We start from the raw sequence: 54,982 nt of genomic DNA, 5'->3' as shown, positions 1-54,982 counted from the left end.
CCGCCGAAGATGGTGGACGAGAGCACGCCCACCTGCGCCGGGCCGCCGTGCACGCGGCCAATCATCATGGACAGCAGGTTCACCAGGCTCTGGCCCAGCTTGCCGCTGACCATGAGCGCGCCGGTCAGCATGAAGAACGGAATGGCGATCAGCGGGAAGCTCTGCACCTGCGAGATCATCTGCTGCACCGCGAGGTCCACCGGGATGCGGCCGAGCATCAGCAGGGCACCGACCGAGGCCAGCACCAGGGCGTGGGCGATCGGGATCGACGCCAGCGCGGCGACGATGAACAGGCCAATGATGAGCGCGGTCATGTCGAGGCTCCTTCCAGGTCGGCATCCACGCCGGTGCTGCGCCACAGGGCGGGGATCTGGGTGAGGGTGACCACCGACAGCAGCACGAAGCCGGCCATCAGGCAGCCGACCGTGATCGAGCCGGGCACGTTGAGGATGGGCGTGCGCTCATCGGCCGCGATTTCCATCAGCGGCAGCGTGGCCCAGGTCAGGCCCAGGTACAGCGTCGCCACGATGACGGCGCCGCTGGCCAGCACCCAGCGGCGGGCGCTGCCCAGGCGCTGGGTCAGCAGCACCACCGCGATGTGCGAGCCGTGTTGCGCGGCCAGCACCACGCCGGACATGATGATCCAGGGGAACATCAGTTCGGGCAGCTCGGACGCCCAGGCCAGGCTGCTGCCCGAGGCGTAGCGCAGCACCACGTTGATGCTCAGGATGAGGAAGGTCAGCGTCAGCGTGGCGTACAGGACGAGCCGGCAAGCCAGCCCGATGCCGCGGTTGACCCAGTCGATACAGGTGTTCATGGCGTGATCCCGGCCGGTGCGCTCAGCGCGCAGCAGCGATGACCTTCTTCAGGTACGGGCCGATGGGCGTAGCCAGCCACTTGTCGTCCACCGCCGAGGTGGCCTTGGCGAACGCGGCCTTGTCCACGTTGGTCACCTGCACGCCCTTGGCCTTGAGTTCGGCCAGCAGCTTGTCGTCGGCCTCCTGCGACATCTTGCGTTGCAGTGCGGTGGCTTCGGCAGCCGCTTCGGTGACGGCCTTGCGGTCGGCGTCGGACAGTTTGTCCCAGGTGCGTTTGCTCATCAGGAAGGGCGTCATCTGGAACATGTGGCTGGTCAGTGCCAGGTGCTTCTGGACTTCGTAGAGCTTGCTGGCGTGGATGTTGACCAGCGGGTTCTCCTGGCCGTCCACCACGCCCTGCTGCAGGGCGACGTACAGCTCGGCGAACTTGATCTGCTGCGCGTCCGCACCCAGCGCCTGCATGATGTCCACCAGCACGGCGTCGGGCGGGGTGCGCATCTTCAGGCCTTTCATGTCCTCGACCTTGGTGATCGGGCGCTTGCTGTTGGTCATGTGGCGGATGCCGTTGTCCCAGTAGCCCAGCACGACCATGCCCTTGTCGGCCGTCTTCTGCGCCAGCTCCTGGCCCAGCGGGCCGTCCAGCAACTTGAAGGCCTGGGCGGGCGTGGAGAACATGAAGGGCATGCCGTAGGCCGCGTACTCGGGCACGGCGGCCGACAGCGCGCCCTGCGAGTTGGCCGACATGTCGAGCGCGCCGGTGCGCAGCGCGGTCACCATGGCGGCGTCGTCACCCAGCTGGGCCGAGGGCGCGACCTGCACCTCGATGCGGCCGGCCGTCTTGGCCTTGAGCACGTCGGCGAACTTCACGGCGGCCTCGTGGCGCGGGTTGCCCGGCGCGGCGCCGTGACCCAGTGTCAGCTTCATGGCCTGGGCCTGTGCGGCCAGGGGCAGGGCAGCGGCCAGCGCGGCCACGGCAAACAGGGTGCGGGTGAAGGTCTTGCGTTGCATGGTCTTGTCTCCGGAGGATGTGGGTGATGGTGAAGGGTCACAGTGCGCCGCGCGATGCGATCCCGTCGGGGATGCCGCCGATCTGGCTTGGCCAGTCGGCAGGCATCGCCCCCTGGGGGGTGACGCCGCAGGCGGCGCGGGGGGTCAATGAATGAGCATGCCGCCGTTCACGTCGAGCGTGATGCCGGTGCAGTAGGTCGAGAGCGGGCTGGCCAGGAACACGCAGGCGCCGGCGATGTCGTCGGCGCGGCCCAGGCGGGCCAGCGGAATCGTCTCGGCGATCTCGGCCTTCTTCTCTTCGGTCAGCTTGCCCTTGATGATGTCGGTGCCGATCAGGCCGGGCGTGATGCAGTTGACGCGGATGCTCTCGGGGCCGAACTCGCGCGCCATGGCGCGGGCCAGGCCCAGCACGCCGGCCTTCGCGGCCGAGTAGTGCGGGCCGCCCAGGATGCCGCCGCCGCGCTGCGCCGACACGGAAGAGATGCAGACGATGGAGCCGGCCTGCTGGGCGCGCATGGCGGGCAGCACGGCCTGCGACATGTAGAGCGTGCCGCGCAGGCTCACGTCGAGGATGCGGTCGTAGTCGGCGCCGGTGATCTCCAGCGTCTTCACCGGCTGGGTGATGCCGGCGTTGTTGACCAGCGTGTCGATGCGGCCGAAGGCCTTGAGCACCGCGGCGGCGGCGGCGTCGCACGAGGCCTTGTCGGTCACGTCGGCCACCAGGCCGATGGCGCCGTGGCCGATCTGCGCGGCTGCAGCGGCCGGGTCGGCGCGTTCCAGGTCGAGGATGGCGACCTTGGCGCCCTGCGCGGCCATGAGGCGGGCGGTGGCGAAGCCCAGGCCATTGACGCCGGCACCGCCGGTGATGATGGCCACGTTGTCCTTGAGCAGCATGTGTCTTGTCTCCAGTGGGTTGAACAGTTCTGGGAGCGGATTCTGAAAGCCGTCCATGCTGATGACAAGCGATAAAAGGTCAGCGTAAGATGACAGATCGTCACTCAACGTCAGGGTTCACCCCATGGCCGCTTTGCCCCCCATCGCCAACCTGCAGGCCTTCGAGGCCGTGGCGCGCCGCCGCAGCTTTGCGCTGGCCGCGGCCGAGCTGCACCTCACCGCCTCGGCCATCAGCCACCAGGTCTCGCGGCTCGAATCGCACCTGGGCATTCGCCTGTTCGAGCGCAGCGCGCATGGTGTGCGCCTGAGCCCGGCGGGCGAGCACTACCTGCTGCATGTGGGCGCCGCGCTGAATGCGATCACCACCGCCACCGACGACCTGCGCCAGGGCATCCGCAACAGTCTCTATGTGCACTCGGCGCCCAGCATCGCCAGCCTCTGGCTGATGCCGCGGCTGCACCGCTTTGCGCAGGCCTATCCGGACATTTCGCTCAACCTCTCGGCCGCACACACGCCCAGCGACTTCTCACTGGGCCAGTCCGACATCGACATCCGCTATGGCATCCCGCAGTGGGGCGATCTGGTGGTCGAGCCGCTGTTCGAAGAAGCCATCCTGCCGCTGGCCAGCCCGGCCTTCATCAAGGCGCACAAGCTCAAGCGGGTCGAGCAGTTGCTGGAGGTGCCGCTGATCCAGAGCAATGTGAGCATCGTGCAGTGGTCCGACTGGTTCGGCCGCTTCACGGCGCTGCGCGCACCCGACCGGTTTCCGGTGCGCTTCGACCGTGCGCAGATGTCGCTGGACGCGGCCACGCAAGGCCTGGGCGTGGCGCTGGAAAGCGCGATGAACGCGGGTGGCCACCTGGCCGAGGGCAAGCTCAAGGCGCCGTTCGGCATGGAACGGGCCGTGCGCGTCAAGGCGCACTTCGCCGTCTACCCCGAACGCCACGCCAAGCGGCCGGCGGTGGAGGCATTCCTCTCGTGGCTGCACGGCGAGGCGGCGAAGACCTGACCCCGACTCTTTGAGGGCAACCGGATCCCCTGTTGACGAAGGTTTCTTTGGAAACTAAACTGGAAAAAGTTTCCGTGGAAACATAATGACCAACCCAAAAGCCAGCGTCTCCACCTCCCCGCTCGAAGCCCACCTTGGCTTCTGGCTGCGCTTCGTCTCCAATCACGTGTCCCAGCGGTTCCGGCAGCAGCTGGAGGCGCAGGGCGTGACCGTCACCGAATGGGTGGCCTTGCGCACGCTGCTGGCGCAGGGGCAGGGGAGCCATGCCAGCCTGATCGACGCGCTGGGCATGACCAAGGGCGCCGCCTCCAAGGTCATCAGCCGGCTGGAGGAGAAAGGCCTGGCGCAGCGGCAATGGGCCGAGGGCAGCGCGCGCGGGCAACTGCTGGTGCTGACCACCAAAGGCCGGGCGCTGGTCCCGAAGCTGGCCCGGCTGGCCGACGCCAACGACGAGCACTTCTTCGGCCACCTGCCGGCGGCCGAGCGCCAGGCGTTGGTGGATGCGATGCAGGCCCTGGTGCAACACCACCAGCTCAAACAGATTCCATCCGAGTGACCCCGCCATGCAAGACAGCACGCAGCACACCATCCGTTCCACCTTCGACGCATCCAACGAGGGCCGCATCCACTTCGGCCAGGTCATCGGCCAGCTCGTGGCCGCCGGCGTCGAGTCCTACCACGTGGACTACCGCTGCGGGCGGTCGACCTATTTCCTGCCCGACGGCGAAACCATGGACCTGCCTTTCGAGCCGCCTGCCGGGGGCATCGCCGACGCCTTCGACGGCGACGCGGTGCGCGCGGCCATCCGCGGCGCCCAGCGGGGCGAAGTGATGTTTCCCGAGTTCAAGACGCTCACGCAGCAGGCCGGTTGCGCCGGCTACACGGTCTGGATCGCGGGCCGGCACGTCACGTACTTTGGCCGCCGCGGCGAGACACACATCGAGCGCTTTCCCGACTGATCGGGGTCAATCTGCGCGGTTTCTGACGCATGTCATCGCGGAAGCCAGTGTCTGCGCGAACATAGAGGAATGGCCGCTTCAGATTTCGTTTCCCGATCCAGCGCTCCTGCCGTCTTCACCGCCCGCGCCCTGACCAAGACCTACGGTGAGGGCGACACGGCGGTGCACGCCCTGCGCGGCGTCGATCTGGACATCGTGCGCGGCGAGTTCGTGGTGCTGCTCGGCGCCTCGGGCAGCGGCAAGTCTACGCTGCTCAACATCCTGGGCGGACTGGACACGGCGACCAGCGGTTCGGCGCAGTGGACACACGATGGCGCCGTGCACGAACTCATCGGTGCGGGCGACGCCGAGCTGACGCGCTACCGGCGCGAACACGTGGGCTTCGTGTTCCAGTTCTACAACCTGATCCCCAGCCTGACCGCCGAAGAGAACGTGGCGCTGGTGACCGATCTGGCCGAGCATCCGATGGACCCCGCCGATGCGCTGGCGCTGGTCGGGCTGGCCGAGCGGCGGCGGCATTTCGTGTCGCAGCTCTCGGGCGGCGAGCAGCAGCGGGTCGCGATCGCGCGGGCGATCGCCAAGCGGCCCGAGGTGCTGCTGTGCGACGAGCCCACCGGTGCGCTGGACTGCGCGACCGGCGTGATGGTGCTGCAGGCGATCGAACGGGTGAACCGCGAGCTGGGCACGACCACGGTGGTCATCACGCACAACGCGCCGATCGCGGAGATCGCCGACCGCGTGCTGCGGCTGGCCGACGGCCGCATCGTCGAGAGTCGCCGCAACGCGCACAAGCAGCCGGCCTCGGCGCTGAGCTGGTGAGGCGGGACATGACCGCAGGCCGAAGGGTGCCCACATGACCGCGCTGCACACCAAGCTCTGGCGCGACCTGACGCGGCTGCGTGCGCAGGTGCTGACCATCGCGATGGTGGTGGCAATCGGTGTCTCGGGTTTCGTCGGCATGTTCGCGGTGCACGAATCGCTCAAGGCCTCGCGCGACGCCTTCTACCGCGACAACCGGCTGGCCGACGTGTTCGTCGGCGTCAAGCGCGCGCCGGTGCACCTGCGCGAGCGCCTGGCCGCGCTCGACGGTGTGGCCGAGGTGAAGCTGGACGTGGTGTTCGACGCGCAGGTCGACCTGCCGGGCGTGGTGCCGCCGGTGACCGGCCGCTTCATCGGCCTGGACCTGTCGGCGGTGCACGCCGGGCGGCAGGGCCTGAACGCGCTGACGCTCAAGCGCGGACGCTGGCCCGAGCGCGGCAGCGAGCTCGAAGCGCTGGTCAGCGACCGGTTCGCCGCGGCCCGCCAGCTCCACCCTGGCGACACGGTGCACGCCATCCTCAACGGCCAGCGCGAACGCATCCGCCTGGTCGGCACGGCGGTGACGCCCGAATACGTGTTCGCCTCGCAGGGCGGGGCGCCCGACGACTCGGCCTTCGGCATCTGGTGGATCGACGGCGCGCGCCTGACCGGGCAGTTCGACATGCAGGGCGCCTTCAACCAGGCGGCGCTGAGCCTGCACGCGGGCATGCCGGTCACGGCCGTGCGGAGCCAGGTCGACCGCCTGCTCGCCCCCTATGGCAGTGTCGGCGCGGTGGGCCGCGACGGCCAGCTCTCGGCCAAGATCGTCGACGACGAACTCTCGTCGCTCAAGGTCATGGGCACGGTGCTGCCGGCGATCTTCCTCGCGGTCGCGATGTTCATCCTCAACGTCGTGCTCAGCCGCCAGGTCGCGACGCAGCGCAGCCAGATCGCCGCGCTCAAGGCGCTGGGGTATGGCGACGGCGCCATCGCCTGGCACTACATCCAGCTCGCGCTGGTGATCGCGGGGCTGGGCGTGGTGTCCGGGCTGCTGCTGAGCGAGCTGATCGGGCGCGGCATGCTCAGCCTCTACGACGAGGTGTTCCGCTTCAACGGCCTGGCCTACGCGATGAGCCCCTGGCTGGTGCTGGCCTCGGCGCTGATCGCCGGGCTCGCGGCCGCCGCCGGCACCTGGACCGCGATCCACGCCGTGGTGCGGCTGCGGCCCGCGCAGGCCATGATGCCGCCCACGCCGCCGGCCTATTCGAAGACCCTGGTCGAACGCCTGGGCCTGGGCCGCTTCCTCACGACCGGCGCGCGCATGGTGGTGCGCCAGCTGGAGCGCCGCCCGCTGCGCGCGGCATTCACCGTGACAGGCATCGCGCTGGCGGTCGCGCTGCAGATCTCGGGCGCCTTCTGGCTCGACGCGATCGCCGTCATCGTGGATGTGCAGTTCCGCCAGGTGCAGCAGGGCGACGTGCTGGTCAACTTCCGCCGGCCGGTGCCGCCCACCGTGGTGCAGGACCTGCGGCGCCTGCCCGGCGTGCTCGACGCCGAGCCCTACCGCACCGAGCCGGTCAAGGTCTCGCTGCGCGGGCGCAGCGAAGACACGGCGCTCAGCGGCTACCTTGGCGACGCGCGGCTGCTGCGCGTGGTGGACGAACAGCGTGGCGCCGTCGCCATGCCGGCACACGGTGTGGTGCTCTCGGCCCTGCTGGCCGAGGCGCTGGGCGCCCGGGTGGGCGACCATGTGCAGATCGGGTTCCGGCTCTGGAACCGGCGGCAGGTCGATGTCGAGGTGGTCGACATCGTGCACAGCATGTTCGGCAAGCTGCTCTACATGAACCTCGACGCGATGAACCGGCTGGCGGGCGACGGCGATGGCGTGGCCGACGCGGCGCTGCAGGTCGACCCGGCGGCGATGGACCGTTTCTGGGCCGCGGTGAAGGCCGCGCCCACCATCAGCTCGGTGTTCGACAAGGCCGGTTCCATGGAGGCCTTCAACCAGCGCACCTCGCGCAACATGGGCGTGTTCAGCGGCATCCTCACGCTGTTCGCGATCGCGATGGCGGTCGGCATCATCTACAACGCGGCGCGCATCTCGCTCTCCGAGCGCGCCTGGGAGCTGGCCAGCCTGCGCGTGCTGGGCATGACGCGGGCCGAGGTGTCGGTGCTGCTGCTGGCCGAACTCGGTGGTGAACTGCTGCTGGCACTGCCCCTGGGCGCGGGGCTCGGCTATCTGCTGGCCAGTGCCATGATGGCCCTGATGTCCAGCGACGCGATCGATTTTCCGGTGGTGATCGAGCCCTCGACCTATGCGTCGGCGGGGCTGATCGTGCTGGCCGCCGGGGTGGCCAGCGCGCTGCTGGTGCGCCGGCAGATCGACCGGCTCGACCTGGTTTCCGTCTTGAAGGTGCGTGAATGAAAACTACCAACTCCTGGAGCCCCGCCCGCCGCTGGGGCGTGGGTCTTGCGGCGCTGGGCGCCGTGGCTGTGCTGGTGTGGGCCGCCTACCGGCCACGTCCCGTCGACGTGGAGATGGCGCCCGTGGCCCAGGGCCGCTTCGAGCAGGTGATCGAAGAGGATGGCCAGCTGCGCCTGCAGCACCGCTATCTCGTCACCGCGCCCACCGCCGCGCAGTTGCAGCGGCCCGCGCTCAAGGTCGGCGACGTGGTGAAGGCCGGCGAGGTGGTGGCGGTGCTGGCCCCCGCCGCGCCCGGCATGATCGACGCGCGCACCCGCAGCGTGCTGCAGCAGCGCGTGGGCAGCGCCGAAGCCGCCACCGCCGCCGCCAGCGCCAACGTGCGCCGCCTGCAGGCCGCGCTGGCCCAGGCCACGCTCGAAGCCGAACGCTCCAGCCAGCTCGCCAAGGACAACTTCATCGCCCCGTCCGCCCGCGACCAGAGCCGCCTCGCCCGCGAAGCCGCGGCCCAGGCCCTCAAGGCCGGCCAGGCCGAACAGGCCGCCACCGAACACGCCCTGGGCGAAGCCCGCGCCGCGCTCGGTCGCGCCGAACCGTCGGGCCCTGCGCAGCAAGGACTGTGGTCGCTCAGGAGCCCGGTCGACGGTCGCGTCGTCAAGCTGCACAAGGAAAGTGCCGAACCCGTGACCGCGGGACAGGCGTTGCTCGAAATCGGCGACACCGGCGCGATGGAGGCCGTGATCGACGTGCTCTCCGGCGACGCGCCGCGCATCGCTGCAGGCGCCGCCGTGCAACTGGCCACTGGCCGCAACCAGCCGCCGCTGGCGGGGCAGGTCGCGCGCGTCGACCCGGTCGCTTTCACCAAGACCTCGGCCCTGGGCATCGAAGAACAGCGCGTCAACGTGACCGTCGCGCTCAAGGCGCCGCCCGAAGAGCTGCAGAAGCTGGGCGACGGCTTCCGTGTCGACGCGCGCATCACGGTGTCGGCGCAGGACGGCGCGTTGCTCGTGCCCTCGGCCGCGCTGGTGCGCCAGGGCGAAGGCTGGCAGGTGTTCGTGGTGGAGGGTGGCAAGGCCCGCGCGAGGACCGTGAGCTTCAGCGACCGCAACGCCGACAGCGCCTGGGTGAAGGACGGGCTGAAGGCGGGGGAGACGGTGATTCTTTATCCGGGGAGCGGGATGAAGGATGGGCAGCCGGTGAAGAGCAAGGAAAGTCGTTCATAGGATTTCTTTCCAACTTAACGAGATTGACGAAATTTCCAAAATTAACTAGACTCTGCGCACCTTGCTCCAGTACGCCATGACTGTTTCGTGGGACTGGTCACCGAAAGAGGTGTGATTTGGCTTCAGTCAACAAAGTCATCTTGGTTGGAAATTGCGGACGAGATCCGGAGATCCGTTACCTGCCTTCAGGCGCTTATGTGCGTTCTGGTCGGCTGAATGCGGCGGAGTACTTGGGGAGTCATTACGAAGATTTCTTAGCGTCGCTTTTGCCAGTTGGACAGGTCTCTTCCGACAAGGTGCTTTCGTCCACTCCGACTGCACTGAACAAAAGCGATTGCGGCCAGAACAGGGCAAGAAGAAGAATTCCGACCGCTCATTCCGGCTTCATCCGTTCAACCAGTTTTTTTGGCAGCAGCAAGGCCAACAAGCGTAACGCGCCATAACAGCGGGCATCAGTGAACGCACATGAACACTTTGACTTTTCCCCTCTCTGTTGCCCTTGAAACCCCAACCCGCCGTACCGTATCCGTCGACCCCTACGCCAGCGAAGCGCAGACCGATGCGTTGCTGCGCTCGGGCGCGGCCTACCGGCGCGAGCGCATGCAGGCGGCCGACATGGTCACCACCGACGAAGCCGCCGAACTGGCGGGCACCTCGCGCGTGACCATCAACGCCTGGATCAAGGCGGGTCGCTGCATCGGTGTCTCGCACCTGCGGCGCGGCTTCAAGCTGCCGCGCTGGCAGTTCGAGCCGTTCGTGTTCCCGCACCTCCAGCCGCTGTCGCAGGCGCTGGGCACCACCGACGGCTGGCCGCTGCTGGCCTTCCTGGAAAGCCCGCACCCGGCGCTGGACGGCCAGACGCCCCGTGTGGCGCTGGAGCAGGGTGTGGACGCGAAGCGCGTGCTGGGTCTGGCGACCGCAGAGGGACATTGATGCCCCCTGCCCATGAACCTCAAAGAACTCAAACCACCGCTGATTGAGCTGCCCGCCGGGCAGACGTTTTTCCGGGTCCAGTTGCTGCGTGCGCGACCCGGCACGGTCAAGACCAACGGGCTCTTGTTGCCACCGGCTGGTGTGTTGTCGGGGCGTTTCTGTCTGTCCGATCAGGTCACCGCGTACCTGGCCGACAGTGCGGACACCGCGCTGTTCGAGTCGCTGTTCCGTCGGGAAACCACGAGCCGAAGCCTGGGTGATCTGCGCCAGCGGGCCTTGCTGCAATTCACCACGGCCCAGCGGCTGCGGCTGGTGGACCTGCGCCCGCTGGCGGAGCCGTACCCGCTGCTGCTGAGCCTGCGTATCGAGCAGACGCAGGCGCTGGCGCTCGACTGCATCAAGGCGGGCCACCAGGGTCTGATCTATGCCTCGACGCAGTACCTGCAGCACGCCTGTGTCTGCCTGTTCCCGGAGGGCATTGCGGCCTTGAAGCGGCAGCACCAGTGGCCGCTGGTCAAACCGGGCACGCGCCAGTTGCTGCACGCGGTGGTGGACGCCGCGCGGCGCTCGGGCGTGCCGTTGCTGGCGGACGAGCCGGCCTGACGGGCGAGGGCGATCAGCCCTGCCGCGCCGCCTCGATCGCGGCGATGTCGATCTTGGTCATCTGCATCATCGCGTTGAACGCGCGCTTGGCCGCAGCGCGGTCGGGGTCGGTGATGGCGGCGGTCAGGGCGCGCGGCGTGATCTGCCACGACAGGCCCCACTGGTCTTTGCACCAGCCGCAGGCGCTCGCTTCGCCACCGTGGTCGATGATGGCGTTCCACAGGCGGTCGGTCTCGGCCTGGTCGTCGGTGGCGATCTGGAACGAGAAGGCCATGCCGTGTGGCACGCCCGGGCCGCCGTTCAGACCGAGGCAGGGGATGCCGGCCACGGTGAACTCGACGGTCAGCACGTCACCCTGTTGGCCGGCGGGGTAATCACCGGGCGCGCGCATGATCGCGCCCACCGCGCTGTCGGGGAAGGTCTCGGCATAGAACCGCGCGGCTTCTTCGGCGGTGCCGTTGAACCAGAGGCAGATGGTGTTTTTGACGGGCAGAGTGGTCTCCTGGACGGGGGAGACCACGATGGCCGAATGCGCGCCACCTGTGGCGGGAACCATGCCCCGCAGATCAGGCGGCCGGCGCTTCTGCGCGCTTGCGCCCGGCCAGCAGCCTCAAGCCCAGCGGAACCACCAGCATCAGCACGGCCGAGGTCCAGAGGCCGATGGAGATCGGGCTTTCGACCAGGATGCCCGCGTCGCCGTTGCTGATGGACAGGGCGCGGCGCAGGTTCTGTTCCATCATGTCGCCCAGCACGAAGCCCAGGATCAGTGGCGCCATCGGGATGCCCTGCTTGCGCAGCAGGTAGGCGGCAAAGCCCAGCGCGGTCATCAGCACCAGGTCGAAGGTGGTGGCGTGCACCGCGTACACGCCCACGCTGCTGACGGCCACGATGCCGGGCACCAGCAGCCAGTTGGGCACGCTCAGCACCTTGGTGAACACACCCACCAGCGGGATGTTCATCACCAGCAGGATGACGTTGGCCAGGAACAGCGAGGCGATCAGGCCCCACACCAGGGTGGGCTGCTGGGTGAAGAGCGCCGGGCCGGGCGTGATGTTGTAGAGCGAGAGCGCACCCACCATCACCGCCGTGGTGCCCGAGCCGGGCACGCCCAGCGTGAGCATGGGCACGAAGGAGCCGGTGGCGGCCGAGTTGTTGGCCGCTTCGGGCGCGGCCACGCCGCGGATGTCGCCCTTGCCGAAGCTGCCCTCGGTGTCGGTCAGGCTTTTTTCCATCGAGTACGTCATGGCGCTGGCGATGGTGGCGCCCGCGCCGGGCAGCACGCCCACGCCGAAGCCCACCACGCTGGAGCGCAGCGTGCCCCACCAGGTGGCCTTGAGCTCATTCCAGTTGAACAGCATGCGCCCGGTCTGCGTCACCAGGCCGGCATTGCTGTGGTGCTCCTGCAGCATCAGCAGCAGCTCGCTGATGGAGAACACGCCGATGACCACCACCACGAACTGGATGCCGTCGGAGAGGTGGATGTCGCCGCCGGTGAAGCGGTAGACGCCGGAGTTGGAGTCCAGGCCCACGCAGGACATCGAGAGGCCGATGATCGCCGCCAGCCCGGCCTTGACCGGCGCGTCGCCCATCAGCCCGGCGATGCAGGCGAAGGCAAAACACATGAGCGCGAAGTACTCGGCCGGCCCGAACGACAGCGCCCAGCCCGCCAGCAGCGGCGCGAACAGCACGATGCCGATGGTGGCGATCAGCGAGCCCACGAAGGAGCTCCAGGCCGAGATCGACAGCGCCACGCCGCCCAGGCCCTGGCGCGCCATGGGGTAACCGTCGAGCGCGGTCATGATGGCGCCCGCGTCGCCCGGCACGTTGAGCAGGATGGAGGAGATGCGGCCGCCGTACTCGCAGCCGATGTACACGGCCGCCAGCAGGATCAGCGAGGTCTCGGGTGGCAGCTTCATGGCAAAGGCCAGCGGCATGAGGATGGCCACGCCGTTGATCGGGCCCAGACCGGGGAGCAGGCCGACGATGGTGCCGATGAAGCAGCCGACGGCGGCGATCAGCAGGTTGGTTGGGCTCAGCGCGACGCCGAAGCCCATCATCAGGTGTTGCAGGGTGTCCATGTCAGCTTCCTCCGAGCAGGGCGGCCAGCGGTCCGGCGGGCAGGATCACGTCCAGCAGCTTGTCGAACATCAGGTAGAGCACGAGGCCCAGCGCGGCGCCGCCGGCCAGGACCTGTTTCCAGCTGCCGCCGAAGGCCATGCCCACCGGCACCGACATGAGGGCGGTGGCCAGCACAAAGCCCAGCCACTGGAACAGCAGCGCATAGCCCAGCACCGCTGCGGCGCACAGGGCCGTGGGCTTCCAGGGCACGCCGCGGTAGGCTTCGGCGCCGGTACTGGGCTTGAACACCAGCCAGAGGCCCGACAGCGCCAGGCCGCTGGCCAGCAGCAGCGGGAAGGCGCGCGGGCCCACAGGTTCGTAAGAGATGGCAGCGGCGTAGTCTTGCGCGGCCCAGGCCATGGCGGCGGACGCGACAACACACACCGCGCCGAGGGCGCGGTCACTCATGGGGGACTCCTGAAGGGTGTGCGCAGGGCCCGATCAGGCCCTGGCGGATCAATTGGCGGGGGTGACGTTCAGGCCGAACTCGAGCGCCAGCTTGCGGTAGGCGGTCACCTGCTTCTTGACGTAGGCGTCCAGCGGCGCACCGGTCATCGCCATGGGAAACAGGCCGCGCTCGTTGCGCAGCTTGTCGTAGGCGGGCGTGGCCAGCAGCTTGGTGAAGGTGTCGGCCCAGACCTTGTAGTCGGCGTCGCTGACCTTGGGGCCGACGTAGAAGCCGCGCACGATGGGCCAGTCCACGTCGTAGCCCTGTTCGGTGGCGGTGGGAATGTTCGCCATGTCGCCGGGCAGGCGCTTGTCGTTCATCACCGCCAGGATGCGCACCTTGGACCCGGCCTTGATCTGCTGCTGGGTCTCGGCCGCGTCGCCGGTGAAGACGTGAATGTGACCACCCTGCAGCGCGGTCAGCGCCTCGCCACCGCCTTCAAAGGCCACGTAGCGCATGGTCTTGGGGTTCACGCCGCCGGCGCGCGCGGTGAGCGCGGCCTTCATCCAGTCCTGGCTGCCCACGGTGCCGCCCGCGCCCAGCACCACCTTGGTCGGGTCGGCCTTCATGGCGGCCATCACGTCCTTCAGGGTCTTGTAGGGCGAGTTCTCGGCCACCACCACTGCGCCGTAGTCGGTGCCGATGGCGGCCAGCCAGCGCACGTCGTTCTCGGTGTAGCGGCCGAACTTGCCCTGGGCCAGGTTCAGCAGCGAGCCGCCCGAGAAGGCGACGATGGCGTTGGCCGCGTCGGGCTTCTGCGCGATCACGGTGTTGTAGGCCACGGCGCCGATGCCGCCGGGCATGTAGGTCACGCGCATCGGGTCGGCGATGTATTTGCCGTCCTGCAGCGCGCTCTGCACCAGCTTGCAGGTCAGGTCGAACCCGCCGCCGGGCTTGGCGGGGGCGATGCACTCGGTCTTGTCCAGCGGGTTGGCGAAGGCGGTCAGGGCGGCGGTCGAGGCGGCGGCCAGGACGAATTTGACGCACAGGTTCATGAAAGTGTCTCCTCTGTGGGGTGGAACGCTCGCAACGGACTTGCTGCGATGGAGCCACTGTAGAAAACGGGCACTTTCAGCGCGCTTTCAGAAAATCGGGCCAAACATGCGGGTTAACCCGCAAGCCCGTCGGCCGCTGGTGGGGCGGGCAACCGCAGGCTCACGCTCAGCCCGCGGCCGTCCGGTCCGGCGCTCACGTGCATCGTTCCGCCGTGTCGCTGCGCCACGGTGCGCACGATGGCCAGCCCCAGGCCGGAGCCGGGCAGCGTGCCGCCACGGCCGCGGAAGAAGCGCTCGCCGGCGCGCGCCAGTTCGTCGGGCGGCACGCCGGGGCCGTCGTCCACCACCGCCCATTGCACCGCATCGTCGGCCAGACGGCGCAACACCAGCGTGACGTGGCAGCCGGGGCCGCCGTGCCGGATGGCGTTGTGCAGCAGGTTGGACAGGGCTTCGCGCAGCAGGTCGGGCTCTCCTTGCAGGGGCAGCGGGCCGTCGGGGGCATCCAGGCCCAGGTCGACCCCCTGTTCGCGCGCCTGCGCCCACCACTGGCGCACCAGGGCCTCGGACAGCGCCACCGCATCGAACGCCTGGCGCTGCGGCGGCGCGCTGTCGGCGCGGGCCAGTGACAGCATCTGGTTGGTCTGCCGGATGGTCTCGTCCAGTTGCTCGCGGATGGTGTCGAGCACCTGGCGCTGCGCGCCGGGGTCGGTCTCGCGCTGGGCAAAGGCCACCTGGGTGGCCAGCGTGGTCAGTGGCGTGCGCAGCTGGTGCGAAGCATCGTCGACGAAGCGGCGGCGCGCCTCGGCCTGCGCGCGGTTGCGCTCGATGTGGTGGTTGATGGCCTGCACCAGCGGGCGCACCTCGGCGGGTGCACCGCTGTCGTTCATGGGGGTCAGGTCCTGCGGGTCGCGCGCGTCCACCTCCTGCCGCAGCCGGTCCAGCGGGCGCATGGCCCAGGCGATGGCCAGGGCCAGCAAGGCGGTGGCCGCCAGCATCAGCAGCACATCGCGCGCCAGCGACTGCAGCACCAGCGCACGGCGGAAGTCATTGCGTGCCTCCAGCGTTTCGGCCACCTGGATCACCACGCGTTGCGGCCCTGTCTGGCCGGCCAGTGGCGGGTTCAGTTCACGCGCGTAGCTGCCCACGCGCACCGCCTGGCCCAGGTAGGCCCCTTCGTGGAACTGCGGCTGTCCGGTCTTCAGTGGCCGGGGCGGCGTGGGCAGGTCGGCGCTGCCGATTTCGACCAGCCCGTCTTCCGTGGCCACGCGGTAGAACACCTGGCCCTGCGCGGTCAGCTCGAAGAATTCGAGCATGCGGTAGGGCAGCTCCACGCCGATGCCGCCGCTGGCGGTGGAGATGCTGGAGTCGATCGACTTGACCGCCCCCAGCAAAGAGCGGTCGTAGGCCGCGTCGGCCGCTTCGCTGGCGGTGCGCCAGCCCAGCCAGAGCTCGCCCACAACCACTGCACTCAGTCCCGGCAGCAGCAGCACCAGCAGGAAGCGGCGGATGCTGGCGCGGGCCCAGCCGAGCAGGTTCACGGCGTGTTTTCGAGCTGGTAGCCCAGCCCGCGCAGGGTGGCGATGCGCACGGGCGTTTCCTCCAGCCGCTTGCGCAGGCGGTGGATCAGCACCTCGATGGCTTCGGGGTTCACGTCCTGTTCGTCGGAGAACACGCGCTCCAGCAGTTCGCGTTTGGACAGCGGCTCGCCCGGGTGCTGGATCAAGGCGCGCAGCACCGCGTGTTCGCGTGGGGTGAGGTTGAGCACCTCGTGCTGCAGGCGGAACTGCCTGGCCACGCTGTCGTAACTCAGCGGCCCGCAGGCAAAACGTGGGTGGTCCTGCCCGCGCGAGCGTCGGATCAGCGCGATCAGCCGCGCTTCGAGTTCGGCCACGTCGAAGGGTTTGGCCAGGAAATCGTCGGCGCCGCCATGCAGGCAGTTGACCCGCTCCATCAGCGAATCGCGGGCGGTGAGGATCAGCACCGGCAGGCGTTCGTCGGCCTCGCGCAGGTCTGACAACACGTCGTGCCCACCCAGGCCGGGCAGGCCCAGGTCGAGGATGAGCGCGTCATACTTCGTGGCCTTCAGGCTGCGGCGCACCAGCCGGCCGTCGTTCACCCAGTCGACCAGGAAGTCGTTCTGGCCCAGGGCCTTGACCAGCCAGGTGCCCAGTTCGGTTTCGTCTTCGGCGAGCAGGATGCGCATGGCGCAATTGTGAAACAGAAGCTGCCGAGCACATCTCAGCCCTGCCGCGCCGCCTCGATCGCGGCGATGTCGATCTTGGTCATCTGCATCATCGCGTTGAACGCGCGCTTGGCCGCAGCGCGGTCGGGGTCGGTGATGGCGGCGGTCAGGGCGCGCGGCGTGATCTGCCACGAGAGGCCCCACTGGTCCTTGCACCAGCCGCAGGCGCTGGCTTCGCCACCGTGGTCGATGATGGCGTTCCACAGGCGGTCGGTCTCGGCCTGGTCGTCGGTGGCGATCTGGAACGAGAAGGCCATGCCGTGTGGCACGCCCGGGCCGCCGTTCAGACCGAGGCAGGGGATGCCGGCCACGGTGAACTCGACGGTCAGCACGTCACCCTGTTGGCCGGCGGGGTAATCACCGGGCGCGCGCATGATCGCGCCCACCGCGCTGTCGGGGAAGGTCTCGGCATAGAACCGCGCGGCTTCTTCGGCGGTGCCGTTGAACCAGAGGCAGATGGTGTTTTTGGCGGGCATGGTGGTCTCCTGGGGTGGGGCGGCCACGATAGCCGGAAACGCCGGGTGGTGTGAAGGTGTGGCCCTGTCCGCCTCATTCGTGTCGTTCTGTAAGTGATGTTGTGGGCCACCGGGCACGGGAGTACGCTGCGTTCCCCCTCGCGGTCGGTGCTGGCCGGGGAGCCTGCTGATCGGCGGCGACGGGATTCGATGGCGTCAACAACACACAGGAGACGAACATGAAGAAGACCGGTACGGATGGTGGGCACCTGACGAGGGGGCGGTGGAGCGCGACGGCACTTGCCGCGATGCTGATGGTGGCTTGTGGCGGCGGTGGCGAGAGCGTCGACGACAAATCCGGCAACACGGCGACCAGCCTGTCGGCCGCAGGCACCTCCGCCAAGAGCAGTTCTGCAAGCTGCCTCAACCGGGTCAACAACACCTTCGAGAAACTGCTGGAGTGCGTCACGCTCGACGGCGTGCGGCGCCACCAGCAGGCCCTGCAGACCATTGCCGACGCGCACAACGGCATCCGCACCTCGGGCACGCCGGGCTACGAAGCCTCGGTGGCCTACGCAGCGCAGGTGCTGCGCGACGCCGGTTATCTGGTCACGGTCACGGACTTCCAGTTCCAGACCTTCATCACGCTGTCGGCCACCGTGCTGGAGCAGGTGGCACCCGGACCCGTGGGGCCGCTGGTCAACAACATCATGGAGTACTCGGGCAGCGGCGACGTGACGGCCACGGTGACGGCGCTGACGCCCCCGCCGGGTGACGGCACACCGGGCTGCGAGGCGGCCGACTTCGCCGGCTTTCCCGCCGGCAACATCGCGCTCATCAGCCGCGGCGGCTGCACCTTCGCCACCAAGGCCGCCAATGCACAGGCCGCCGGTGCCACGGGGGTCGTGATCTACAACAACACCGCCGGGGACCTCAACGGCACGCTGGGCGAGGCCTTCTCGCTGAACATCGGCGCCACCGGTATCACCCAGGCGCTGGGCCAGCAGCTGGCGGCGACGCCGGGTCTGGTGCTCCGGCTCAAGACCGACACCTTCCGTGGTCAGGCCACCACCAGCAACATCATTGCGGAATCGCGCACCGGCGATCCGAACAACGTGGTGATGGTCGGCGCGCACCTGGACTCGGTCAACGAAGGCCCGGGCATCAACGACAACGGCTCGGGCAGCGCGGCGATCCTGGAGACCGCGGTCCAGATGGCCAAGGTCAAGCCGCGCAACAAGCTGCGCTTCGCCCTGTGGGGGGCGGAAGAAGCCGGTCTGGTGGGATCGACGAACTACGTGACCGGGCTGAGCCAGGCCGAGAAGGACCGCATCGCGCTGTACCTGAACTTCGACATGATCGGTTCGCCCAACCATGTGTTCTTCGTCTACGACGGCGACGACTCGGACGCCACGGGCGAAGGCCCCGGCCCGGGCGGATCGGACCAGATCGAGAAGGCGTTCGAGGCCTTCTACACGCAGCGTGGCGTGCCGTTCAAGGGCACCGACTTCGACGGCCGTTCGGACTACCGGGCCTTCATCCAGAACATGATCCCGGCGGGCGGGCTGTTCACTGGCGCCGAAGGCATCAAGACCGCGGCCGAGGCCGCGTCCTGGGGCGGAACGGCGGGGCAACCCTACGACCCGTGTTACCACCAGGCCTGCGACACCTTCACCAACAACAACGACACGGCGCTCGACATCAACGCCGATGCCGTGGCCTATGCGACGCTGCTGTTCTCGATGAACACCTCGACGGTGAACGACCAGCGCGGCAAGGGCAACTTCCGCATGCCGGCGCTCAAGCCGATCCAGCCACCCAGGGCGCCGAACTGACGTGCGATCAGCCTGCTGCCGACTCCGCCGGCAGCAGCGCCCGCACCCGCGTGTGCGCGGTGGACACGTGGGCCCTGATCGCCTGGGCGGCCTGGTCGGCGTCGCCGCGGGCGATGGTGTCGAGGATGGTGGCGTGTTCGTCCCAGACCACCTGCGCGAGCTGCGGGTGGCGCAGCACCTCGCCCATCGCGCGGCGCAGGTGCTGCCAGTGGGACTGCATCGACTCGACGATCAGCGGGTTGCCGCTGGTCTCGTAGATCCAGGCGTGAAAGGCGAGGTCGGCGAGCAGGGCGGACTTGGGGTCGCTGGCGGTGCCGGTTTCGCGGCCCTGCGCGAGCAGCGCCCGTCCGCGCGCGAGCTGGGCCTTGGTCGCGCGCTGTGCGGCGAGCGAGGCGGCCAGCGGCTCCAGGGCCGAGCGCAGTTCGTAGATCGCGTCGAACCGGGCGCGGTCGACCGGGGCCACCTGCAGGCCGCGCCGGCCGTGTTCGACCAGAAAGCCTTGCTGCCGCAGCTGGCCCATCGCGGTCATGACCGGCTGGCGCGAGACCTGCAGCCGCAGCGCGAGGTCGTCCTGCGTCACGCGGTCGCCCGAGCCGAGCGCGCCGTTGCAGATCGCATCCAGGATCTGTTCGTAGACCTGTTCGACCAGGGTTTTCTGAGGGGTCAGTGAGAGGAGGGGCATCGGTTCCGGTCCGGGTCCCGGCATTGTTTCACACGGCCGCCCGGGGTCACTGGAACTTCAGGGCTTCGCTGAGCGAGCCGGGGCGCGGGGCATGGCGCGGGATCTTGGCGTGCAGCGCCTGGCATTCGCGGTAGGAGCGGGTGTCGCAGATCAGGAAGCGGAAGCTCCGGCGGTTGCCGGCGATCGGCTGGCGCAGCGTGATGCCGAGGTATTGCTTGAACTCGTGTTCCTGCCCCTCTTCGGTCCATTCGACCCGCTCCATGTCGTCCCAGGCGACGAACTGTTCCTGTGCGCCGGGTGTCTTGCCGAAGCGGCCCTCCGGCTTCCAGCGGAAGGTGATGCCGGCGTCGGCGATCGTGATGGAGGACATGCGGTGCCGCGTCGACAGGGCCGCCCGCAGGCTCATCAGCAGGCCGGCGGCGAGGACCGCGGCGCAAAGGCCGTAGAGGTCGCGGGCCGGGTAGGGGATCGCGCCCGGCCGGGCGAACTCGACCAGGGCGAAGGTGCTGGCGCCGGCCACCAGGCTCAGGCCCGACAGCAGCAGCACGGAGCGCGGCATCGGCTCCAGGAACAGCTCCCACTCGTAGACGATCTCGATGTCGCTGTTGACGATCCGGACCATGGGGGGCCTGCGCGGTCAGAGGTCGAGCACCAGCCGCGGACTCCGGGCGCGCGAGACGCAGACCGTCAGGCAGCGCGAGCGCTCCTCGTCGCTGAGGATGTAGTCCTGGTGGTCGACCTCGCCTTCCAGGTAGCTGACCTTGCAGGCGCCACACAGGCCCGAGAGGCAGGAGGTCGGCACGCGGTGGCCCGAGAGCTCGATGGCGCGCACGATGGTCTGCTCGGGCTGCACCTGCAGCGTCACGCCGCTGCGCGCGAGCCGGATCTCGAAGCTGCCTTCGGGTGCGGCGCGTGGCGTGGCCGGTTCGGGCACCTTGAAGTGTTCGCTGTGCACGCTGCCGGGTGCCCAGTGGGCGCTGGCGTCGGCGCAGGCCTTCATGAAGCCGGCCGGGCCGCAGTAATACAGGTGCGTGCCCTCGGCCGGTTGCCGCAGCAGGCCGGCGATGTCCAGGCCCTGCGCCGGGTCGCCGTGGTCGAAATGGAAGTGCAGCCGGCCTTCGTGCACGAGGCGGCGCAGCTCGTCGGCGAAGGCGGCGTTGCGCGCGCTGCGGGCGCAGTAGTGCAGCTCGAACGACCGGCTTTCGGCGGCCAGCGCATGGGCCATGGCCTTGAGCGGCGTGATGCCGATGCCGCCGGCCAGCAGCACGGCGTGGCGCTGCGTGGCCGGCTCGGCCAGGCGGAAGGCGTTGCGCGGGGCGCCGACGTTCAGGCGCTCGCCGACCCGCACCGTTTCGTGCATGGCTTTGGAGCCGCCGCGGCCCTTCGGGTCGCGCAGCACGCCCAGCACCCAGCGCGAGCGGTCCTTCGGATCACCGGCCAGCGAGTACGAGCGCACCAGGGCGCCGGGCAGGTGCACGTCGACGTGCGCGCCGGCCTCGGTGGCAGGCAGCGGCGCGCCGTCCGGGTCGGCCAGCTCGAAGGCGTGGATGCCCTCGGCCTCCATGCGGATGGCGCGGACCAGCAGCGGGCGCTGGGCCAGGGCGTCCACCTCGTCGGGCACGAGGCCGAGCGGCAGCGCCGCGTTCATGCGGCCCTCCGGGCCAGCACGTCCTGCTGCAGCGCTTCCATCTTCTGCTTGACGAAGGCGTCGCGCTCGGCGCCCTTGAGGCTGTCGGCCTCGGTGATGATGGTGACCACCTGACGGGCCAGGTGGCGGCGCAGCGTCACTTCCTCTTCCGTGGTGCGGCCCACCGGCAGGTCGAACACATTGCCCGAGCAGTAGGCGTTGGGCGCGCCGTGGCTGTCCCTGACCCACTGCGCGAACTGTTCCGGGCTGGCCTTGGGGTTGGCGCCGCGCACGGCGTCGCGCAGCAGCTTGCGGAACATGTACAGGCCGGCGTCGAACTTGGTCGGGTTCTCCAGCGCGTGGATCGCGATCGGGCGCTGGCTGATGATGGCCTCGTAGTCGCCGGGTGCGTACTGGCAGTCCTTGTAGTTGGGGCGGGCGCGGTGGTCGCTCGGGATCGGCGGCAGGTCTTCGAGCTTGTAGTCGCCAAAGCGCTCGGGCCGGCGCATGGCGACCTGGCCTTCGAGGAAGTCGATGGTCTCGTAGCCGACCATGCCCTTGTCGCCCACGCCGCGCGTGTCGATGCCCGGGCCCATGACGCGCCAGCCCAGCATCTTGCTGTGGGTGTCGTCCACCGGCACGGTCCAGCGGATCATGTGGAAGCGGCTGAACAGCTTCTTTTTCTTGCCGTCTTCCGAGGTGTAGGCGTGCAGGCTGAGGTTGGGCAGGATCTGCTGCTGCACGCGGATGAACATGTGGCCGTCGTCGGCGCGGCGGGCGCCGGCACAGGCCAGGGCCCGGCCGCCGTGCACCGGCACGAACTGCATGTCGGGCGGCACTTCCATCGACGCAGCGCCGACCTCGTCGAAGGTCGTGCCCTGGTAGTGCTCGCCGGTCACCTGGCGCTTGGCGTGCAGCGCCATGGTGTGGAAGTTGTCGGCGGCGTTGTCCTGCACCTGCAGCCAGTTGCAGTGCTGGAAGTTGGAGTAGGGCACCAGCTCGTCGCCGTCGGCGACGGTGAAGTTGCCTTCCCACTCGGGGAAGGGCGGCTCGGCATCCGGCGGGCCCATGTAGGCGAACACCAGGCCGTGGCGCTCGAAGGCCTTGTACGCGCCCTGGCGGATCGAGCAGCGGTAGCGCTCGCCTTCTTCGTGTTCGCCTTCGGGGAAGGGCACACGCAGGCAGCTGCCGTCGACGTCGAACTGCATGCCGTGGTAGCAGCAGGAGATGCCGTGCTGCTCGATCTTTCCGTATTCGAGCGAGGCGCCGCGGTGCACGCAGTGCGCGTGCAGCAGGCCGATGGCGCCGCTGCCGTCGCGAAAGCACACCAGCTCCTCGCCCAGGATCTTCAGGAAACGCGGCGTGTCGGTCAGCTCCAGGCTCATGCAGACCGGCTGCCAGAAGCGGCGCATGTACTCGCCCAGCGGCGTGCCCGGGCCGACCGAGGTCAGCTCTTCGTCGTGCGCGGGTTCCTTGTTGGTGTAGTAGCCGCCGTAGGGAATCAGCTTCTTCTCCACCGCCGCGCCGCCGGTGCTGGTGTTGCTGTCGTACTTGTCTTGCTTGATGGCCATGGTTGTCTCTCCGTCTGTGTGGTGTGTCTTATCGAATTCGGCATACCGAATACCGTATACGAAGTTTGCGGGCGTGGCTGGGGGCATCGCCAGCGGGTTTTCCCGAGAAAGCCCCTGGCGGGGCCAGGGGCTCAGCCGAGCATGTCGGGCTGGGTGGCGACCAGGTGGTCCCAGATCGGCTGGAAGTGCAGCCAGCCGATGTATTCGGAGCCCACGTGTTCGCGGCTGTAGCGCGAGCGCTCGGGCGAGACCAGCACCGGCTTGAGGCCGGTGGCCTCGACCATCAGCTGCTGGCGGCAGCAGCGCTCCAGCGCGATGAACCAGAAGGCGGCGGCCTCGATGCTGTGGCGGCTGGCGGTGAGCAGGCCGTGGTTCTGGTGGATCGCGGCCTTGACGCCCTTGAACCAGTCGCAGACGGCCATGCCGGCCTTTTCCTCGACGGCGACCTGGCCGGCCTCGTCCTTGATCACGACGTGGTCCTCGAAGAAGGCGGCGGCGTCCTGCGAGATCGGGTCCAGCGGGCGGCCCAGTGCGGCAAAGGCGGTGCCGTAGACCGTGTGGGCGTGGCACATGGACATGATGTCCGGGTGCGCTTCGTGCACCGCGGCGTGCAGCACGAAGCCGGCGCGGTTGATCGCGTGGTTGCCTTCGACGACGCGGCCCTTGTGGTCGGCCAGGATCAGGTTGGACACCTTGACCTGCGAGAAGTGCACGCACATCGGGTTGGTCCAGTACAGCTCCGGGTGCTCCGGGTCGCGCACCGTCAGGTGGCCGGCGAAGCCGTAGTCGAAGCCCTCCAGCGCGAAGGCGCGGCAGGCCGCGACCAGGCGCTGCTTGCGGTGCAGGCGCTCGGCCGAGTGGTCGCTGAAGGCGGGCAGTTCGGGGTAGATCAGACCCTTCTGCTCGGGCTGGTAGATCGAGATGCGGCCATCGGCCAGCAGGGGCGCGGCAGCGGTCTTGGGCGGGGCGGTGTCGAGGACGGCGTTCATGGAAAGTCTCCTGGGTGGTCTTGTCTGGTGAGCACGGTTTCTCCGGCTGCCGGCATCTTGCGGGGAACACGGGTGAGTGACAAACGATGGTTGTTCACGTTGACATGAACCAGATTCACCTGAAAATGGCACACCCCCGTTCCTGTCCGCACCACCATGAGAAAGATCCCCAACTTCGTGCTGCTGCGCGCCTTCGAGGCCGCGGCGCGGCTGCAGAGCTTTGCGCTCGCCGCGCACGAGCTGCACCTCACGCCCTCGGCCATCAGCCACCAGGTGCGCGAGCTCGAGGCCTTCTTCGGCCGGGCGCTGTTCGTGCGCAGCCACCGCCGCGTCGACCTCACGCCCGAAGGCCGTCGGCTGGCCGAGAGCCTGGAGCGGGTGCTCGACGCGCTGGAGGCCTGCTGCGGCGAGGTCTCGCTGGCGCCGTCCGGGCAGGTGCTGTCGGTCTACTGCGCACCCAGCTTCGCGGTGAAGTGGCTCGGCCCGCGGCTGCCGGCCTTCATGCAGGCGCACCCGGGCATCACCATCCGCATGTCGTCGGGCGCCGAGCCGATGGACCTCACGGTCGCGCGCGAGGTCGACGTCGCGATCTCCTACGGGCACGCCGTGCAGCGCCCCGGGGTGGAGGTCGTGTCGCTGGGCCAGGAAGACATCGTGCCGATGTGCGCGCCGCGCCTCAAACCGTCCGGCCGGCCGTGGAAGGCGCTGATGGCGGAGGCGACGCTGATCGAATCGCAGCTGAGCGACGTGACCTGGCGCGACTGGTTTGTGCTGAACGGGCTGGCCATGCCGCAGAACCCGCGGCAGTCCTTCGATCGCGGCGCGCTGTCGATCTCGGCCGCCGTCGACGGCATGGGCATCGCGCTGGAGACCACGCGTTTTGCCGAGCGCGAACTGGCGCGCGGCGACCTGGTCGAGGTCGGGCGCACGGTGTTCCGGCGCATCCGGCGCGAGGTGCATTTCCTCTCGACCCGCACCAACGAGCGCCATGTGGAGAAGATCTGCCGCTTCCGGCAGTGGCTGACCGCCGAGGCGGGGCGGGCGGCGCCGGCGGTGCGGCCCTGAGGCGGCGGTTCAGCCCCGCATCTTGCGCAGCAGCAGCTCGCGCATGATCTGGATCGGCGCCTCGCGGCCGCGGCCGCGGCGCGTGGCGAGCATGAAGGGCGACTGGAAGCCGAAGCTGGCCGGCAGCAGCACGCGCAGCCGGCCCTGGTCCATCCAGGGCTGGGCGTAGTGCTCGGGCAGGTAGCCCACATAGCCGCCCGAGAGGATGAGAAACAGCTGCGCCTCCATGCTGTCGACGGTGGCGACGCTGTTCTTCATGCCGTGTTTGCCCAGTTCGGCCTTGCTCCAGTAGCTGCGGCGCACCACATTGAGCTCCGCGACCTGGGCCTCGGTGATGTGGCGCTGGGCGTGCAGCGGGTGCTGGTCGCTGCAGTAGAGCCACTGCTGCTCGCGGTAGAGCGGCTGGAACACCAGGCCCGGCGGGCGGGTCGGGAAGAAGCCGATCGCCAGGTCCAGCTCGTTGTTGAGGATGCCTTCCTGCAGGTCGTGCGGGTTCTTGACGAACAGGCCCAGGTGCACCGCCGGGTGACGCTGGTTGAAGTCGCCGATGGCGTCGGACAGGCGCAGCGCGCTGTCGGTGACGGTGGAGTCGATCACGCCGATGCGCAGCGTGCCCGACAGCCCACCCTTGAGCGAGGCGGCGAAGCTGCCGAAGCCGTCGATTTCCCCGAGCAGGCGCTGTGCTTCGCCCAGCAGCAGTTCGCCCTTGTCGGTGAGCGAGAAGCCGCCGCGGCCGCGGTCGCACAGCTTGAAGCCCAGCAGGCCTTCGAGCTGGCTCATGTAGGTGCTGATGGCCGAGAGCGTGAGGTTGAGTTCCTGCTGCGCCTTGGCGAAGCCCTGGTGGCGGGCGACGCTGGCGAAGATGCGCAGGAGCTTCAGGTCGGGCGTGGGGACGGTCGACGTGGTGGCCATTGGTTGTGAAAAGTCTGAAGTGAGTTTTTGGTTCTGAGCATTTGTCGTGCCAGCCCATGCCCGAAAAATGGGCGTCACCCGAACGACAACCAAGTCCCGCACCGATGACATTCACCCTCAACCAGCCCCAAGGTGGCAACGAAATGCCCCGGTTCGCCGGGCGCGGCACCATGCTGAGGCTGCCGTCGGCCGACACGCCCGAGGGCCTGGACGTGGCCTTCATCGGCGTGCCGCTGGACATCGGCACCTCGCTGCGCGCCGGCACCCGCTTCGGCCCGCGCAGCATCCGCAACGAGTCCGTGATGATCCGGCCCTACCACATGGCCACGGGCGCGGCCCCGTTCGACGCTCTGCAGGTGGCCGACCTGGGCGACGTGCCCATCAACACCTACAACCTGCTGGCCTCGGTCGACATCATCCAGGCCTATTACGAGCGCCTGCTGCCGCACCGCGTGGTGCCGATGACGCTGGGCGGCGACCACACCATCACGCTGCCCATCCTGCGGGCGCTGGCCAAGAAGCACGGCCCGGTGGGGCTGGTCCATGTGGACGCCCACACCGACACCAACGACCACATGTTCGGCGAGAAGATCGCCCACGGCACCACCTTCCGCCGCGCGGTGGAAGAGGGCCTGCTGGACTGCAAACGCGTGGTGCAGATCGGCCAGCGCGCCCAGGGCTACACCAGCGGCGACTTCCAGTGGGGCGTGGACCAGGGCTTCCGCCTGTTCACCGCCGAGCAGTGCTGGCACCGCTCGCTCGCGCCGCTGATGGACGAGGTGCGCGAGATCGTGGGCGGCGGCCCGGTCTACCTGAGCTTCGACATCGACGGCATCGACCCCGCCTGGGCGCCCGGCACCGGCACGCCCGAGGTCGGCGGCCTGACCAGCATCCAGGGTCTGGAAATCGTGCGCGGCTGCCGCGGCCTGGACCTCATCGGCGGCGACCTGGTCGAGGTCTCGCCGCCCTACGACCAGAGCGGCAACACCGCCCAGCTGGCCGCCAACCTGCTCTACGAAATGCTCTGCGTGCTGCCCGGTGTTCCCGTCCGCTGATTACAGAAAACCGTCCATGTCCACTACTGCCTTCCCCCAGCCGCAGGACGCCGCCCAGGTGCCGCGTTACGCCGGCCTGCCCACCTTCATGCGCCTGCCCATGGCCGATCCGGACCGGCTCGATGCGGTGGACATCGGCCTGATCGGCGTGCCCTGGGACGCCGGCACCACCAACCGGGCCGGTGCCCGCCACGGCCCGCGCGAGGTGCGCAACCAGTCCAGCCTGATGCGCAAGGTGCACCACGTCAGCCGCATCGCGCCCTACGACCTCGCCCGCGTGGCCGACCTGGGCGACGTGGCACTGCCGCCGATGGACCTGATGCTCGGCCTGGACCTGATCGAGGCCTACTACCGCCGGGTGCACGCGGCCGGCGTGCGCCCGCTGTCGGTGGGCGGCGACCACCTGGTCACGCTGCCGGTGTTCCGCGGCATCGCCCACGGAGCGGCGGTCGGCATGGTGCATTTCGACGCCCATTCCGACACCAACGACAGCTACTTCGGCGGCCAGCGCTACACCCACGGCACGCCGTTCCGCCGCGCGGTGGAAGAGGGCCTGCTGGACCCCAAGCGCACGGTGCAGATCGGCGTGCGTGGCTCGGTCTACGACCCGGCCGACCTGGACTTCGCCAAGGCCGTGGGCATTCGCGTGATCCAGATGGAAGAGGTGGCGGCCCGCCGCGACGACGACCTGCTGGCCGAGGTGCGCAGCATCGTGGGTGACGCTCCCACCTACATCAGCTTCGACGTCGACTGCCTCGACCCCTGCTACGCGCCCGGCACCGGTACGCCCGAGATCGGCGGCATGACCACGCTGCAGGCGCAGCACCTGGTGCGTGGCCTGCAGGGGTTGAACCTGGTGGGGGCCGACGTGGTCGAGGTCAGCCCGCCGTTCGATGTGGGCGGCGTCACCGCGCTGGTGGGCGCCACCATGGCGTTTGAGCTGCTGTGCCTGCTGGCCGATGCGCACGACCGGCTCGGGCGCCTGCCGGTGGCGGGCGTGGGAGCCGCCGCATGAAGCTGGACCTGTTCCGTTCCCTCTGGGGCTGGCAGGGCGACTGGGCCACCTGCGCGGCCGAGGTGCGGCGCATGGGCGCGGTGGGTGTGGAAGCACGCCTGCCCGGCGACCCCTTCGCCCAGCGCGCGCTGCGCCAGTCGCTGCAGCAGGAGGGGCTGGACTACATCGCCGTGGTGTTCACCGGCGGTGACGTGGTGCCGCGCCAGGACTGGACGCTTCAGCAGCACTGCGACCGCCTGAAGGCTGCCATCGACGGGGCGCAGGACGTGGGCGCACGCTTCCTGAATGTGCTGCCCGGCAACGACCGCTGGCCGCTGGCGCAGCAGGTCGAGTTCTTCGGCCGCGCGCAGGCCCTGGCCGACGCGGCCGGTGCGGTGTGCAGCTTCGAGATCCACCGCGCCACCTCGCTCTACAGCCCCTGGGTGACGCTGGACCTGATCGAGCAGCTGCCGCAGCTGCGCTTCACCGCCGACATCAGCCACTGGGTGGTGGTGTGCGAGCGCCTGCTCGACGACCCGGCCGACGACCTGTCGCCCTTCATCGAGCGCGTGCACCACGTGCAGGCCCGCGTGGGCTACGACCAGGGGCCGCAGGTGCCGCACCCGGCCGCGCCCGAGTACGCCCGCGCGCTGGCCTTCCACCGCGGCGTGTGGGAGCGGGTCTGGGCCGCACAGCGCGCCCGCGGTCAGGCCGTGACCACCCTCACGCCCGAGTTCGGCCCCGACGGTTACACCCACCTGCTGCCCTTCACCCAGGCCCCGGTGGCCGACACCTGGGGACTCAACCAGTGGATGGCCCGCGCCGAGGCCGAGCACTTCGCTCAGTGGCACGCGGCCCAGGCCGATGCCCCGGCCGCCCCCGTTTTCTGAATTCCGACCACCCGCCATGCCCGACACCACCGCCAACTTCGAATCGCTGCCCATCATCGACATCCGCGGCCTGTTCAGCCCCGATCTGGCCGACCGCCAGGCCGTGGCCGACCAGCTCGGCCACGCGGCCCGCCATGTCGGCTTCTTCTATGTCAGGGGACACGGCATTCCGCGCGAGCAGATCGCGGGGCTGCGCCGCGCCGCCGAGCAGCTGTTCGCGCAGGACCTGGACTGGAAGATGGGCCACCACATCGGCCTGGGCCGCGGCCACAAGGGCTTCGTGCCCGAGGGCGAAGAGATCTACGGCACCGGCAAGCCCGACCACAAGGAGGCCTACGACATCGGCTTCGAGGCCGCCGACGACCACCCCTTCGTGTTGGCCGGCCAGCCGCTGATCGGCGGCAACAAGTGGCCCGAACTGCCGGGCTTCCGCGAAGCGGTCGCGGCCTACTACGAGAGCATCTTTTCGCTGGGCCGCACGCTGCTGCACGGCTTCGCGCTCGCCCTGGGCCAGCCCGAGGACGCGCTCGACCGCTACGTCACCTGCCCGCCGTCCAAGCTGCGCCTGATCCACTACCCGGTGGACGCGGCGGCCGAAGACACGCCCGGCATCGGCGCCCACACCGACTACGAATGCTTCACCCTGCTGCTGGCCGACCAGGCCGGGCTGGAAGTGCTCAACGACCAGGGCTCCTGGGTCGACGCGCCGCCGCTGAGCATCGACGGCGAAGAGCTGTACGTCATCAACGTCGGCGACATGCTGGAGGTGATGACGGCCGGCGCCTTCGTGGCCACCACGCACCGCGTGCGCAAGGTGCGGCACGAGCGTTATTCCTTCCCGCTGTTCTTCGCCTGTGACTACGCCACCCGCATCGCGCCGCTGCCGGCTTTCGACCCCACGGGCGAGGCGCAGGCTCGGTACGGCGACATCGCCATTGGCGAGCACATGTGGAGCATGGCGCTGCAGACCTACCGCTACCTGCGCGAGAAGGTGGCCCGCGGCGAACTGCAGCTGCCCGCCAACGCCCGCGGCACCACCAGCTTCGGCCAGTTCAAGACCCTCGCCCAGGACCCGGCGGCGCCGGCCGAACCCGCGACGGCGCCTTGAGCCCGGTGGCTCCGATCCCGTTTCCCTCTCCCGTGCCTTTCCCCGTTCCTTCCCTTCCTTCAGGAGTTCTTGCCATGTCCCCACTGACCGCTACCTTCACCCGCACCGCCCTGGCCGCCCTCGTGGGTCTCGGCTGTCTCGCCGGCGCCCAGGCACAGACCATGGCGCCCGGCGTGCTCAAGGTCGGGCTGGAAGCCACCTACCCGCCCTTCGAGTCCTACGAGGGTGACAAGATCGTCGGCTTCGACCCCGACCTGACCGCGCTGCTGACGCGCGAGATGAAGCTCAAGCCGGCCCTGACCGACACCAAGTTCGTCAGCCTGATCCCCGGCCTGGCCGCCGGCCAGCACGACGCCGTGGTCTCGGGCCTCTACATCACGCCCGAGCGCCTGACGCAGGCCGACGCGATTCCCTACGCCAGTTCCGGCGCCCTGATCATGGTGGCCAAGGACAGCAAGGTCGCCCCCAAGACCGAGAAGGACCTCTGCGGTCTCAAGGTCGGTCTGCAGGCCGGCACCTCGTGGGTCAAGCTGCTCAAGACCCTGTCGGACGAGCACTGCAAGACCGCCGGCAAGGGCGCCATCACGGTGATGGAGTTCCCGACCGCGCCCGAGGTCTCGCAGGCCATGATGTCGCGCAACGTCGACGCCCAGCTGGAGATCGCCGGCGCCGCCAAGATGATCGTGGAGAAGACCAAGGGCCGCGTGACCATCAGCTCGCCCGACCTGGTCTACCCGCAGACCCTGGGCATCTACGTCAAGAAGGGCAACACCGCGCTCAAGCAGTCGTTCGAAACCGCGATGGCCGCGATCCGCAAGACCGGCGAATACGACGCGCTGATCAAGAAGTACGAGCTGACCCCGGTCAAGTAAGCCGACGCTTCCCACGACACGAGGACGCCGCCCATGGAACTGGACTGGACCTACTTCTTCTCGCTCTTTTCCATGGGGGCGTTCTACCGCGCCAGCGCGATGGTGATCGCGCTGGGCTCGCTGTCCTGGCTGTTCGGGCTGGTGCTGGGCTTTGGCCTGGCCCAGGCCGAGGGCTCGCGCCAGCCCTGGCTGCGCTGGCCGGCCAAGGCCTACATCTGGTTTTTCCGCAGCGTGCCGCTGCTGGTGCTGCTGGTGTTCGTCTACAACCTGCCGCAGATCTTCCCCGCCACCGGCGTGGTGCTGGGCATCCCCTTCCTGGCGGGCCTGGTTGGCATGGTCATGACCGAGGCCGCCTACATGGCCGAGATCCACCGCGGCGGCCTGCTGTCGGTGGCCAGGGGCCAGCGCGAGGCGGCCCATGCGCTGGGACTGGGCTGGTTCGCCACCCAGACCCGCATCGTGCTGCCGCAGGCGTTTCGCATCGCCTTGCCCACACTCATCAACGAATACGTCACCATCATCAAGCTCACCTCGCTGGTGTCGGTGATCTCGCTGCCCGAGCTGCTGCTGACCGGCCAGCGCCTGTACACGCAGAACTTCCTCATCCTCGAAACCCTGCTGGCCGTGGCGGTGTACTACGTGGCCATCGTCACCGTGTTCGGCGCCGCGCTCGGCGCGCTGGAACGCCGGCTGGACCTGAACCGCCGCAAGCCCGCGCCGGTGGACGACGCGGCCCTGGTGGGGCTGCGCGTGAGCCTGCCCGAGGCTCCGGTGGTGTCGCCGGCCCGCCGGGGCCCCGGCGCGCCCCCGGCGCTGGAGCTGATGGGCATCCACAAGGCCTATGGCAGCCACGCCGTGCTCAAGGGCGTGAGCCTGCAGGTCGGCGCCGGCGACGTGATCTCCATCATCGGCCCCTCCGGCTCGGGCAAGACCTCGCTGATCCGCACCGTCAACGCGCTCGAAACCCTGGACCAGGGCGAGATCGTGCTGTTCGGCGAAAGCTACCTGCTGGGCCGGGCACCGCAGGACGCGGCCCGCGTGCGCCAGGGCATCCGCCGCATCGGCATGGTGTTCCAGGGGTTCAACCTGTTCCCGCACCTGACGGTGCTGCAGAACATCCTGCTCGCGCCGGGCCTGCACGGCCAGGGCGACCCGGCCTCGCGCCGCCACACGGCGCAGCGCCTGCTCGACAAGGTGGGCCTGCTGGCGCACCTGGACAAGTACCCGCACCAGCTCTCGGGTGGCCAGCAGCAGCGCGTGGCGATCGCGCGCGCCCTGGCGCTGCGGCCCGACGTGATGCTGTTCGACGAGCCCACCTCGGCGCTGGACCCCGAGCTGGTGGGTGAGGTGCTCAGGGTGATCCGCGACCTGGCGGAAGAGGGCATGACCATGCTCATCGTCACCCACGAGATGGAGTTCGCGCTGCAGATCTCCGACCGCGTGGTGTTCATGGAAAACGGCCAGCTGCTGCTGGACGCGCCGCCCGAGCGTCTGCAGCGGCCGGGTGCCGGCGACGACCCCGCGCTGGCCCGCGTGCGCCGCTTCATGGGCCTGGACGCCAGCCCCGCCGTTTCGGCCTGATTCCACGGAGACCGCATGACCACCACCAAGGCCGACGAGGCCACCCTGCGCCGCGACCTCGCGGCCGCCTACCGGCTGGCCGCCCGCTTCGGCTGGGACGACACGCTCTACACCCACTTCTCGGCGCGCCTGCCTGGCGGCAAGAAGGGCCAGCAGCGCTTCCTGCTCAACCCCTTCGGCCTGATGTTCAAGGAAATCCGGGCCAGCGACCTGATCGTGGTGAACCTGGACGGCCAGGTGGTGCAGGGCGATGCCGCGATGAACCCGGCCGGCTTCACCATCCACAGCGCGGTGCACACCGCCCGCGACGACGCGCACTGCGTGATCCACACCCACACCGTGCCGGGCATGGCCGTGGCGGCCTGCGAGCAGGGCCTGCTGCAGCTCAACCAGATCTCGGCCGAGTTCCACCAGTCGGTGGGCAGCCATCCCTACGAGGGCGTGGCCTTCAATCTGGAGGAGCGCAGCCGCATCCAGACCGCCCTGGGCGAGAACATGGCGCTGATCCTGCGCCACCACGGCCTGCTGAGCGTGGGGCCGACCGTGGCCGACGCCTTCTGCATCATGTATTACCTCAACAAGGCCTGCGAGATCCAGCTCGCCGCCGCCCAGCTGGCCAGCATCGCCGGGCCGGTCACGCGCATCCCGCCGGTGCTCAGCGCCCATGTGCGCAAGCAGTTCCGCGGCGTCGAGCACGAGCGCCAGCTGGTCTGGGCCGCGTGGCTGCGCGAGCTCGAGCGCAGCGAGCCGGACTACCGGCTCTGAGGGCCGGCATGTCTTCTTCCGCCGCGCCCACGCTGCTGCTGTGCAGCGAGACCGACGATCTCTCGGGCTTGCGCGGCGCGTTCGAGGCCGCCGCCGCGCAGGCCTGTCCCGGCGTGCAGGTCGTCTGCTGGACCCCGCAGACGCCGGCCGCCGTGCTCGACCAGGTGGTTGCCGTCGCCGGCTGGTTCGTGCCCGTGGGGCTGCCGGCCCGCCTGCCGCGCCTGCGGCTGCTGGCCTCGATCGGCGCCGGTGTCGAACACCTGCTGCGCGACCCCGGCCTGCCTTCGGACCTGCCCGTGACCCGCATCGTGGACCCGGCGCAGGCGCGCGGCATGGCCGAATACGTGCTGTGGGCAGCGCTGCATTTCCACCGCGACCTGGACCGTGTCATGGCCCGGCAGGCGCACCGCCAGTGGCGCATGCCGGCGCAGCGTCCGGCGGCCGCGTACCGGGTGGGCGTGATGGGGCTGGGCGCGATGGGGGCCGAGGTGGCGCGCACCCTGGCGGCGCATGGCTTCGACGTGCACGGCTGGACGCGCCGCCCCCAGAGCTTGCCGGGCGTCACCTGCTGGGCCGGCGACGACGCGCTGCGGCCCTTTCTGGCGGGGCTGGACATGGTGGTTTCGCTGCTGCCGCTGACGCCGCAGACGCGCGGCCTGTTCGACGCCGACTGGTTCGCCGCGCTCCGGCCCGGCGCGGTCTTCGTCAACTGCGGCCGTGGTGAACAGCTGGTGGAACCGGCCTTGCTGGATGCCCTGCGCCGCGGCCATCTGCGCGCGGCGGTGCTGGACGTGTTCGAGCACGAACCCCTGCCGGCCGACAGCCCGCTCTGGGGCGAGCCTGGTGTGCTGGTCACGCCGCACATGGCCTCGGCCGCGTCGGACGAAGCCATCGCCGGCCAGATCGTCGGCGACACCGCCCGGGTGCTGGCCGGCCAGCCGCCGCTGCACGCGGTGGACCGGCAACGGGGTTACTGAGCGGCGCCGGCCGGCGCCGGGCTCACTGCACGATCTCGTCCGCCGGCCCCCGGTGGGCATCCGGTTTCGCGGTCGCGGCGCTGCCGGCCGCGGCGCACATCACCAGCCCGATGGCCAGCCACTGCAGGCCGCTGAGCTGCTCGTCGAGCACCAGCACGCCCATCAGCGCGGCCACGGCCGGCTCCATGCTGGCCATGACGCCGAAGGCGGCCGGTGTGAGGCGCTTGAGGGCGACCATTTCGAGCGAGATCGGGATCGCGCTGGAGACCGCAGCGACGCCGATGCCGTAAAGCAGGATCTCGGGTTGGAGCAGCGCGCTGCCGGCGTGCCAGACGCCGAAGGGCACGACGGTGATGGCCGCCATGGTCAGGCCCAGCGCGACCGAGTGGCCAGCGTGCAGGTGGCCGACCTTCTTGCCGAACAGGATGTAGGCGGCCCAGAACACCGCGGCGCCGAGCCCGAAGCCGACCCCGGCCGGGTCCAGGCTCCGGACGTCGTGCCCCAGCGGCAGCAGCAGGCCCAGGCCCACGATGGCGAAGGCGATCCAGAGGTAGTCGATGCGCTGGCGCGAGGTGAAGAAGGCCACGGCCAGCGGCCCGCTGAATTCGATCGCCACCGCGACGCCGAAGGGAATCGTCTTGATCGACTGGTAGAACATCAGGTTCATGCAGCCCAGCGCCATGCCGTAGCGCACCAGGCTCTTGAAGTCCGCGCGCGTGGTGGTCCAGCGCCAGGGGCGCCAGATCAGCAGCAGCCAGCAGGCCGAGAAGCCCACGCGCAGGGCGGTGGTGCCCAGCGAGCCGACCAGCGGAAACAGCTGCTTGGCGAACGAGGTGCCGATGCCCAGCGCGACGACCGAGCCGAGCACGGCCAGCAGGGGCACGGCCTGTGCCCAGCGAGAAGAAGATGTCATGTGCAAGCGGTAACGACCCGCCGCCGGGCCGCCCCAAGGCGGGTCAACCCCCGTGGGGGGGCAGCGACCCGCGCAGCGGCGGAGCGTGGGGGTCCGTGTTTTAGACCAGGGGCACGGTGAAGCGAGCGATCACCGGTTTCGTGTCCGGGCGCACGCCGCGCCACCATTCGAAGGCCTCGGCCGCCTGCTCGACCAGCATGCCCACGCCGTCGGCCAGCTGGGTCACGCCGGCGGCCTGCGCCTGCTGGAGGAAGGTGGTCAGGCCCTTGCCGTAGACCAGTTCGTAGGCCAGGGCGCCGGACGCGAACACGCCGGCGGGCAGCGGCAGAGCGTCTTTCGACAGGCCCGTGGAGGTGGCGTTGAGGACCACGTCGAAGGACTCGCCGGCCAGCTGGTCGTAGCCGCCGGTCTGCAGGCTGGCGTGGGCGGCGAAGTCGGCCTTGAGGCCATGGGCCTTGTCGGCGGTGCGGTTGGCAATCGCGATCACGGCGGGCTTCTGCGCCGCGATCGGCAGGATGGCGCCGCGCGTGGCGCCGCCGGCGCCACAGATCAGCACGCGCTTGCCGGCCAGCGAGACGCCCAGGTTGCGCTGGATGTCGTTGACCAGGCCCAGACCGTCGAAGTTCTGCGCGTGGATGCGGCCGCCTTCGAACTTGAGCGCGTTGACCGCGCCGGCCAGGCGGGCCGATTCCATCGGGTCGGTGGCGATGTCGAAGGCCTGCAGCTTGAAGGGGATGGTGACGTTCATGCCGCGGCCACCGGCGGCGATGAAGGCCTCGACCGTGGCACGGAAGCCGTCCAGCGGGCCTTCGATGGCGGTGTATTCGATGTCCTGTCCGGTGGCCTGGGCGAAGGCGCCGTGGATCAGGGGGGACTTGCTGTGGCCAATGGGGTTGCCGATGACGGCGTAACGGTCGGTCATGGTGAGGCGAAACAGGGCTTTTCGGGGCAATTCAGGGCAGGTCGACATTGTCGCGCATGGGTGATTACCATTCGCTGATGACCAAGACCCTCAAGATCGATTTCGTCTCCGACGTTTCCTGCCCCTGGTGTGCGATTGGCCTGGCCGGCCTGGAGCGCGCGCTGGAGCGTGTGCAACCCGACATCGCGGCCGAGCTGCACTTCCAGCCCTTCGAGCTGAACCCGCAGATGGCGCCCGAGGGCGAAGACGTGGGCGAGCACCTGAGCAAGAAGTACGGCAGCACGGCCGAGCAGCAGGAGCAGATCCGCGAGACCATCCGCGAGCGCGGCGCGGCGGCCGGCTTCAGCTTCAACAAGGACGGTCGTGGCCGCATCTGGAACACCTTCGACGCGCACCGCCTGCTGACCTGGGCCGAGGCCGAAGGCGCGCCGGGCGAGCAGCACGCGCTCAAGCGTGCGCTGATGGAAGCCCACCACGGCCGCGCCGAAAGCCCGGCCGACCCGGCGGTGCTGCTGGCGGCAGTGAAGCAGGCCGGGCTGGACGTGGACCGCGCGCAGCAGGTGCTCTCCGGCGACGAATTCACCGACGAAGTGCGCGAACGCGAACAGTTCTACACCGGACACGGCATCCACTCGGTGCCGGCCGTGATCGTCAACGACCGCCACCTGATCTCCGGCGGCCAGCCGGCCGAGGCCTACGAACAGGCGCTGCGCCAGATCGCACAGGAAGTCTGACCGGGGTGGATCAGTCCGTCTGCGCGGCCCGGTGCCCCCGGGCCTGCGCGGCGATCGCTTCGCGCGCCTCGGGCGCCAGCCGGTCCAGGTTCTTCATCTGCATGGCCATGCGCGGGTTCTGCCGCAACATCGCCTCGTGCCGCATGAGGAAGTCCCAGTACAGCGTGGTGAACGGGCAGGCCTTGGGCCCGGTGGACAGGGCCGGGTCGAAACGGCAACCGCTGCAGTGGTTGCTCATGCGCTGGATGTACTTGCCCGTGGCCACGTAGGGCTTGCTGCCCAGCAAGCCGCCGTCGCCGTACTGGCTCATGCCCAGGGTGTTGGGCAGTTCCACCCACTCCACCGCGTCCACGTAGACGCTCAGGTACCACGCGTGCACGGCCTGCGGCCGCGCGCCCAGCAGCAGCGCGTACAGCCCGGTGACCATGAGGCGCTGGATGTGGTGCGCATAGCCGTGCGCCAGCGTCTGCGCGATGGCCTCGCGCAGGCAGGCCATGTCGGTCTCGCCGGTCCAGTACCAGGCCGGCAGCGGCGCCTGCGCGTCCAGTGCGTTGCGCTCCAGGTAGCTGGGCATCTGCGTCCAGTAGATGCCACGCACGTATTCGCGCCAGCCCAGAATCTGGCGGACGAAACCTTCCACCGCCGCCAGCGGCGCGTGGTCGCCGCGGTAGGCCGCTTCGGCCGCGGCCACCACCTCGCGCGGGTTGAGCAGCTTGAGGTTGAGTGCGGCGCTGAGCTGCGAATGCCAGAGCCAGACCTCGCCGGCCCACATCGCGTCTTCGAACTGGCCGAACAGCGGCAGGCGTTGCTGGATGAAGTGGTCCAGCGCGCGCAAGGCATCGGCGCGGGTGACGGGCCAGGCGAAGCTGTCCAGCGAGCCCGGGTGATCGGCAAAACGGTGGTTGACGAGGGCGATGACTTCCTGCGTGACCGCATCGGGCGGCACGTGAAATGGCGGCGGCACGTTCTGCGGCCCCTGCTTGCCAAAGCTCTCGCGGTTGTCGGCATCGAAGTTCCACTGGCCGCCCGCCGACTGCAGGCCGTCCATCAGCACGCCGTGCTTCTGTCGCAGTTCGCGGTACCAGTATTCGAGGCGCAACTGCTTGCGGCCTTTGGCGTGCGCGGCAAAGTCGCGCACGGTGCTGAAGAAGTGCGTGTCGTCGCGCAGCTCCAGCGGCAGCCCGGCCTGCGCCGCCACGCCGCGCAGGGCCTGCAGCACGCGCCAGTCGCCGGGGGCGGTCAGCACCAGCCGCTCGGGCTTGAAGCGTTCGATGGCGCGGCGCAGTTCACCGCCCAGCGCTCCGGTGTTGTCCGCGTCGTCGAGGCGGGTGTAGGCCAGCGGCAAACCGCGCTCGCCCAGTTCGACGGCGAAGTGCCGCATGGCAGAGAGGAAGAGGGCGATGCGCTGTTTGGCCGACCAGACGTGCGTGGATTCTTCGGCCACCTCGGCCATCCACACCAGGTCCTGCGTCGGATCGAAGCCTTGCAGTGCGGTGCTGTCGTGGTCCAGCTGGTCGCCCAGCGCGATGACCAGCCGCCGGACCGGTGCGCCGGCTCGCTCAACCATGTGCTGGCGGCGTGCCTTTGCGCGCACGGCAGGCGTCGGAGCAATATTTCACCTCGTCCCAGTTCTTCGCCCAGGCCTTGCGCCAGCTCATGGGGCGGCCGCAGACCACGCAGGGCTTGCTGGGCAGATGGGCCTTGTTGCCTTTGAAACCGTTCTTCACGGGCGTGGTGCCCTCAGCCTGCGCGGTAGGTGCTGTCCCCGTGCGGCGCCGCCGCGAAGGCGGGCTGCGCCTCGGCGCGCGCTGAAAACGCGACCAGGTTCGGGTAGCGCGCGGCAGGCACCACGTCCGGCACCATCTTCTGGATGAACTCCCAGGCGACGGCGGTGCTCACGCCGGCCTGGTCCAGGGCGGTCGGCATGGCCTGCTCCAGCCCGTCGCAGGCGGCCAGCAACTGGCCGGTGACCCGGTCCAGCCAGGGCTGGTGCAGTTTGTCGGCCGGCCGCAGGCCATGCTCATAGACGATCTGCACCGCCTTCTCGCAGGCGGCCAGGGCCAGGCCCACGGTGCGCAGCGACCGGGCCAGGGCCTGCGGTTCGGCGGGCAGCAGGCTGCGCCCGGCCAGCGCTTCGGCGTACTGCAGGATCAGGGTCGAGTCCATCAGCACCGTGCCGTCGTCGCACACCAGGGTGGGGGCCTTCACCACCGCGTTGGTGCGGCGGAACTCGTCGAAGCCGCGGAACACCGACAGCGACTGGTGCTCGAAGGGCAGGTCCAGCAGCTGCAGGGAAACGGCGACCCGGCGCACATAGGGCGAGTCGAGCATGCCGATCAGTTTCATGGGCTCTTTCCGATGGGGTGGTCAGTGGTGTGCCGCCAGCGCCTTGGCGATCTTGCCGCGCTTGACCGTGGGCTTGGGTACCTGACACGGCAGGTGCTCGAACCAGCGGCGCACGTCGTCTTCCACGCACAGGCCGTGCATGTAGTTGTAGATCGCCTTGCGCAGGCCCTCGCCCAGCACGTTGTGGTCGACGCCGGGTGGCATGGGCGTGGGGTCGGTGAAGCCGATGTCGTTCTTGGCGAACGTGACCTCGGGCAGCGGGATCAGCTCGATGCCGTAGGCCGCCGGATCCAGGCCGACCGGTGAATGCACGGTACAGCTGAAGCGGTGGAAGAAGCCGCTCTGGATGCAGCCGGCCTCGAACAGCTGGCGCACGTATTCGAGCGCGTCCACCGTGTCCTGCAGCGTCTGCGTCGGAAAGCCGTACATCAGGTAGGCGTGCACCAGGATGCCGGCGTCGGTGAAGCCCTTGGTGACGCGCGCCACCTGCTCGACGCTCACGCCTTTTTTCATCAGGTTGAGCAGCCGGTCGCTGGCCACTTCCAGCCCGCCGCTCATGGCGATGCAGCCGCTTTGCGCCAGCAGTTCGGCCAGCTCGGGCGTGAAGGTCTTTTCGAAACGGATGTTGCCCCACCAGCTGATCTGCAGGTCGCGGCGGATCAGCTCTTCGGCCAGCGCCTTGAGCGCCTTGGGCGGTGCCGCTTCATCCACGAAATGGAAGCCGGTCTGGCCGGTCTCTTCGACGATCTGCTGGATGCGGTCGGCCAGTTTTTCCGCGGTGGCGGTTTCGTAGCGGCCGATGTAGTCCAGGCTCACGTCGCAGAAGCTGCACTTCTTCCAGTAGCAGCCGTGCGCCACGGTGAGCTTGTTCCAGCGGCCGTCGCTCCAGAGCCGGTGCATGGGGTTGAGCATGTCGAGCAGGCTCAGGTAACGCTCGATCGGCAGGCCGTCCCAGGTGGGCGTGCCGACGTCCTCGAACGGGATGTCGGGCTCGGCCAGGTTGATGTACTTCACCGTGCCGTTGTCCAGCACAAAAGTCCGCTGCAGGCGCTGGCGGCCACGTTCGCCGCGCAGGTGCTCGATCAGCGAGAGCACAGGGCGCTCGCCCGCGTCCAGCGTCACGAAATCGACGAAGTCGAACACCCGCGGGTCTTTCAGTTCGCGCAGCTCGGTGTTGACGAAACCGCCGCCCAGGCCGATGCGGATGTGCGGGTTGTGCTGCTTGATGGTCTGCGCGATGCGCAGCGCCGCGTACATGGCGCCCGGGAAGGGCACGGACAGCAGCACCAGGGTGGGCTGGTGGCGGTGGATGGCGGCCAGCGCCAGGTCGTGCAGCAGTTCGTCCACCAGGGTGGGCGGCGCCGCCAGCGCGTGTGCCAGGGGGTCGAAGCTGGGCTGGCTGCTGGCCAGGGACTCGGCGTAACGCACGAACTCGAAGCGTTCGTCGGCCGCATCGCGGATCACGTCCGACAGGTCGTTGAGGTAGAGCGTGCACAGGTGGCGCGCCTTGTCCTGCACGCCCAGGGCGCCGAAGGCCCAGCCCAGCGGGTCGCCGCTGCCGTCGCTTTCGTCCAGGCTTTGGTAGTTGTCCAGCGCCATGAAACGCGGCCCTTCGGGCAGCAGGCCGCGCGCAGCGATGCGGTAGGCCAGCGTCGAGTCGCGCCCCTGCAGGTAGGCAATGGCCGGGCCGATGGTGGCGCGGTAGCTCTCGAACTGGTCGAGGAAGTTGTGCACGCTGCCCGTGCGCCGGGCTTCAGGCTGCGCCAGCGCGCAGCCGCGCAAGGCTTCAAGCCCCGCAGGCGTGAACAGCCGCAGCACCAGCGCCAGTGCCAGGTCTTCCTGCACCGCGTCGATGCCGCGAGAACGCAGGAAGCCGGTGAGGTAGGCGGTGGAGGGGTAGGGCGTGTTGAGCTGCGTCATCGGGGGGATGAGGCTCAGCACGCGGAAGGCGGGGCTGGTCATGCCCCGATTGTGTCGGCAAAACGCCGCGGCGGCTGGCGCGCCACCGCTGCACCAGGGCCGCGTCAGTCGACCTTCACCATCACCGGCCGCACCGTGAAGACGCCCGGCTTGCGGGTGTCGACGGTGACATGGACCCAGTGGTTGTTCGGGCTGCCGAAGGTCTGCAGGCGGGTGAAGTTGGGCAGCAGGTTCAGCGGCGCGTGCAGCGGCTTGTCGAGCTTGAAGACGTGGGTGTCGCCGTGCACGAACAGCACCTGTCCTGCGAAGGCCTGGGTTTCACGGATCACGGTGTCCATCAGGTCCTTGTAGCCCGACTCGGGGCGGTTCCAGCCGCGGGTCTTGGCTTCGTCCAGCTCTTCGGTTTCGGGCAGGTCAAAGCCGGGGTCGGCCTGCAGCGTCAGCACGATGCCCTTGGCCTTGCGCTGGCGCGCCTGCGCGAAGCTCTCTTCGATCCAGCGGTTCACGGCCGCATTGCGCACGGCGTATTCGGCGTTGTCGGCTTCGCAGTCGGCGGCGGTGCGGGCGCTCTTGGCGCTGCAGTCCTTCTCGTCGAGCACGCGGTTGTTGTTGCTGCCGGCCACATTGACCTGCGCGAACACGATGCCGCCTTGGTGGAAGCGGGTGTTCTCGGCAAACGGTGCGTCCTGGTGTTCCAGCGCCAGCTTGCGGCGGCCGAAGCTGCGGCTGTCGGCGAACATGAGCTTGCGCAGCGTGTCCAGGCGTTCGAGGTTGTTCCAGCCGCCGTTGTTCTTGCGGTGGCAGTCGGTCCACTCGTTGTCGCCGGGCACGTAGACCACGGGCTTCTTCATCGCGTTGAAGGTGTTGGCGGCGCGGGTGAACACCTCGTCGGTGCAGGCCGAGCTGCCGTCCTTGATGTCGCCGTCGAAGATCGAGAAGGCGATGTCGGCGCGGTCGATGCTGCGGATCACGGCGGCCGTGGCCTGCGCATCGTTGTTCTTCTCATAGGGCATGTCGCCCCAGAGGCCGAAGCTGAAGCTGCCGGCAAAGGCGGCCGGGGCAAGGGTGGCGCTGGCGAGCAGGGAGAGCAGGTGTTTGGCGAGGGGCATGGTGGGCAAGGGTGCGGTGTGACGGATCAGCACCGCATCCTCGCGCCCGACCATGACAAGCCTGTGAAACTCCCGTGACTCAGGCGAGGGCGGTCACCGGCACGTGGCGCGGCGAGCGCTGCTGTTCCCACAAGGCCACGTGTTCCGTCAGCTGGTGCGCGGTGATGGCCGAGAGCGTCCAGCCCAGGTGGCCGTGGCCGGTGTTGTAGAACACGTTGGGCAGGCGGCCGGGGCCGACGCGGGGCAGCATGTCCGGCATCATGGGTCGCAGGCCGGCCCAGGGCTCGACGCGGCGCGTGCTCACGCCCGGGAAGCACTGGTTGACCCAGTCCACCAGCGGGCGGATGCGGTCGGCGCGGATGTCGAGGTTGTGGCCGTTGAACTCGGCCGTGCCGGCGACACGGAAACGGTCCTTGCCCAGTCGGCTGGTGACCAGCTTGGTCTCGTCGTCCAGCAGGCTGACCTGTGGCGCGGCGGCCTGGCTCGCTTCGTCGTTCAGCATCACGGTGATCGAATAGCCCTTGACCGGATAGACGTTGAGCCGGTCACCGAGCTGTGCACCCAGCGCCCGGCTGTGCACGCCGGCGCAGACCACCACCGCATCGCCGCTGACCACCTCGCCGCTGGACAGCGTGACGTGGGCGGTCTTGCCGGTGCTTTGCACGCGCGCCACGGTGTGGCCGGTCAGCAGGCGCACGCCGCGCCGCTCGCAGGCCAGGCTCAGGCCGTGGGTGTATTTGTGGATGTCGCCCGTGGAATCGCTCTCGGTGTAGAAGCCGCCGTGGTAGTCGCCGGCCAGGGTGGGTTCGATGGCGCGCATCTCGTCGGGCGTGACGGCGCGGCGCGGCAGGCCGCCGGCGGCCAGCAGCTTGGAGACTTCGGCCGCGTGGTCGAAGCCGGTCTTGTCGCGGTAGATGTGCAGGATGCCGCGCTGCTTGAGATCGAAGTCGATGCCCTCGGCCTGCGCCCAGCCGAACAGGTGTTCGCGGGCGGCAATCGCCAGCCGCGCGGTGGCGATGGTGTTCTCTCGGTACTTCGGGATGGCGGCGGCGAACTCGGCGAACCAGCTGAGCTTGTGCCACGAGGGCTTGGGGTTGACCAGCAGCGGCGCGTCGGCCTTGAGCATCCACTTGATGCCCTTGAGCAGGGTGGACGGGTGGGTCCAGGTTTCGGCGTTGGAGGCCGAGAGCTGGCCGCCGTTGGCGTGGCTGGTCTCCATGCCCGCGTAGCGGTGCTTTTCGATCAGGGTGACCTGGTGGCCCTGGCGGGCCAGGGCGTAGGCGCTGGTGACGCCGGTGATGCCGCCGCCGATGACGATGAGGTGCTGTGCCATGGAATCTCTTTCGAAGCCGTCAAACAGGGATGGGCACGCCCCGCACACCGCGTGCGGGCCATGACCCCCTCTGTTTGTGACCTGAGAGATTCACCGGCCCCCGATACGCGTCGAGGGCTGGCTTGCTCCTGCGGTGGGCCGGGGGACGAATCCCAGCCACTCTTCAGAGTGTCGCGCCCACGGTGAGATCCCGGGGCGCAGTGCGTCGATCGGTCCTTTTGCCTGAGAGTTTCCGGGGCGGTTGCTCCTTCGGCGCCGGTCTCGGTGGACCGGTCTCTCCCGATCGACGGAAGAAAGTGCTTATTGTGCCTGCAGTCCGATGGACTTGGCGATCGAGCGGAACTGCTGGATGCCATCGGTGTAGGCCCGGTCGGCTTCCGCCAGCGTCTGCGGACGGGGCAGCAGCTGGCTGTTGGCCTCCAGCGCCTGGTGCACGGCCGGGTCGCCCAGCGTGCCGGTGATGGCCTTGTGCAGCGCGGTGGCCACGGGGTCCGGCGTGTCCTTCTTGACGAAGTAGCCGGTCCAGATCTTGAAGGTGAAGTCCTTGAGTTGCTTGCTCTCGCTGATGGCTGGGTACTGCTTCACGCTCTCCAGCCGCTCGCTGTTGAGCATGGCCAGCACCTTCACGCGGCCTTGCTTCTGCATCTCGTCGTACTTCTTGCCGTAGGGCGCAAGAAAGAAGTCGACCTGACCGGCCATCAGGTCCTGCTCGGCCGGGGCCGCGCCCTTGTACGGCACATGGACCATCGGGATGCCGGTGACCTTGGACAGGTGCTCGCCCAGCAGGTGGTAGAACGAACCGGGGCCGACGCTGGCAAACGTCAACGGCTTGCCGTCTTTGGCGGCCTTGCGGGCGTATTCCACGAACTCGTCGACGCTGTTGACCGGCAGGTCCTTCTTGGCCAGGAAGGCGATCTGCGCGGTGGCGATCATCTGGACCAGGCGGAAGTCTTCGCTCCTGAGCTTGTTGGACGCATTCGCCAGCGGCGCCAGGATCAGTTCGTTGGGCGAGCCCTGGAACACGGTGTAGCCGTCGCTGGGGTTGCTGAGCACCTTCTGGGCCGCGATCGCACCGCTGGCGCCCCCCAGGTTCTCGATCACCACCGGCTGGCCCAGCTGTTTGCCCAGCGTGACGTTGAGCGAGCGCGCGATCACGTCCGACAGGCCGCCCGCCGGGTAGGGAACCATCAGCGTCACCGGCCTGGCGGGGAAGGTCTGTGCGATGGCGGTGCCGGCCAGGCCAAGGGTGGCCAGCGCGGCGCCGGCGACGAGGGTCTTGATGCGGATGCGAGCGTTCATGGTGGATCTCCGGGAGGGTCAGGGCTGGGTGGGGGAAAGCAGTTCCTGCACCAGTGCGATCCAGTAGGACGCGCCGGGGCCGATGTTCTGGTCGTTGAAGTCGTAGGCGGGGTTGTGGACCATGCAGGCGCCGGGCTCGCCGTCGGCGCCGTTGCCGATGAACAGGTAGCTGCCCGGCACACGTTCGAGCATGAAGGCGAAGTCCTCGCTGCCGGTCAGCATCGGGCCCTGCGGGTTGATCTGCCCGGCGGGGAAGTGCTTCTGCGCCACCGCCAGCGCGCGGGCGGTCTGCTGCGGATCGTTGACCAGCACCGCGTAGCCGGGGCGCCAGGCGATCTCGGCGCGCACGCCGAAGCTCTCGGCCTGCAGGCGGACCAGGTCCCGGATGCGCTGTTCCACGCTGCGCCGCACCTGCGGCTCCAGCGTGCGCACGCTGATCTCCAGCCGCGCCTCGGCCGGGATCACGTTGTTGGCCTCGCCGGCGTGCACCGCGCCGACCGTGACCACGGCCGGCTGCATCGGGTCAACGTGGCGCGAGACCACCGTCTGCAGCGCCATGATCAGCGAGGCCGCCGCCACCACCACGTCGGTCGCCTTGTGCGGCATGGCGCCGTGCCCTCCATGGCCGTGCAGGGTGATGGTGGCGTAGTCGGACGAGGCCATGGCCGGACCGCTGCGGAACACCAGCTGGCCCTGCGGCATGCCCGGCATGTTGTGCATCGCAAAGATGGCGTCGCAGGGGAAGCGGTCGAACAGGCCGTCTTCCATCATCTTCAGCGCCCCGCCGCCGCCTTCTTCGGCCGGCTGGAAGATCAGGTTCAGGGTGCCGTCGAACGCACCGTCCAGGGCCAGGTGCTGCGCGGCGGCCAGCAGCATGGCGGTGTGGCCGTCGTGGCCGCAGGCGTGCATCACGCCATGCGTGCAGCTGGCCCAGGCCGTGCCGCTGGCTTCCAGGATGGGCAGCGCGTCCATGTCGGCGCGCAGGCCCAGGGTGCGGTTGGAGGTGCCGCGCTTGAGTTGCCCGACCACGCCGGTGCCGCCCAGGCCGGTGGTGACGGCATAGCCCCAGGCGCCCAGCTGGGCCGCGACCAGGGCCGCGGTGCGGCGCTCCTGGAACGCCAGCTCCGGGTGTTGGTGGATGTCGCGGCGCAGGAGGGTGAACTCCTGGATGGCGGCGTCGCTGAGTCGATCCATGCAAAACGCTCCTGAAACATGAACTTTGTTGCATGTTAGAAAGCGTCTGATCTAAAGTCCAATGCATTGATCATCAACAACCCATGACTTCAAAGAGAGGTTTGGAATGACGCTGGTGCAACTGCGGCACTTCGTGGTGCTGGCCGAACTCGGGGCTTTCGTGCAGGCGGCCAAGGCCCTGTACCTCACGCAGCCCGCGCTCACGCGCAGCATCCAGGGTCTGGAAGACGAGCTGGGCGGGCGCCTGTTCGACCGTCTGGGCCGGCGCATCGCGCTCACACCGTTCGGGCACGAGGTGCTGCAACGCGCGCGCCGCCTGGTGGCCGATGCCGATGCGCTCAAGCAGACCGGCAAGGGCTTGCACGCCGGGCTGATCGGCACACTGCGCATCGGTTTGAGCTCGGGCCCGGGTGCGCTGCTGTCCACGCCGCTGATGCTGCACATGGCCGAGCACCACCCCAGGCTGCAGCTGCAGATCTCGCGCGGCAACACCAGCGTGCTGGTCGATGCGCTGCGCGACCAGCGGCTGGACGCCGCCGTGCTGGACGTGCGTTCGGTGCGGCCCTCAGCCGACCTGGAGATCGCCCAGGTGTTCGAACTGGCGGCGGGGTTTCTGGTCCGGCCGGACCACCCGCTGGCGCAGCGTGGTGCGCCCGTGGGCATCGCCGAGGTGCAGGCCTACCCGGTGGCGTCCACGCCGCTGAGCGACGAGGTGGCGCGGCAACTGATCGACCGCTACGGCCCGCAGGCCAACCCGGACGACATGGTGACCCTGCGCAACGACGAGACGCTGAGTCTGGTCGAGGTCGCGCGGCGCAGCGACGCCATCGTGCTCACGGTGAACGCCGCAGCCGAGGGTCTGGTTCGGCTGGACGTGTCGCCCCCGCTGGAGGGGTTGGCGCGCTTCGGCCTGGTCACGCTCAGCCGGCGCCAGGAGGCACCGGCCCTGCGCATCCTGCGCGAGTGGCTGACCGATCAGGCCAGTTCGCTCACCGGCACGCAGCTGCAGAACAGGTTGCGGTCGCCGTAGACGTTGTCGATGCGGCCCACCGGCGGCCAGTACTTGGCGTGCGCACGGGTCGATTGCGACGCGGCGCCGACGTCGCGGCCGTAGGGGTGCGGCCAGTCGGCCTTCATCAGGCTGTCGGCCGTGTGCGGCGCGTTCTTCAGCGGGTTGTCGTCCTGCGGCCACGCACCCTGTTCGATCTGCCGGATCTCGTCGCGGATCGCGATCATCGCGTCGATGAAGCGGTCCAGCTCTTCCAGCGTCTCGCTCTCAGTCGGTTCGACCATCAGCGTGTTGGCGACCGGGAAGCTCAGCGTGGGCGCGTGGAAGCCGTAGTCCATCAGGCGCTTGGCCACGTCCTCGGCCATCACGCCGCTGGTGTCCTTCAGCCCGCGCAGGTCCAGGATGCACTCGTGCGCCACGTGGCCGTTGGCCGAGGCGTAGAGCGTGGGGTAGTGGTCGGCCAGGCGCTTGCTGATGTAGTTGGCGGCCAGGATGGCAGCCTCGGTCGCGTGCTTGAGGCCATCGGCGCCCATCATGCGGATGTACATCCAGCTGATCGGCAGCACGGCCGCATTGCCCAGCGGGGCCGCCGAAACCGCCCCCACGCTCCACCGCTCGCGCGGGTCGCTGCCCCCCGAGGGGGCTGATCCGCCTTGGGACGGCCCGGCGGCGGATCGCTCGCCCGCGCACACGTCCACTGGCTCGGCACCCCGGCCGTGTCCGGGCAGGAAGGGCACGAGGTCGGCCACCACGCAGACCGGGCCGACGCCCGGACCGCCACCGCCGTGCGGGATGCAGAATGTCTTGTGCAGGTTCAGGTGACTCACGTCGCCGCCGAACTCGCCCGGCGCGGCCACGCCGACCAGCGCGTTCATGTTGGCGCCGTCCACGTACACGCGGCCGCCGTGCTGGTGCACCAGGGCGCAGAGTTCCTTGACCGTGGTCTCGAACACGCCGTGCGTCGAGGGGTAGGTGATCATCACCGCTGCGAGGTTGGCGCTGTGCTGTTCGCACTTGGCCTGCAGGTCGGCCATGTCCACGTTGCCGTTCTCGTCGCACTTGGTCACCACCACCTGCAGGCCCACCATCTGGGCCGAAGCCGGGTTGGTGCCGTGCGCCGACGAGGGGATCAGGCAGATGTTGCGGTGCGCTTCACCGCGCGAGGCGTGGAAGGCCCGGATGGCCAGCAGGCCGGCGTATTCGCCTTGCGACCCGGCGTTGGGCTGCAGGCTGATGCCGGCGTAGCCCGTGGCCTGGCACAGCCAGGCGCGCAGCTGTTCGTCCAGCTCCTTGTAGCCCTGCAGCTGGTTGGCCGGGGCGAAGGGGTGCACGCCCGCGAACTCCGGCCAGGTGATGGGGATCATCTCGCTGGTCGCGTTGAGCTTCATGGTGCACGAGCCCAGCGGGATCATGCTGCGGTCCAGCGCCAGGTCCTTGTCGGACAGCGCGCGGATGTAGCGCAGCATGCCGGTCTCGGAGTGGTGGCTGTCGAACACCGGGTGCGTGAGGTAGGCGCTGGTGCGGCGCAGCCCGGCCGGGATCAGCGGCTCCACATCCTTCTCGAATGCGTCGAACGTCGGCAAAGCCTGACCGTCGGCCGCGAACACCGACCACAGCAGGGCGATGTCCTCGCGCGTGGTGGTCTCGTCCAGCGACATGCTGACGTACTGGCCCCAGGAGAGGCGCAGGTTGGCGCCTTGGGTGACGGCCTTGGCCACGATGGCCTTGGCCTGGGCCGCGTCGGTGGCCTTCACGGTCAGGGTGTCGAAGGCCGAGGCGCTGGTCAGCGTGTGGCCCAGCTGCTGCAGACCGGCGGCCAGCACGGCCGTGTAGGCCGCCACGCGCTGCGCGATGCGCTTGAGGCCCTGCGGGCCGTGGTAGACGGCGTACATGCTGGCCACGACGGCCGGCAGCACCTGCGCCGTGCAGATGTTGGAGGTGGCCTTCTCGCGGCGGATGTGCTGCTCGCGCGTCTGCAGCGCCAGGCGGTAGGCCGGGTTGCCGTGGGTGTCCACGCTCACGCCGACCAGGCGGCCGGGCAGGGAGCGCTTGAACTCGTCGCGGCAGGCCATGTAGGCGGCGTGCGGGCCGCCCGCGCCCATGGGCATGCCGAAGCGCTGCGTGGTGCCGATCACGATGTCGGCGTCGAATTCGCCCGGGGGCACCAGCAGGGTCAGCGCCAGCAGGTCGGCGGCCACGATGAAGGCGGCCTGCTTGCCGTGCACGGTCTGCACCTCGGCGCGCAGGTCGTCGATGCGGCCGCTGGTGGACGGGTACTGCGCCAGCACGGCGAAGTAGTCGTCGCCCTTCAGGGCTTCGGCCCATTCGGGCGCCGAGTTGGCGAGCTTGACCGCCAGGCCCAGCGGTTTGGCGCGGGTCTGGATGACCTCGATGGTCTGCGGGTGCGCGTCGCCGGCCACCACGATGGTGTTCCCCTTGGCCTTCACCGAGCGCTTGGCCAGGGTCATGGCTTCGGCGGCGGCGGTGGCCTCGTCGAGCATCGAGGCGTTGGCGATCGCCATGCCGGTCAGGTCGGTCACCATGGTCTGGAAGTTGACCAGGGCTTCCATGCGGCCCTGAGAAATCTCGGCCTGGTAGGGCGTGTAGGCGGTGTACCAGGCGGGGTTTTCCAGCACGTTGCGCAGGATGACGCCCGGCGTGTGGGTGCCGTAGTAGCCCTGGCCGATGAAGCTCTTGAAGACCTTGTTCTTGGCCGCGATGGCCTTGAGTTCGGCCAGCGCCGCGGCCTCGGTGGTCGCGGGCGGCAGGTCCATGCCGGTGCTGCGCGCGATGCTGCGCGGCACGATGCCGTCGATCAGGGCACGGCGCGAGGCTTCGCCGATGACCGACAGCATCAGCGTTTCGTCGGCTTCGCTGATGCCGATGTGGCGGGCAATGAACTCGCTGGCGTTTTCGAGTTCACCCAGGGGTTTGACGGACGGCATCAGCATGGGAAGACCTGCAGATTGGATTGGAAACGTGAGGTGATGGACGGGTGGTTCGCGTGAGGGGAAGCGAGCCAGCGGGTGCCGCGGAACCGGCTTTGCCGGGCCGCTGGCGCCGCCCCTTGAGGGGGACGCGCGCAGCGCGGCAGGGGTGGGTCAGCCTTGCTTGGAGAAGGCGTCGTAGGCGGTGGCGTCGAGCAGGGCGTCCACTTGCGCGGCGTCGCTGAGCTTGACCTTGAAGAACCAGCCGGCGCCCAGCGGGTCGCTGTTGGCCAGCGAGGGGTCGTCGCGCAGGGCTTCGTTCACTTCGGTGATCTCGCCGCTGACGGGCATGTAGACATCGGCCGCGGCCTTGACGGACTCGACCACACCGGCCACGTCCTTCTGGGCAAAGCTCTTGCCCACTTCGGGCAGGTCGACGAACACCACGTCGCCCAGCGCGTCCTGCGCGTGGTGGGTGATGCCGACGGTGGCGATGCCGCTGTCAACGGTGATCCATTCGTGGTCTTCGGTGTACTTGGTGGTCATGGTGGGCTCCAGTGAAAAAGGTTGAAACGGGGGCAGCTTATCTGCTCCGCGACGCGGGGGTCATCCCCGGTGATAACGGTTCGGCACGAAAGGCATGGGCGCCACTTCCATCGGCACGGCCTTGCCGCGCACGATGGCGTGGACCCGCGAGCCGGTGGCGGCGAATTCGGGCGTGACGTAGCCGATGGCGACCGGCTTGTCGGCGGAGGGGCCGAGCAAGCCGCTGGTGACTTCGCCGATCTTCACGCCGTCCAGGCTCTGCAGCTCGACGTGTTCGCGCACGGGCACACGCTCCAGCGCGATCAGGCCCACGCGCTTGCGTGTCAGGGCCTCGGTGCCGTCCAGCTGGGCCAGCACGCGGGCCGCGCCCGGGAAGCCGCCGGCGCGTTCGCCGCCGGTGCGGCGCACCTTCTGCATCGCCCAGTTCAGTGCGGCCTCGACCGGCGTGGTCGTGGTGTCGATGTCGTTGCCGTACAGGCAGAGGCCGGCTTCGAGGCGCAGCGAGTTGCGCGCGCCCAGGCCGATGGGTTTGACCTCGGGCTGCGCCAGCAGGGCGCGGGCGAAAGCGTCGGCGCTGGCGGCCGGCAGGGAGATCTCGAAACCGTCTTCGCCGGTGTAGCCGCTGCGCGTGACGAACAGGTCGGCCCCGTTCCAGGTCGCGGCCATGCCGGTCATGAACACCAGCTGCTCCACACCCGCCAGCAGGCGGGCCAGCGCGGTCACGGCCTGTGGGCCTTGCAGGGCGAGCAGGGCGCGGTCGAATTGCGGGGTGACGGTGCAGCGGCCACCGATGCGGGTCTGGATGTGTGCCAGGTCGCCGTGCTTGCAGGCGCCGTTGACGATCACGAAGATGTCCGATCCCCGGTTCACGAACATCAGGTCGTCGATGATGCCGCCCTCGTCGGTCAGCAGCAGGCCGTAGCGCTGCTTGTTCAGGCCCAGGCCGATCACGTCCACCGGCATCAGCGATTCGAAGGCAGCCGCAGCGTCGGGGCCGGAGAGCGTGAGCTGGCCCATGTGCGAGACGTCGAACAGGCCGGCGGCGCTGCGGGTGTGGTGGTGTTCGGCCATCAGGCCGGCGGGGTACTGCACCGGCATGCTGTAGCCGGCAAAGGGAACCATGCGCGCACCGAGTTCGAGGTGCAGGGCGTTGAGCGGGGTCTGGAGCAGGGCGGAAGTGTCGGACACGGGCGGACTCTCGGTGATGGGGCAGATGCCATGGCACGGAGCCACAGCGACAACACGGTGCATCCGTGCGCTGCCCCCCTGTCCGCTTTACCTGAGAGATTCGCGCGGGCGATGCCGCACTTGCTCCTTCGGTGGGTGGCCGCCTGGGCCACCTCTCTCCAGTGGGGGACACCGGCCTCTCGGCCAGTGGTCATCAGTCCTTTTGCCTGAGCGTTCAGGGCCGTTGCCACGACCGCCTGCGCCTTCGGCGGCTCCCCGGGGGGAGCGCTCTCCTGATGTGTCGAGTTTACTGGAATCGATGTCGCAAAACCGGGTGCCGATGTCGTGCGCCTGTGTTAGGCGGCCGATTCCAGCAGGTGCGCCGGCAGCAGTTTGGCCAGGCGCTCGCTGATGCCGTCGGCCCGTTCGCTGCCGGCCAGTGCCTCGACGTCGGCGATCAGGGCCCGTCCCACGGCCAGCATCGCTTCGGGGCTCCGTGCCTCGCGCAGCGCTTCGCGGTAGCGGCTGGCCAGGGCCTTGTCGCGCGGCGCAAAGAGTCGCTCGCTCAGGTCGAACAGGAACATGCGGGCTGTGGCCAGCGAGCGGGTGCCGGTGAACTGTTCTCCGTGGCTCAGGGCGGTGTCTTGCGCCGCGGCGACGGCAGGGGTGTTGGCCGTCGGCGTGTCCCGCACCGGTGTGCGCCGGGCCAGAAAGCCTTGCGCGACCAGCAGGTCGATCAGGCGGCGGCCCTCGCCATCAAACAGTTCGGCCAGCCGCGCTTCGCTCTGCTGCCCGTCGGCCACCAGCAGCAGGGCACGCTCCCGCTGGCCCAGAGACCGGTTGCCCGGACGCAGCTCGTGGCGACCTTTGTCGGTCTTGATCAGCATTGTTGACTCCAACGACGAAGCGCGCACTGTGCGCGCGCCATGTGTCGGTGGTGTGAAAACGCGCGGACCGCGCAGGTCTTTCAGGCAGCGTCCGCCGCCGCCCGGATCCGCAGGCGCACCTGCTCCAGGTGCTCGCGCAGGATGTACCAGCGGTCGGTGAAATGGTCGGGCAGCTCCAGCGAGGTCACCATCCGTTCCAGCGCATCCACCCGCAGTTCGAACTGCCCGATGGTGTCTTCGCCGGGCTCGGTGAGCTGGGAGAACTCGTCTTCGAGGAACTGCAGCTCGCCATAGAAGTGCAGCAGCGCCGCTTCGACGCGCCACTCGATGTAGCGCGGTGCACGGATCACCAGCACCGAGCCCAGCAGACCCAGCGGCAGCACCACCAGCAGGACCAGCTGCGCCCATTGGGCCGTGCCATAGGGCAGCAGCGTTTCCAGCCAGGGGCGCGAACCCTGCTGGTGCAGCAATGCCTCGGGCGCGACCGGGAAGTCGCTGCCCACGGTGGTCGGATAGACACCCTGGCGTTCCAGGAAGCCGGCCATGACGTGGATCTCGTCGGCCACGTCCAGCAGTGTGCGCTGCAGGGCCGGGTGCAGCCCGGGGCGGGCCACCAGGTGCGTGAGCGTGACGGCGCTGGGCAGGTCGGTGGAGGGCAGGTTGCTGCGCAGCTCGATCGAGCCCTGCGGCATGATCACCGCACGCAGGTGCGGTGCCTTGGCCACCAGCGAGCCGACATGCTCCACCGGCAGCAGGTGAAAGCCCTCCATGCGCACCAGCGCGCCCACCGTGCGCGAGCCGCCGGTGGCCACATGCACCACCGCATCGACCCGACCTTCGGCCAGGGCCGCCACCGCCTTGTCGCCGACCTCGTCGGAGAACACCACTTCGCCGGGTGGAATGCGTGCGTGCTGCAGCAGCATCTGCGCCGCCAGCCGGTTCGACGAGCCCTCCACCGACGCCGCGATGCGGCGGTGGCGCAGGTCCGACAGGCTCTGGATGCCGTCGCGCGCGACGACCCACAGGATTTCGTGGCCGATGACCGCCAGCGTCTGGGCGCTGCTGGTGTTGTCGGCGTAGAGCCCCTGGGCGAAGGTGATGTCGATCCGGGGGCTGCTCGCACCGAGTTGTGCCAGCGGATCCTGGGGGCGCGAAAACGACACGATCTCCACCGCGATGCCAGTACGCTCCAGCCGCGCCGCGTATTCCCGCGCCAGTTCCAGATAGCTGCTCTGGGCCGGCCCGGTGCCGATCACCACGCGCTTGGGCGGCAACGGTTCCCACCACAGCAGGGTCACCGCCATCGCGGCCATCAGCAGCACGGCCAGGGGCAGGTAGATCAGCCACCAGCGGCGCCGGTAGAGCAACAGCAGCTTCATCGTCCCTGGTACTCCCGGACCTTGCCTTTGACGAAGGCCACGTGGTGCCGCAGCAGGTACCAGCGGCGGGCCAGCTCCGGCGGCAGGGACATGTCGTGCACGGACCGTTCGATGAACCGCACGCGGCCGACGATGCGGTTCAGGCCGATGCCACCCATGTCGATGGCGTCGCGGGCCAGGTCGTGCTCGATGAACTTGAGCTCGCCGTACCAGCGCGAGATGCGGCTCTCCAGCCGCCAGCGCAGCCACAGCGGAATCAGCCAGCCCAGCAGCAGCACCGCGACCAGGATCGGCAGGCCGATCACCAGCAGGCGCTGCAGCATCTGCACCCACCAGAACGGCAGGTTGCGCTCCAGGGTGCTGAGCCCGCGCCGCAGCACATGCCGGGCCTCGGAGGCGGCCGGGAAGTCGCTGTTCTGCAGCAGCGGGTACTCGCCCGCCCGGTGGAAGCTGCCCTGGCCGCCGTGCACCTTCACCGCCACGGCGGTCGCCAACCGCTTGAGCGCCGGGTCCAGCGTTTCGCTGGCCAGCAGGTGCGTGTGGGTGGTCAGGATGGCCATGTCCTGCGGCGGCTGGCCGGCGCCCAGGCTGCCCTGCGCCAGCAGCCGCCGCTCCAGGAAGTTGTTGCGGTCGGCGATGCCCGCGGTCAGCTTCAGTGCGGCCAGATGCACGCCGGGTGCCTGGACCAGTTCCCGCACCATGGGCGCCTGCGGCGACGCGACCAGGAAGACCGCGTCCAGCTGGCCCTGTTGCAGGGCCAGCACCGCGGCCGAGCCGGTCAGCGGGGACATCTGCACCGCATCCGGCGCGATCATCTGTTCCGCCAGCAGGCGCTGGAACAGCACCCGGTGGCCGCTGCCCTCGGGGCCGGCCGCGACCCGCAGGGTGCGCAGCTGGTCCAGGCTGGTGAGGTCGTTGCGGTGCGAGAACAGCCAGAGGCCTTCGATGTCGACCGCCGCCAGCGTCTGCGGATTGCTGCCGGCGGAAGCGGCTTCCGAGATGGAGTTCCAGCCGAAGCCGCCCTGCACGAAGGCCAGGTCGGCGCTGGCGGGCTCACTGCGCAGGCGGCCGAGGTTCTGCGCCGACCCCGCCGACGGCAGCACCTCGCAGGTCACGCCGTGGCGCGCGAACTCCTGCACATAACGCCGGGCAAACAGCTCGTAGGCCCCGCCTGGCAACCCGGCCGACAGGACGATCCGCGACGGTGGCATCGGGTAGACCCAGGCCCACACGAGAACGCCCAGCGCCAGCCCGAGGATCGCCAGGGGCACGCGGATCAGCAGCCAGCGTCGGCCGTACAGGTTGTGCGCATTCACGCGGGAGACTCCTAGGGATGGTGTTCAAAACCCCCGGTCAAGCCCGAATGGCATGAGCGAGGCACGACAGGAACAATGGCGTGATGACCCAACGAGAACTTGGCCTGAATCTGAGTACGCGGCGCACGCGCAA

General features: G+C 69.1%; 53 protein-coding genes, 1 pseudogene and 4 riboswitches (1 of these 58 cut by a window edge). Of the genes and pseudogenes, 21 read left to right on the top strand and 33 right to left on the bottom strand.

The features are described from left to right. The 4 genes from ACS5NL_RS15320 to ACS5NL_RS15305 form a co-directional block, all read right to left on the bottom strand. Positions 1 to 314 carry the beginning of a TRAP transporter large permease gene (locus ACS5NL_RS15320; RefSeq protein WP_439354786.1) on the bottom strand. The gene continues 946 nt to the left of window position 1, outside the view, so 314 of the gene's 1,260 nt are visible here — the first part of the coding sequence; its start codon is at positions 312 to 314; its stop codon lies beyond the left edge, outside the window. Next, positions 311 to 817 carry a TRAP transporter small permease gene (locus tag ACS5NL_RS15315; protein ID WP_439354785.1) on the bottom strand — a complete coding sequence of 169 codons (507 nt, stop codon included), beginning with the start codon at positions 815 to 817 and terminating at the stop codon, positions 311 to 313. Before ACS5NL_RS15315 ends, ACS5NL_RS15320 begins: the two co-directional genes overlap by 4 nt. Positions 818 to 839: 22 nt before the next feature. Then, positions 840 to 1,826 (bottom strand): TRAP transporter substrate-binding protein, encoded by a 987-nt coding sequence (locus ACS5NL_RS15310; protein ID WP_439354784.1) that lies wholly within the window; start codon positions 1,824 to 1,826, stop codon positions 840 to 842. 144 nt (positions 1,827 to 1,970) lie between these two features. After that, positions 1,971 to 2,720, bottom strand: coding sequence for an SDR family NAD(P)-dependent oxidoreductase (locus tag ACS5NL_RS15305; protein WP_439354783.1), 750 nt, complete (start codon positions 2,718 to 2,720; stop codon positions 1,971 to 1,973). Positions 2,721 to 2,844: 124 nt separating this feature from the next. Between ACS5NL_RS15305 and ACS5NL_RS15300 the strand changes: the two genes are divergently transcribed. The 9 genes and pseudogenes from ACS5NL_RS15300 (at position 2,845) to ACS5NL_RS15260 (ending at position 10,667) form a co-directional block, all read left to right on the top strand. Next, positions 2,845 to 3,729, top strand: a complete 885-nt coding sequence (locus ACS5NL_RS15300; RefSeq protein WP_439354782.1) for a LysR substrate-binding domain-containing protein — start codon at positions 2,845 to 2,847, stop codon at positions 3,727 to 3,729. An 85-nt stretch (positions 3,730 to 3,814) separates the two neighbouring features. Beyond that, positions 3,815 to 4,285, top strand: a complete 471-nt coding sequence (locus tag ACS5NL_RS15295; protein WP_439354781.1) for a MarR family winged helix-turn-helix transcriptional regulator — start codon at positions 3,815 to 3,817, stop codon at positions 4,283 to 4,285. Positions 4,286 to 4,292: 7 nt separating this feature from the next. Further along, positions 4,293 to 4,688: a DUF1398 domain-containing protein gene (locus ACS5NL_RS15290; RefSeq protein WP_439354780.1), complete on the top strand. Its 396-nt coding sequence runs from the start codon at positions 4,293 to 4,295 to the stop codon at positions 4,686 to 4,688. Positions 4,689 to 4,757: 69 nt separating this feature from the next. Next, positions 4,758 to 5,507, top strand: coding sequence for an ABC transporter ATP-binding protein (locus ACS5NL_RS15285; RefSeq protein WP_439354779.1), 750 nt, complete (start codon positions 4,758 to 4,760; stop codon positions 5,505 to 5,507). Positions 5,508 to 5,541: 34 nt separating this feature from the next. After that, positions 5,542 to 7,911 (top strand): ABC transporter permease, encoded by a 2,370-nt coding sequence (locus ACS5NL_RS15280; protein WP_439354778.1) that lies wholly within the window; start codon positions 5,542 to 5,544, stop codon positions 7,909 to 7,911. After that, on the top strand, positions 7,908 to 9,131 hold the full coding sequence (locus ACS5NL_RS15275) for an efflux RND transporter periplasmic adaptor subunit (protein ID WP_439354777.1): 1,224 nt from the start codon (positions 7,908 to 7,910) through the stop codon (positions 9,129 to 9,131). Before ACS5NL_RS15280 ends, ACS5NL_RS15275 begins: the two co-directional genes overlap by 4 nt. A gap of 116 nt (positions 9,132 to 9,247) precedes the next feature. After that, positions 9,248 to 9,346: pseudogene (locus ACS5NL_RS15270) on the top strand (single-stranded DNA-binding protein); the annotation flags it as partial. A gap of 250 nt (positions 9,347 to 9,596) precedes the next feature. Further along, positions 9,597 to 10,064: a helix-turn-helix domain-containing protein gene (locus ACS5NL_RS15265; RefSeq protein WP_439354776.1), complete on the top strand. Its 468-nt coding sequence runs from the start codon at positions 9,597 to 9,599 to the stop codon at positions 10,062 to 10,064. Positions 10,065 to 10,076: 12 nt separating this feature from the next. Then, entirely contained in the window at positions 10,077 to 10,667 is a 591-nt protein-coding gene (locus ACS5NL_RS15260; protein WP_439354775.1) for an RES family NAD+ phosphorylase, read from the top strand. A gap of 13 nt (positions 10,668 to 10,680) precedes the next feature. On the opposite strand, the gene ACS5NL_RS15255 is transcribed toward ACS5NL_RS15260, so the two are convergent. The 7 genes from ACS5NL_RS15255 to ACS5NL_RS15225 form a co-directional block, all read right to left on the bottom strand. Beyond that, entirely contained in the window at positions 10,681 to 11,160 is a 480-nt protein-coding gene (locus ACS5NL_RS15255) for a VOC family protein (protein ID WP_439354954.1), read from the bottom strand. 73 nt (positions 11,161 to 11,233) lie between these two features. Beyond that, on the bottom strand, positions 11,234 to 12,745 hold the full coding sequence (locus tag ACS5NL_RS15250) for a tripartite tricarboxylate transporter permease (protein WP_439354774.1): 1,512 nt from the start codon (positions 12,743 to 12,745) through the stop codon (positions 11,234 to 11,236). Position 12,746: 1 nt separating this feature from the next. Beyond that, positions 12,747 to 13,193 (bottom strand): tripartite tricarboxylate transporter TctB family protein, encoded by a 447-nt coding sequence (locus ACS5NL_RS15245; RefSeq protein WP_439354773.1) that lies wholly within the window; start codon positions 13,191 to 13,193, stop codon positions 12,747 to 12,749. A 48-nt stretch (positions 13,194 to 13,241) separates the two neighbouring features. After that, positions 13,242 to 14,228: a Bug family tripartite tricarboxylate transporter substrate binding protein gene (locus ACS5NL_RS15240; protein WP_439354772.1), complete on the bottom strand. Its 987-nt coding sequence runs from the start codon at positions 14,226 to 14,228 to the stop codon at positions 13,242 to 13,244. 113 nt (positions 14,229 to 14,341) lie between these two features. Further along, a complete protein-coding gene (locus tag ACS5NL_RS15235) occupies positions 14,342 to 15,766 on the bottom strand; it encodes a sensor histidine kinase (RefSeq protein ID WP_439354771.1) in 1,425 nt (474 codons plus the stop codon). Next, entirely contained in the window at positions 15,763 to 16,431 is a 669-nt protein-coding gene (locus tag ACS5NL_RS15230; RefSeq protein ID WP_439354770.1) for a response regulator, read from the bottom strand. The genes ACS5NL_RS15235 and ACS5NL_RS15230 overlap by 4 nt, the downstream gene beginning before the upstream one ends. A 35-nt stretch (positions 16,432 to 16,466) precedes the next feature. Then, entirely contained in the window at positions 16,467 to 16,946 is a 480-nt protein-coding gene (locus ACS5NL_RS15225) for a VOC family protein (RefSeq protein ID WP_439354769.1), read from the bottom strand. A 218-nt stretch (positions 16,947 to 17,164) separates the two neighbouring features. Here ACS5NL_RS15225 and ACS5NL_RS15220 point away from each other — a divergent pair, with 218 nt between their 5' ends. Beyond that, positions 17,165 to 18,760 (top strand): M28 family metallopeptidase, encoded by a 1,596-nt coding sequence (locus ACS5NL_RS15220; RefSeq protein ID WP_439354768.1) that lies wholly within the window; start codon positions 17,165 to 17,167, stop codon positions 18,758 to 18,760. Positions 18,761 to 18,767: 7 nt separating this feature from the next. On the opposite strand, the gene ACS5NL_RS15215 is transcribed toward ACS5NL_RS15220, so the two are convergent. The 5 genes from ACS5NL_RS15215 to ACS5NL_RS15195 form a co-directional block, all read right to left on the bottom strand. After that, the gene (locus tag ACS5NL_RS15215) at positions 18,768 to 19,442 is read right to left on the bottom strand and encodes a GntR family transcriptional regulator (protein WP_439354767.1); all 675 of its coding nucleotides are present in this window, start codon (positions 19,440 to 19,442) and stop codon (positions 18,768 to 18,770) included. 46 nt (positions 19,443 to 19,488) lie between these two features. After that, positions 19,489 to 20,064 (bottom strand): hypothetical protein, encoded by a 576-nt coding sequence (locus ACS5NL_RS15210; protein WP_439354766.1) that lies wholly within the window; start codon positions 20,062 to 20,064, stop codon positions 19,489 to 19,491. 15 nt (positions 20,065 to 20,079) lie between these two features. Continuing rightward, positions 20,080 to 21,006, bottom strand: a complete 927-nt coding sequence (locus ACS5NL_RS15205; protein ID WP_439354953.1) for a PDR/VanB family oxidoreductase — start codon at positions 21,004 to 21,006, stop codon at positions 20,080 to 20,082. A gap of 80 nt (positions 21,007 to 21,086) precedes the next feature. Next, the gene (locus ACS5NL_RS15200) at positions 21,087 to 22,640 is read right to left on the bottom strand and encodes a Rieske 2Fe-2S domain-containing protein (RefSeq protein WP_439354765.1); all 1,554 of its coding nucleotides are present in this window, start codon (positions 22,638 to 22,640) and stop codon (positions 21,087 to 21,089) included. A 131-nt stretch (positions 22,641 to 22,771) separates the two neighbouring features. Next, complete coding sequence (locus ACS5NL_RS15195; RefSeq protein WP_439354764.1) at positions 22,772 to 23,629, bottom strand: class II aldolase/adducin family protein; 858 nt, start codon at positions 23,627 to 23,629, stop codon at positions 22,772 to 22,774. Between the two features lie 156 nt (positions 23,630 to 23,785). Between ACS5NL_RS15195 and ACS5NL_RS15190 the strand changes: the two genes are divergently transcribed. Then, on the top strand, positions 23,786 to 24,694 hold the full coding sequence (locus ACS5NL_RS15190) for a LysR substrate-binding domain-containing protein (RefSeq protein ID WP_439354763.1): 909 nt from the start codon (positions 23,786 to 23,788) through the stop codon (positions 24,692 to 24,694). 9 nt (positions 24,695 to 24,703) lie between these two features. On the opposite strand, the gene ACS5NL_RS15185 is transcribed toward ACS5NL_RS15190, so the two are convergent. Continuing rightward, positions 24,704 to 25,606, bottom strand: coding sequence for a LysR family transcriptional regulator (locus tag ACS5NL_RS15185; RefSeq protein ID WP_439354762.1), 903 nt, complete (start codon positions 25,604 to 25,606; stop codon positions 24,704 to 24,706). A 104-nt stretch (positions 25,607 to 25,710) separates the two neighbouring features. Here ACS5NL_RS15185 and speB (ACS5NL_RS15180) point away from each other — a divergent pair, with 104 nt between their 5' ends. The 8 genes from speB (ACS5NL_RS15180) (at position 25,711) to ACS5NL_RS15145 (ending at position 33,848) form a co-directional block, all read left to right on the top strand. Continuing rightward, complete coding sequence (gene speB / locus ACS5NL_RS15180; RefSeq protein ID WP_439354761.1) at positions 25,711 to 26,661, top strand: agmatinase; 951 nt, start codon at positions 25,711 to 25,713, stop codon at positions 26,659 to 26,661. Positions 26,662 to 26,677: 16 nt separating this feature from the next. Next, positions 26,678 to 27,676 carry an agmatinase gene (gene speB / locus ACS5NL_RS15175; protein ID WP_439354760.1) on the top strand — a complete coding sequence of 333 codons (999 nt, stop codon included), beginning with the start codon at positions 26,678 to 26,680 and terminating at the stop codon, positions 27,674 to 27,676. Beyond that, on the top strand, positions 27,673 to 28,545 hold the full coding sequence (locus ACS5NL_RS15170; RefSeq protein ID WP_439354759.1) for a sugar phosphate isomerase/epimerase family protein: 873 nt from the start codon (positions 27,673 to 27,675) through the stop codon (positions 28,543 to 28,545). Before speB (ACS5NL_RS15175) ends, ACS5NL_RS15170 begins: the two co-directional genes overlap by 4 nt. A gap of 16 nt (positions 28,546 to 28,561) precedes the next feature. After that, positions 28,562 to 29,653 (top strand): isopenicillin N synthase family dioxygenase, encoded by a 1,092-nt coding sequence (locus ACS5NL_RS15165; RefSeq protein WP_439354758.1) that lies wholly within the window; start codon positions 28,562 to 28,564, stop codon positions 29,651 to 29,653. A gap of 74 nt (positions 29,654 to 29,727) precedes the next feature. Continuing rightward, entirely contained in the window at positions 29,728 to 30,525 is a 798-nt protein-coding gene (locus tag ACS5NL_RS15160) for an ABC transporter substrate-binding protein (RefSeq protein WP_439354757.1), read from the top strand. 33 nt (positions 30,526 to 30,558) lie between these two features. After that, positions 30,559 to 32,106: an amino acid ABC transporter permease/ATP-binding protein gene (locus ACS5NL_RS15155; protein ID WP_439354756.1), complete on the top strand. Its 1,548-nt coding sequence runs from the start codon at positions 30,559 to 30,561 to the stop codon at positions 32,104 to 32,106. A 15-nt stretch (positions 32,107 to 32,121) separates the two neighbouring features. Then, complete coding sequence (locus ACS5NL_RS15150) at positions 32,122 to 32,871, top strand: class II aldolase/adducin family protein (RefSeq protein WP_439354755.1); 750 nt, start codon at positions 32,122 to 32,124, stop codon at positions 32,869 to 32,871. Between the two features lie 8 nt (positions 32,872 to 32,879). Then, the gene (locus ACS5NL_RS15145) at positions 32,880 to 33,848 is read left to right on the top strand and encodes a 2-hydroxyacid dehydrogenase (RefSeq protein WP_439354754.1); all 969 of its coding nucleotides are present in this window, start codon (positions 32,880 to 32,882) and stop codon (positions 33,846 to 33,848) included. A gap of 22 nt (positions 33,849 to 33,870) precedes the next feature. Here ACS5NL_RS15145 and ACS5NL_RS15140 read toward each other — a convergent pair whose 3' ends face one another. Together ACS5NL_RS15140 and aroE are read right to left on the bottom strand one after the other, a co-directional pair. Beyond that, the gene (locus tag ACS5NL_RS15140) at positions 33,871 to 34,761 is read right to left on the bottom strand and encodes an EamA family transporter (RefSeq protein WP_439354753.1); all 891 of its coding nucleotides are present in this window, start codon (positions 34,759 to 34,761) and stop codon (positions 33,871 to 33,873) included. Positions 34,762 to 34,861: 100 nt separating this feature from the next. Beyond that, positions 34,862 to 35,683, bottom strand: a complete 822-nt coding sequence (gene aroE, locus ACS5NL_RS15135) for a shikimate dehydrogenase (protein WP_439354752.1) — start codon at positions 35,681 to 35,683, stop codon at positions 34,862 to 34,864. Between the two features lie 56 nt (positions 35,684 to 35,739). On the opposite strand from aroE, the gene ACS5NL_RS15130 reads away from it, so the two are divergent. Continuing rightward, positions 35,740 to 36,417 (top strand): DsbA family oxidoreductase, encoded by a 678-nt coding sequence (locus ACS5NL_RS15130; RefSeq protein ID WP_439354751.1) that lies wholly within the window; start codon positions 35,740 to 35,742, stop codon positions 36,415 to 36,417. A 10-nt stretch (positions 36,418 to 36,427) separates the two neighbouring features. Here ACS5NL_RS15130 and ACS5NL_RS15125 read toward each other — a convergent pair whose 3' ends face one another. From ACS5NL_RS15125 to ACS5NL_RS15090, 8 genes are all read right to left on the bottom strand, one after another. Next, positions 36,428 to 37,984 (bottom strand): cryptochrome/photolyase family protein, encoded by a 1,557-nt coding sequence (locus tag ACS5NL_RS15125; protein ID WP_439354750.1) that lies wholly within the window; start codon positions 37,982 to 37,984, stop codon positions 36,428 to 36,430. Then, positions 37,977 to 38,144, bottom strand: coding sequence for a DUF2256 domain-containing protein (locus ACS5NL_RS15120; RefSeq protein ID WP_439354749.1), 168 nt, complete (start codon positions 38,142 to 38,144; stop codon positions 37,977 to 37,979). Before ACS5NL_RS15120 ends, ACS5NL_RS15125 begins: the two co-directional genes overlap by 8 nt. A gap of 13 nt (positions 38,145 to 38,157) precedes the next feature. Then, the gene (locus ACS5NL_RS15115; protein WP_439354748.1) at positions 38,158 to 38,763 is read right to left on the bottom strand and encodes a glutathione S-transferase; all 606 of its coding nucleotides are present in this window, start codon (positions 38,761 to 38,763) and stop codon (positions 38,158 to 38,160) included. Between the two features lie 21 nt (positions 38,764 to 38,784). Beyond that, positions 38,785 to 40,725, bottom strand: a complete 1,941-nt coding sequence (locus ACS5NL_RS15110; protein ID WP_439354747.1) for a B12-binding domain-containing radical SAM protein — start codon at positions 40,723 to 40,725, stop codon at positions 38,785 to 38,787. Between the two features lie 62 nt (positions 40,726 to 40,787). After that, positions 40,788 to 41,792, bottom strand: coding sequence for a hypothetical protein (locus ACS5NL_RS15105; protein ID WP_439354746.1), 1,005 nt, complete (start codon positions 41,790 to 41,792; stop codon positions 40,788 to 40,790). Between the two features lie 79 nt (positions 41,793 to 41,871). Next, positions 41,872 to 43,125: a D-amino acid dehydrogenase gene (locus tag ACS5NL_RS15100; protein ID WP_439354745.1), complete on the bottom strand. Its 1,254-nt coding sequence runs from the start codon at positions 43,123 to 43,125 to the stop codon at positions 41,872 to 41,874. A 60-nt stretch (positions 43,126 to 43,185) separates the two neighbouring features. Continuing rightward, positions 43,186 to 43,302, bottom strand: a riboswitch (glycine riboswitch). A 23-nt stretch (positions 43,303 to 43,325) separates the two neighbouring features. Then, positions 43,326 to 43,417: riboswitch (glycine riboswitch) on the bottom strand. Positions 43,418 to 43,425: 8 nt separating this feature from the next. After that, entirely contained in the window at positions 43,426 to 44,424 is a 999-nt protein-coding gene (locus ACS5NL_RS15095; protein WP_439354744.1) for a Bug family tripartite tricarboxylate transporter substrate binding protein, read from the bottom strand. An 18-nt stretch (positions 44,425 to 44,442) separates the two neighbouring features. Beyond that, on the bottom strand, positions 44,443 to 45,618 hold the full coding sequence (locus ACS5NL_RS15090) for a M20 aminoacylase family protein (protein ID WP_439354743.1): 1,176 nt from the start codon (positions 45,616 to 45,618) through the stop codon (positions 44,443 to 44,445). 106 nt (positions 45,619 to 45,724) lie between these two features. Here ACS5NL_RS15090 and ACS5NL_RS15085 point away from each other — a divergent pair, with 106 nt between their 5' ends. Beyond that, entirely contained in the window at positions 45,725 to 46,648 is a 924-nt protein-coding gene (locus ACS5NL_RS15085) for a LysR family transcriptional regulator (protein WP_439354742.1), read from the top strand. Here ACS5NL_RS15085 and gcvP read toward each other — a convergent pair. The 6 genes from gcvP to ACS5NL_RS15055 all read right to left on the bottom strand — a co-directional run bounded on the left by gcvP (position 46,594) and on the right by ACS5NL_RS15055 (position 54,849). After that, positions 46,594 to 49,578, bottom strand: coding sequence for an aminomethyl-transferring glycine dehydrogenase (gcvP, locus tag ACS5NL_RS15080; RefSeq protein WP_439354741.1), 2,985 nt, complete (start codon positions 49,576 to 49,578; stop codon positions 46,594 to 46,596). The two genes, ACS5NL_RS15085 and gcvP, sit on opposite strands and share 55 nt — an antisense overlap. A 150-nt stretch (positions 49,579 to 49,728) precedes the next feature. Further along, positions 49,729 to 50,100, bottom strand: a complete 372-nt coding sequence (gcvH, locus tag ACS5NL_RS15075; RefSeq protein WP_439354740.1) for a glycine cleavage system protein GcvH — start codon at positions 50,098 to 50,100, stop codon at positions 49,729 to 49,731. A 60-nt stretch (positions 50,101 to 50,160) separates the two neighbouring features. Further along, a complete protein-coding gene (gcvT, locus tag ACS5NL_RS15070) occupies positions 50,161 to 51,288 on the bottom strand; it encodes a glycine cleavage system aminomethyltransferase GcvT (RefSeq protein ID WP_439354739.1) in 1,128 nt (375 codons plus the stop codon). Between the two features lie 68 nt (positions 51,289 to 51,356). Continuing rightward, positions 51,357 to 51,460, bottom strand: a riboswitch (glycine riboswitch). A gap of 12 nt (positions 51,461 to 51,472) precedes the next feature. Further along, positions 51,473 to 51,573: riboswitch (glycine riboswitch) on the bottom strand. 50 nt (positions 51,574 to 51,623) lie between these two features. Continuing rightward, the gene (locus ACS5NL_RS15065) at positions 51,624 to 52,154 is read right to left on the bottom strand and encodes a hypothetical protein (protein ID WP_439354738.1); all 531 of its coding nucleotides are present in this window, start codon (positions 52,152 to 52,154) and stop codon (positions 51,624 to 51,626) included. An 80-nt stretch (positions 52,155 to 52,234) separates the two neighbouring features. Beyond that, positions 52,235 to 53,533: an ABC transporter substrate-binding protein gene (locus ACS5NL_RS15060; RefSeq protein WP_439354737.1), complete on the bottom strand. Its 1,299-nt coding sequence runs from the start codon at positions 53,531 to 53,533 to the stop codon at positions 52,235 to 52,237. Then, the gene (locus ACS5NL_RS15055) at positions 53,530 to 54,849 is read right to left on the bottom strand and encodes a TAXI family TRAP transporter solute-binding subunit (RefSeq protein WP_439354736.1); all 1,320 of its coding nucleotides are present in this window, start codon (positions 54,847 to 54,849) and stop codon (positions 53,530 to 53,532) included. Before ACS5NL_RS15055 ends, ACS5NL_RS15060 begins: the two co-directional genes overlap by 4 nt. Between the last annotated feature and the right edge of the window lie 133 nt (positions 54,850 to 54,982).

This window comes from Hydrogenophaga sedimenti (assembly GCF_051857515.1).
Lineage (GTDB): Bacteria > Pseudomonadota > Gammaproteobacteria > Burkholderiales > Burkholderiaceae_C > Hydrogenophaga.
Note: the sequence above shows the minus strand (reverse complement) of the source record. Positions and strands in the feature narration are given on the sequence as shown.

Coding starts and splice junctions, on each gene's coding strand:
- ACS5NL_RS15315 (WP_439354785.1), bottom strand. CDS start 817: ATGAACACCTGTATCGACTGGGTCAACCGCGGCATCGGGCTGGCTTGC.
- ACS5NL_RS15310 (WP_439354784.1), bottom strand. CDS start 1,826: ATGCAACGCAAGACCTTCACCCGCACCCTGTTTGCCGTGGCCGCGCTG.
- ACS5NL_RS15305 (WP_439354783.1), bottom strand. CDS start 2,720: ATGCTGCTCAAGGACAACGTGGCCATCATCACCGGCGGTGCCGGCGTC.
- ACS5NL_RS15300 (WP_439354782.1), top strand. CDS start 2,845: ATGGCCGCTTTGCCCCCCATCGCCAACCTGCAGGCCTTCGAGGCCGTG.
- ACS5NL_RS15295 (WP_439354781.1), top strand. CDS start 3,815: ATGACCAACCCAAAAGCCAGCGTCTCCACCTCCCCGCTCGAAGCCCAC.
- ACS5NL_RS15290 (WP_439354780.1), top strand. CDS start 4,293: ATGCAAGACAGCACGCAGCACACCATCCGTTCCACCTTCGACGCATCC.
- ACS5NL_RS15285 (WP_439354779.1), top strand. CDS start 4,758: ATGGCCGCTTCAGATTTCGTTTCCCGATCCAGCGCTCCTGCCGTCTTC.
- ACS5NL_RS15280 (WP_439354778.1), top strand. CDS start 5,542: ATGACCGCGCTGCACACCAAGCTCTGGCGCGACCTGACGCGGCTGCGT.
- ACS5NL_RS15275 (WP_439354777.1), top strand. CDS start 7,908: ATGAAAACTACCAACTCCTGGAGCCCCGCCCGCCGCTGGGGCGTGGGT.
- ACS5NL_RS15265 (WP_439354776.1), top strand. CDS start 9,597: ATGAACACTTTGACTTTTCCCCTCTCTGTTGCCCTTGAAACCCCAACC.
- ACS5NL_RS15260 (WP_439354775.1), top strand. CDS start 10,077: ATGAACCTCAAAGAACTCAAACCACCGCTGATTGAGCTGCCCGCCGGG.
- ACS5NL_RS15250 (WP_439354774.1), bottom strand. CDS start 12,745: ATGGACACCCTGCAACACCTGATGATGGGCTTCGGCGTCGCGCTGAGC.
- ACS5NL_RS15245 (WP_439354773.1), bottom strand. CDS start 13,193: ATGAGTGACCGCGCCCTCGGCGCGGTGTGTGTTGTCGCGTCCGCCGCC.
- ACS5NL_RS15240 (WP_439354772.1), bottom strand. CDS start 14,228: ATGAACCTGTGCGTCAAATTCGTCCTGGCCGCCGCCTCGACCGCCGCC.
- ACS5NL_RS15230 (WP_439354770.1), bottom strand. CDS start 16,431: ATGCGCATCCTGCTCGCCGAAGACGAAACCGAACTGGGCACCTGGCTG.
- ACS5NL_RS15225 (WP_439354769.1), bottom strand. CDS start 16,946: ATGCCCGCCAAAAACACCATCTGCCTCTGGTTCAACGGCACCGCCGAA.
- ACS5NL_RS15220 (WP_439354768.1), top strand. CDS start 17,165: ATGAAGAAGACCGGTACGGATGGTGGGCACCTGACGAGGGGGCGGTGG.
- ACS5NL_RS15215 (WP_439354767.1), bottom strand. CDS start 19,442: ATGCCCCTCCTCTCACTGACCCCTCAGAAAACCCTGGTCGAACAGGTC.
- ACS5NL_RS15210 (WP_439354766.1), bottom strand. CDS start 20,064: ATGGTCCGGATCGTCAACAGCGACATCGAGATCGTCTACGAGTGGGAG.
- ACS5NL_RS15205 (WP_439354953.1), bottom strand. CDS start 21,006: ATGGAGGCCGAGGGCATCCACGCCTTCGAGCTGGCCGACCCGGACGGC.
- ACS5NL_RS15200 (WP_439354765.1), bottom strand. CDS start 22,640: ATGGCCATCAAGCAAGACAAGTACGACAGCAACACCAGCACCGGCGGC.
- ACS5NL_RS15195 (WP_439354764.1), bottom strand. CDS start 23,629: ATGAACGCCGTCCTCGACACCGCCCCGCCCAAGACCGCTGCCGCGCCC.
- ACS5NL_RS15190 (WP_439354763.1), top strand. CDS start 23,786: ATGAGAAAGATCCCCAACTTCGTGCTGCTGCGCGCCTTCGAGGCCGCG.
- ACS5NL_RS15185 (WP_439354762.1), bottom strand. CDS start 25,606: ATGGCCACCACGTCGACCGTCCCCACGCCCGACCTGAAGCTCCTGCGC.
- speB (WP_439354761.1), top strand. CDS start 25,711: ATGACATTCACCCTCAACCAGCCCCAAGGTGGCAACGAAATGCCCCGG.
- speB (WP_439354760.1), top strand. CDS start 26,678: ATGTCCACTACTGCCTTCCCCCAGCCGCAGGACGCCGCCCAGGTGCCG.
- ACS5NL_RS15170 (WP_439354759.1), top strand. CDS start 27,673: ATGAAGCTGGACCTGTTCCGTTCCCTCTGGGGCTGGCAGGGCGACTGG.
- ACS5NL_RS15165 (WP_439354758.1), top strand. CDS start 28,562: ATGCCCGACACCACCGCCAACTTCGAATCGCTGCCCATCATCGACATC.
- ACS5NL_RS15160 (WP_439354757.1), top strand. CDS start 29,728: ATGTCCCCACTGACCGCTACCTTCACCCGCACCGCCCTGGCCGCCCTC.
- ACS5NL_RS15155 (WP_439354756.1), top strand. CDS start 30,559: ATGGAACTGGACTGGACCTACTTCTTCTCGCTCTTTTCCATGGGGGCG.
- ACS5NL_RS15150 (WP_439354755.1), top strand. CDS start 32,122: ATGACCACCACCAAGGCCGACGAGGCCACCCTGCGCCGCGACCTCGCG.
- ACS5NL_RS15145 (WP_439354754.1), top strand. CDS start 32,880: ATGTCTTCTTCCGCCGCGCCCACGCTGCTGCTGTGCAGCGAGACCGAC.
- ACS5NL_RS15140 (WP_439354753.1), bottom strand. CDS start 34,761: ATGACATCTTCTTCTCGCTGGGCACAGGCCGTGCCCCTGCTGGCCGTG.
- aroE (WP_439354752.1), bottom strand. CDS start 35,683: ATGACCGACCGTTACGCCGTCATCGGCAACCCCATTGGCCACAGCAAG.
- ACS5NL_RS15130 (WP_439354751.1), top strand. CDS start 35,740: ATGGGTGATTACCATTCGCTGATGACCAAGACCCTCAAGATCGATTTC.
- ACS5NL_RS15125 (WP_439354750.1), bottom strand. CDS start 37,984: ATGGTTGAGCGAGCCGGCGCACCGGTCCGGCGGCTGGTCATCGCGCTG.
- ACS5NL_RS15115 (WP_439354748.1), bottom strand. CDS start 38,763: ATGAAACTGATCGGCATGCTCGACTCGCCCTATGTGCGCCGGGTCGCC.
- ACS5NL_RS15110 (WP_439354747.1), bottom strand. CDS start 40,725: ATGACCAGCCCCGCCTTCCGCGTGCTGAGCCTCATCCCCCCGATGACG.
- ACS5NL_RS15105 (WP_439354746.1), bottom strand. CDS start 41,792: ATGCCCCTCGCCAAACACCTGCTCTCCCTGCTCGCCAGCGCCACCCTT.
- ACS5NL_RS15100 (WP_439354745.1), bottom strand. CDS start 43,125: ATGGCACAGCACCTCATCGTCATCGGCGGCGGCATCACCGGCGTCACC.
- ACS5NL_RS15095 (WP_439354744.1), bottom strand. CDS start 44,424: ATGAACGCTCGCATCCGCATCAAGACCCTCGTCGCCGGCGCCGCGCTG.
- ACS5NL_RS15090 (WP_439354743.1), bottom strand. CDS start 45,618: ATGGATCGACTCAGCGACGCCGCCATCCAGGAGTTCACCCTCCTGCGC.
- ACS5NL_RS15085 (WP_439354742.1), top strand. CDS start 45,725: ATGACGCTGGTGCAACTGCGGCACTTCGTGGTGCTGGCCGAACTCGGG.
- gcvP (WP_439354741.1), bottom strand. CDS start 49,578: ATGCTGATGCCGTCCGTCAAACCCCTGGGTGAACTCGAAAACGCCAGC.
- gcvH (WP_439354740.1), bottom strand. CDS start 50,100: ATGACCACCAAGTACACCGAAGACCACGAATGGATCACCGTTGACAGC.
- ACS5NL_RS15065 (WP_439354738.1), bottom strand. CDS start 52,154: ATGCTGATCAAGACCGACAAAGGTCGCCACGAGCTGCGTCCGGGCAAC.
- ACS5NL_RS15060 (WP_439354737.1), bottom strand. CDS start 53,533: ATGAAGCTGCTGTTGCTCTACCGGCGCCGCTGGTGGCTGATCTACCTG.